At 36.9% G+C, this 57671-nt stretch carries 49 protein-coding genes (1 of these 49 running past the window's edge); 20 read left to right on the top strand and 29 right to left on the bottom strand.

Translation table 11 applies throughout. From position 1 onward, the window contains the following. The 5 genes from fkpB to murJ form a co-directional block, all read right to left on the bottom strand. Positions 1-53, bottom strand: partial view of an FKBP-type peptidyl-prolyl cis-trans isomerase gene (gene fkpB, locus D1094_RS12570; protein WP_118960469.1) — the beginning only. Its footprint begins 376 nt before the window's first position; 53 of the gene's 429 nt are visible here — the first part of the coding sequence; the start codon lies at positions 51-53; the stop codon falls past the left edge of the window. Continuing rightward, positions 53-565: a signal peptidase II gene (gene lspA / locus D1094_RS12565; RefSeq protein ID WP_118960468.1), complete on the bottom strand. Its 513-nt coding sequence runs from the start codon at positions 563-565 to the stop codon at positions 53-55. Before lspA ends, fkpB begins: the two co-directional genes overlap by 1 nt. A 67-nt stretch (positions 566-632) precedes the next feature. Next, positions 633-3476: an isoleucine--tRNA ligase gene (gene ileS / locus D1094_RS12560; RefSeq protein ID WP_118960467.1), complete on the bottom strand. Its 2844-nt coding sequence runs from the start codon at positions 3474-3476 to the stop codon at positions 633-635. Positions 3477-3571: 95 nt separating this feature from the next. Further along, entirely contained in the window at positions 3572-4501 is a 930-nt protein-coding gene (gene ribF, locus D1094_RS12555) for a bifunctional riboflavin kinase/FAD synthetase (protein ID WP_118960466.1), read from the bottom strand. Positions 4502-4625: 124 nt separating this feature from the next. Next, a complete protein-coding gene (gene murJ / locus D1094_RS12550; RefSeq protein ID WP_118960465.1) occupies positions 4626-6206 on the bottom strand; it encodes a murein biosynthesis integral membrane protein MurJ in 1581 nt (526 codons plus the stop codon). A 225-nt stretch (positions 6207-6431) separates the two neighbouring features. Between murJ and rpsT the strand changes: the two genes are divergently transcribed. After that, positions 6432-6692: a 30S ribosomal protein S20 gene (gene rpsT, locus D1094_RS12545; protein WP_118960464.1), complete on the top strand. Its 261-nt coding sequence runs from the start codon at positions 6432-6434 to the stop codon at positions 6690-6692. 190 nt (positions 6693-6882) lie between these two features. Further along, positions 6883-8589: a dipeptidyl-peptidase 3 family protein gene (locus D1094_RS12540; RefSeq protein ID WP_118960463.1), complete on the top strand. Its 1707-nt coding sequence runs from the start codon at positions 6883-6885 to the stop codon at positions 8587-8589. Between the two features lie 57 nt (positions 8590-8646). Here D1094_RS12540 and D1094_RS12535 read toward each other — a convergent pair whose 3' ends face one another. The 5 genes from D1094_RS12535 to D1094_RS18940 form a co-directional block, all read right to left on the bottom strand. After that, positions 8647-10794, bottom strand: a complete 2148-nt coding sequence (locus tag D1094_RS12535; RefSeq protein ID WP_118960462.1) for a peptidase domain-containing ABC transporter — start codon at positions 10792-10794, stop codon at positions 8647-8649. 30 nt (positions 10795-10824) lie between these two features. After that, positions 10825-11550 carry a CPBP family intramembrane glutamic endopeptidase gene (locus tag D1094_RS12530; RefSeq protein WP_118960461.1) on the bottom strand — a complete coding sequence of 242 codons (726 nt, stop codon included), beginning with the start codon at positions 11548-11550 and terminating at the stop codon, positions 10825-10827. Positions 11551-11698: 148 nt separating this feature from the next. After that, the gene (locus D1094_RS18665) at positions 11699-11848 is read right to left on the bottom strand and encodes a hypothetical protein (RefSeq protein WP_182440183.1); all 150 of its coding nucleotides are present in this window, start codon (positions 11846-11848) and stop codon (positions 11699-11701) included. Between the two features lie 201 nt (positions 11849-12049). Next, positions 12050-13123: an HlyD family efflux transporter periplasmic adaptor subunit gene (locus D1094_RS12525; protein ID WP_259337952.1), complete on the bottom strand. Its 1074-nt coding sequence runs from the start codon at positions 13121-13123 to the stop codon at positions 12050-12052. Between the two features lie 33 nt (positions 13124-13156). Then, the gene (locus D1094_RS18940) at positions 13157-13306 is read right to left on the bottom strand and encodes a hypothetical protein (protein ID WP_259337951.1); all 150 of its coding nucleotides are present in this window, start codon (positions 13304-13306) and stop codon (positions 13157-13159) included. A gap of 269 nt (positions 13307-13575) precedes the next feature. On the opposite strand from D1094_RS18940, the gene D1094_RS12520 reads away from it, so the two are divergent. Then, positions 13576-15198 carry a GMC family oxidoreductase gene (locus D1094_RS12520; protein WP_118960460.1) on the top strand — a complete coding sequence of 541 codons (1623 nt, stop codon included), beginning with the start codon at positions 13576-13578 and terminating at the stop codon, positions 15196-15198. A 61-nt stretch (positions 15199-15259) separates the two neighbouring features. Here D1094_RS12520 and D1094_RS12515 read toward each other — a convergent pair whose 3' ends face one another. The 4 genes from D1094_RS12515 to D1094_RS12500 all read right to left on the bottom strand — a co-directional run bounded on the left by D1094_RS12515 (position 15260) and on the right by D1094_RS12500 (position 22633). Beyond that, positions 15260-17056, bottom strand: coding sequence for an acyl-CoA dehydrogenase C-terminal domain-containing protein (locus D1094_RS12515; RefSeq protein WP_118960459.1), 1797 nt, complete (start codon positions 17054-17056; stop codon positions 15260-15262). 186 nt (positions 17057-17242) lie between these two features. Then, the gene (locus D1094_RS12510) at positions 17243-17800 is read right to left on the bottom strand and encodes a hypothetical protein (RefSeq protein ID WP_118960458.1); all 558 of its coding nucleotides are present in this window, start codon (positions 17798-17800) and stop codon (positions 17243-17245) included. A 73-nt stretch (positions 17801-17873) separates the two neighbouring features. Beyond that, positions 17874-21827 (bottom strand): rhombosortase-dependent M36 family metallopeptidase, encoded by a 3954-nt coding sequence (locus D1094_RS12505; protein WP_118960457.1) that lies wholly within the window; start codon positions 21825-21827, stop codon positions 17874-17876. A gap of 377 nt (positions 21828-22204) precedes the next feature. Further along, positions 22205-22633: a DUF3010 family protein gene (locus tag D1094_RS12500; protein ID WP_118960456.1), complete on the bottom strand. Its 429-nt coding sequence runs from the start codon at positions 22631-22633 to the stop codon at positions 22205-22207. 120 nt (positions 22634-22753) lie between these two features. On the opposite strand from D1094_RS12500, the gene D1094_RS12495 reads away from it, so the two are divergent. Then, a complete protein-coding gene (locus tag D1094_RS12495) occupies positions 22754-23479 on the top strand; it encodes an SDR family NAD(P)-dependent oxidoreductase (protein WP_118960455.1) in 726 nt (241 codons plus the stop codon). A gap of 122 nt (positions 23480-23601) precedes the next feature. Next, a complete protein-coding gene (locus D1094_RS12490; protein WP_182440182.1) occupies positions 23602-24552 on the top strand; it encodes an amidohydrolase in 951 nt (316 codons plus the stop codon). A gap of 37 nt (positions 24553-24589) precedes the next feature. Here the strand turns inward: D1094_RS12490 and D1094_RS12485 are convergent, their stop codons facing one another. The 3 genes from D1094_RS12485 to D1094_RS18660 form a co-directional block, all read right to left on the bottom strand. Then, the gene (locus D1094_RS12485) at positions 24590-25765 is read right to left on the bottom strand and encodes a mandelate racemase/muconate lactonizing enzyme family protein (protein ID WP_118960453.1); all 1176 of its coding nucleotides are present in this window, start codon (positions 25763-25765) and stop codon (positions 24590-24592) included. Positions 25766-25822: 57 nt separating this feature from the next. Further along, positions 25823-26593 carry a class II aldolase/adducin family protein gene (locus D1094_RS12480; protein ID WP_118960452.1) on the bottom strand — a complete coding sequence of 257 codons (771 nt, stop codon included), beginning with the start codon at positions 26591-26593 and terminating at the stop codon, positions 25823-25825. 110 nt (positions 26594-26703) lie between these two features. Then, positions 26704-26880: a hypothetical protein gene (locus D1094_RS18660; protein WP_182440181.1), complete on the bottom strand. Its 177-nt coding sequence runs from the start codon at positions 26878-26880 to the stop codon at positions 26704-26706. A gap of 129 nt (positions 26881-27009) precedes the next feature. Here D1094_RS18660 and D1094_RS12475 point away from each other — a divergent pair, with 129 nt between their 5' ends. The 4 genes from D1094_RS12475 to D1094_RS12460 all read left to right on the top strand — a co-directional run bounded on the left by D1094_RS12475 (position 27010) and on the right by D1094_RS12460 (position 32170). Beyond that, a complete protein-coding gene (locus D1094_RS12475; RefSeq protein WP_118960451.1) occupies positions 27010-28236 on the top strand; it encodes a threonine/serine exporter ThrE family protein in 1227 nt (408 codons plus the stop codon). A 37-nt stretch (positions 28237-28273) separates the two neighbouring features. Next, positions 28274-28891, top strand: coding sequence for a TetR/AcrR family transcriptional regulator (locus D1094_RS12470; protein ID WP_118960589.1), 618 nt, complete (start codon positions 28274-28276; stop codon positions 28889-28891). A gap of 242 nt (positions 28892-29133) precedes the next feature. Then, complete coding sequence (locus D1094_RS12465; protein ID WP_118960450.1) at positions 29134-31200, top strand: M13 family metallopeptidase; 2067 nt, start codon at positions 29134-29136, stop codon at positions 31198-31200. A gap of 100 nt (positions 31201-31300) precedes the next feature. Continuing rightward, positions 31301-32170, top strand: a complete 870-nt coding sequence (locus D1094_RS12460; protein ID WP_118960449.1) for a hypothetical protein — start codon at positions 31301-31303, stop codon at positions 32168-32170. Between the two features lie 19 nt (positions 32171-32189). Here D1094_RS12460 and D1094_RS12455 read toward each other — a convergent pair whose 3' ends face one another. Then, the gene (locus D1094_RS12455; protein WP_118960448.1) at positions 32190-32552 is read right to left on the bottom strand and encodes a response regulator; all 363 of its coding nucleotides are present in this window, start codon (positions 32550-32552) and stop codon (positions 32190-32192) included. A 225-nt stretch (positions 32553-32777) separates the two neighbouring features. Here D1094_RS12455 and D1094_RS12450 point away from each other — a divergent pair, with 225 nt between their 5' ends. Then, positions 32778-33188: a hypothetical protein gene (locus tag D1094_RS12450; protein WP_118960447.1), complete on the top strand. Its 411-nt coding sequence runs from the start codon at positions 32778-32780 to the stop codon at positions 33186-33188. Further along, the gene (locus tag D1094_RS12445; RefSeq protein WP_118960446.1) at positions 33185-33385 is read left to right on the top strand and encodes a helix-turn-helix transcriptional regulator; all 201 of its coding nucleotides are present in this window, start codon (positions 33185-33187) and stop codon (positions 33383-33385) included. The genes D1094_RS12450 and D1094_RS12445 overlap by 4 nt, the downstream gene beginning before the upstream one ends. A 265-nt stretch (positions 33386-33650) precedes the next feature. Here the strand turns inward: D1094_RS12445 and fghA are convergent, their stop codons facing one another. Together fghA and D1094_RS12435 are read right to left on the bottom strand one after the other, a co-directional pair. Further along, positions 33651-34502, bottom strand: a complete 852-nt coding sequence (fghA, locus tag D1094_RS12440) for an S-formylglutathione hydrolase (protein ID WP_118960445.1) — start codon at positions 34500-34502, stop codon at positions 33651-33653. A gap of 82 nt (positions 34503-34584) precedes the next feature. Continuing rightward, a complete protein-coding gene (locus D1094_RS12435; RefSeq protein WP_118960444.1) occupies positions 34585-35715 on the bottom strand; it encodes an S-(hydroxymethyl)glutathione dehydrogenase/class III alcohol dehydrogenase in 1131 nt (376 codons plus the stop codon). A gap of 191 nt (positions 35716-35906) precedes the next feature. On the opposite strand from D1094_RS12435, the gene D1094_RS12430 reads away from it, so the two are divergent. The 9 genes from D1094_RS12430 to D1094_RS12390 all read left to right on the top strand — a co-directional run bounded on the left by D1094_RS12430 (position 35907) and on the right by D1094_RS12390 (position 51537). Next, positions 35907-36773, top strand: a complete 867-nt coding sequence (locus D1094_RS12430; protein ID WP_118960443.1) for a LysR substrate-binding domain-containing protein — start codon at positions 35907-35909, stop codon at positions 36771-36773. Positions 36774-36846: 73 nt separating this feature from the next. After that, complete coding sequence (locus D1094_RS12425) at positions 36847-37995, top strand: YCF48-related protein (protein ID WP_118960442.1); 1149 nt, start codon at positions 36847-36849, stop codon at positions 37993-37995. Between the two features lie 2 nt (positions 37996-37997). After that, positions 37998-38516, top strand: a complete 519-nt coding sequence (locus tag D1094_RS12420) for an NUDIX hydrolase (RefSeq protein ID WP_118960441.1) — start codon at positions 37998-38000, stop codon at positions 38514-38516. 199 nt (positions 38517-38715) lie between these two features. Beyond that, positions 38716-39558 carry an isopenicillin N synthase family oxygenase gene (locus D1094_RS12415; protein ID WP_118960440.1) on the top strand — a complete coding sequence of 281 codons (843 nt, stop codon included), beginning with the start codon at positions 38716-38718 and terminating at the stop codon, positions 39556-39558. A gap of 484 nt (positions 39559-40042) precedes the next feature. Next, on the top strand, positions 40043-42838 hold the full coding sequence (locus tag D1094_RS12410; RefSeq protein WP_118960439.1) for an ATP-binding protein: 2796 nt from the start codon (positions 40043-40045) through the stop codon (positions 42836-42838). Between the two features lie 229 nt (positions 42839-43067). Then, complete coding sequence (locus tag D1094_RS12405) at positions 43068-45374, top strand: S8 family serine peptidase (RefSeq protein WP_118960438.1); 2307 nt, start codon at positions 43068-43070, stop codon at positions 45372-45374. Between the two features lie 10 nt (positions 45375-45384). Further along, positions 45385-45921: a hypothetical protein gene (locus D1094_RS12400; RefSeq protein WP_118960437.1), complete on the top strand. Its 537-nt coding sequence runs from the start codon at positions 45385-45387 to the stop codon at positions 45919-45921. A gap of 399 nt (positions 45922-46320) precedes the next feature. Continuing rightward, positions 46321-47373, top strand: a complete 1053-nt coding sequence (locus D1094_RS12395; protein ID WP_182440180.1) for an HD domain-containing phosphohydrolase — start codon at positions 46321-46323, stop codon at positions 47371-47373. A 6-nt stretch (positions 47374-47379) separates the two neighbouring features. Continuing rightward, positions 47380-51537, top strand: coding sequence for a transporter substrate-binding domain-containing protein (locus D1094_RS12390; RefSeq protein WP_118960436.1), 4158 nt, complete (start codon positions 47380-47382; stop codon positions 51535-51537). A 139-nt stretch (positions 51538-51676) separates the two neighbouring features. On the opposite strand, the gene D1094_RS12385 is transcribed toward D1094_RS12390, so the two are convergent. The 9 genes from D1094_RS12385 to D1094_RS12350 form a co-directional block, all read right to left on the bottom strand. After that, positions 51677-52168 (bottom strand): hypothetical protein, encoded by a 492-nt coding sequence (locus tag D1094_RS12385; RefSeq protein ID WP_118960435.1) that lies wholly within the window; start codon positions 52166-52168, stop codon positions 51677-51679. 111 nt (positions 52169-52279) lie between these two features. After that, positions 52280-52534, bottom strand: coding sequence for a hypothetical protein (locus D1094_RS12380; protein WP_118960434.1), 255 nt, complete (start codon positions 52532-52534; stop codon positions 52280-52282). Between the two features lie 2 nt (positions 52535-52536). Further along, a complete protein-coding gene (locus D1094_RS18655) occupies positions 52537-52698 on the bottom strand; it encodes a hypothetical protein (RefSeq protein WP_182440179.1) in 162 nt (53 codons plus the stop codon). 52 nt (positions 52699-52750) lie between these two features. After that, complete coding sequence (locus D1094_RS12375; protein WP_118960433.1) at positions 52751-53659, bottom strand: patatin-like phospholipase family protein; 909 nt, start codon at positions 53657-53659, stop codon at positions 52751-52753. A gap of 54 nt (positions 53660-53713) precedes the next feature. Beyond that, on the bottom strand, positions 53714-54133 hold the full coding sequence (locus D1094_RS12370; RefSeq protein WP_118960432.1) for a GFA family protein: 420 nt from the start codon (positions 54131-54133) through the stop codon (positions 53714-53716). Positions 54134-54166: 33 nt separating this feature from the next. Beyond that, positions 54167-55546: a M28 family metallopeptidase gene (locus D1094_RS12365; protein ID WP_118960431.1), complete on the bottom strand. Its 1380-nt coding sequence runs from the start codon at positions 55544-55546 to the stop codon at positions 54167-54169. A 66-nt stretch (positions 55547-55612) separates the two neighbouring features. Next, entirely contained in the window at positions 55613-55930 is a 318-nt protein-coding gene (locus tag D1094_RS12360; RefSeq protein ID WP_118960430.1) for an antibiotic biosynthesis monooxygenase, read from the bottom strand. Between the two features lie 175 nt (positions 55931-56105). After that, on the bottom strand, positions 56106-56861 hold the full coding sequence (locus D1094_RS12355) for a LytTR family DNA-binding domain-containing protein (RefSeq protein ID WP_118960429.1): 756 nt from the start codon (positions 56859-56861) through the stop codon (positions 56106-56108). A gap of 1 nt (position 56862) precedes the next feature. Beyond that, a partial coding sequence (locus D1094_RS12350; RefSeq protein ID WP_220452556.1) for a sensor histidine kinase occupies positions 56863-57671 on the bottom strand: 809 nt, incomplete at its 5' end.

Below are 57671 nucleotides of genomic sequence, written 5' to 3'. Positions count from 1 at the left end.
AGCTTCATCGTGATATGTACTAAAATACTAGAGTCTTTTTGTACTTGTGACATTAATGTTCAACCTTTGTCGTTTTTTTGTTTTCAGCTTCTTGCTTAAATGAGTCGATAATCATCAAAGCAGCACCTAGAAAAATTGCAGAATCGGCTAAGTTAAATGCGGGAAAACGATAACTTGCCCAATGAAAGTCTAAAAAATCTATTACGTAGCCAAATAAAACACGATCAATTAAATTACCTAATGCCCCACTTAGCATTAACGAAAGCGCCAAGCTTAGTAACACTTGTTGTTTAGGGGTTTTAGCTAACCATACGGTAAATATGATACAAGCAACAACCGCTATTGCAGTAAAAAACCATCGCTGCCACCCACCTTGATCCGCTAAAAAGCTAAATGCAGCACCAGGGTTGTGCACATAGGTAAAACTAAAAAAGGGTAATAAGTTAACCGATTCATATAAATCGAACGTATTCGCTACCCATTGTTTTGAAATTTGATCTAACAATAAACAAATAATGGTTAACCATATCCATTTAAGGCCAGTATCAGAGAAGTATTTACTCAATTTTTTATCTCTTTAAAATAAAAATTGCTCTGAAACTAAGTTTCAGAGCAATGTAAGTACGGTTTAATTAAGCGAACTGACGTACTTCGCCGTCACCTTCAACATTGGTCACACAACGACCACATAAATCATCGTATTTTTCATTAACGCCTATGTCTTCGGTGACATGCCAGCAACGTTCACATTTCTTACCTTGTGCAGCAGATACTGTTAGCCATAAACCTTCAACATCTGTATCCATCACTTCTGATGTGACTTCTTCTTTACTTTCAACGGTAACAACCTTTGCTTTTGAGGTTATTAAAACAAAACGTAGCTCTTCACCAAGTAGCTCTAACTTCTTGACAAGTGATGACGTTGCATACAAGGTTACTTCGGCCTCAAGCGCCTTGCCTACCACTTTATCTTTACGGGCTAGTTCTAATGCTCGATTGACCTCAGAACGAACTTGTAACAGTTCTTCCCAATAACTATTTCCTAACGCTTCACTATCAGCCATAGTACTTAAACCATCGAACCAAACGTTAGTAAAAACAAACTCCTCACGTTCAGTACCTACAGGAGCAGGTAATGCTTCCCATATTTCTTGAGCAGTAAATGATAAAATTGGTGCCATCCAACGAGTCATCGCTTCTGCTATTAAATACATAGCGGTTTGACATGAACGACGAGCGTTACTATCACTTTTTGCCGTATACTGCCTATCTTTAATAATATCTAGGTAGAATCCACCAAGCTCTGTTGTACAGAAGTTCATTAGTTTATGCACAACCACATGAAATTCATATTCATTGTATGCATTAACAATTTCTTCTTGTAAACGTGCAGCTTTATCAACAACCCAGCGATCTAGTGCAACCATATCTTCCATTGCAACGGAATGCTCTGCTGGTTCAAAACCGTTCAGGTTTGATAATAAGAATCGTGACGTATTACGAATTCTTCTGTAGGCATCAGCTTGTCGTTTAAAGATTTCATCAGAAACGGTAATTTCTTGCGTATAGTTAACAGAAGCAGTCCACAGCCTTAATATATCTGCACCTAAATTATTAGTGATCTGCGATGGCGTTACTACATTGCCCAACGATTTCGACATTTTGTGGCCATTTACATCTACAGTAAAACCATGTGTTAATACTTGTTTATAAGGAGCCTTTCCTGTCATAGCAACAGATGACATCATAGAAGACATAAACCAACCACGGTGTTGGTCTGAGCCTTCTAGATATAAATCAGCAATGCCATCAAACTCATCACGGGCATCAATCACTGAGTAATGCGTTGTACCCGAATCAAACCAAACATCAAGTGTGTCAGGAACTTTGATGAATTCTTTAGCATCCTCACCAATAAGTTCATTAGCGTCTAAATCAAACCATGCTTGAATACCAGACTTTTCAACACGTTTGGCAACCTCTTCAATCAACTCGATACTGCGAGGATGAAGCGCACCAGTATCTTTGTGAATAAATAAGGCGATTGGTACACCCCATGTACGCTGGCGAGAAATACACCAGTCAGGTCGACCTTCTACCATTGATTCAATACGGCTTTGTCCCCAATCTGGGATCCACTGCGTTTTTTCAATTTCATTTAAAGAGTCTTGACGCAGTGACTTATTATCCATGCTAATAAACCATTGAGGTGTAGCACGAAAGATAATTGGCGTTTTATGTCTCCAACAATGAGGGTAAGAATGCTCAAATGCATGATGATGCACTAAAGCACCTTTTTCTTTTAGTAGTTCAACAACGCTCGCATTTGCTTTAAAGACGTGTTGCCCTGCAAAAATAGGAGTGTCTTCAAGGTAAACACCATTGGCACCTACAGGGTTAGCTACTTCTAAGTTATATGTTTTACCAACGACAAAATCGTCAACACCATGGCCAGGCGCAGTATGGACACACCCTGTACCAGAGTCAGTTGTTACATGATCACCAAGAATTACAGGTACTGTGAAATCATAAAAAGGATGCTGCACTTGTGTTAATTCAAGATCTGCACCTTTACAAAAACCTAACGCATGGTATTTATCAATGCCAAATCTGTCCATACAAGAGCTAACTAAATCTGATGCTAGAATCAAACGCTGTTTGCCTTGCTCGGTGTCACATTGTACTAGGGTATACTCTACTTCAGGGTGAACTGAAATGGCTCTATTCGCTGGTAATGTCCACGGTGTTGTTGTCCAAATAACAACACCAACCTCACCTTCACCAATATGACCTTCAGGGTGTGAAAATTTCTCAGCAACGGAATCATCTACAACAAATTTAACATCAATGGCAGGAGATTGCTTATCTTTGTACTCAACTTCCGCTTCAGCTAATGCACTTCCGCAATCGGTACACCAATGAACAGGCTTGAAGCCTTGTTGTAAATGACCATTTTCTGCAATTTTGCCTAAAGCTCGGATAATATTAGCTTCAGTATGAAAATCCATTGTTAGGTATGGTTTTTCCCAATCAGCAAATACGCCTAAACGTTTAAAGTCTTCACGTTGACCATTAACTTGCTTTATAGCGTACTCTCGACATTTTTGACGAAAATCACTGGCGCTTACTTTATGGCCAGGCTTGCCTACTTTTTTTTCTACCATTAATTCAATAGGTAAACCGTGACAATCCCAACCAGGGACATATGGCGCATTAAAATCAGATAATGTTTTTGATTTAACAATAATGTCTTTTAAAATTTTGTTTACTGCATGACCTAAGTGAATGTTACCGTTGGCATATGGAGGTCCATCATGCAAAATAAATGATTTCTTACCTTTTTTGGCAGCGCGAATTTTACCGTACAGGTCTTTTTCAGCCCACTGTTTGAGCATATTAGGTTCACGGTTCGCCATGTTACCTTTCATTGCAAATGATGTTGCTGGCAAATTTAGGGTATGTTTGTAATCACTCATTTAAATCATTATCCGTTTATTTTGGACCAAGGTAATTTCCATTGGTCATATTAATACCAAATTAACAACAAGTTAATTGGCAACTCTTCATTCTGTTATGTGCTCTGAGTAAAAAACTGTCGAGCTTGTTCACTGTCTTTTTCTATTTGAGCCGTTAATGCTTCAAGGGTGTCAAACTTCATAACCGCTCTTAATTTTTTTCTTACAACAACTTCAATACACTGACCGTATAGATCACTATTAAAATCAAACAAATGCACTTCTAACTGTTGTCTAACGCCTGAAACAGTCGGTCTAGCACCTATATTGGCAACGCCTTCATAACTGCCTTTCAAAGTAACCACTTTTACAGCAAAGACACCATTCAAAGGTGAAACTCGCCTTTTGAGCAATACATTAGCCGTAGGGAAACCTAACTGTCGGCCGCGTTTATCACCATGAAACACTTTACCTATAATGGAGTATTCTCTGCCGAGCATGTCTCGTGCTTCTGCTAACTTATCAAACGCTAACGCTTTTCTAATGGCAGTGCTACTAATACGGCAATCTGCCATTTTATAACTAGCCGTATCAGAGACTTCAAAATGATGTTTTTTTCCTGCTTTTTGAAGCATGAAAAAATTACCTACACGGTTTTTACCAAAGTGAAAGTCATCGCCAACAATTAAATGTTTTATCCCCAACTTAGCAACCAACAAATGCTCTATAAATTGCGCTGCACTTTGTTGGGCAAACTTATGGTTGAAATTAACACAAATTAATCTTTTTACACCAAGTTTTTCTAATAAACTGTATTTATCGCGTAAACGACACAAACGAGCAGGTGCAGTGCTAGGTGAAAAGAGTTCTTGTGGTTGAGGCTCAAACACTAAAACGGCAGGCACACAAGATAACGCTTTAGCTTTATTTACAAGCGCATTAATAACTTGCTGGTGACCTAAGTGCACACCATCAAAGTTACCAATTGTTAATACACAACCATGATCTTCAGGTCGAATATTATGAATACCACGAACTAACTGCATCTAGTATTTAAGCCCAAAACTAACCAATTTTTGTCGGTAGATAAATTAAATCGCCGAATTATATACCAGTGCGTAGTAATAATCAGTAACCATCGAGTGATATTTCTTGCATATTTAATACTTTTTAATGCTTTCTTACTTTAAAGTCATTCATTCGAACGCCAAGTAAGGCAATCATAATGAAATAACTTGCACCACCTAGTGTTATACAAAAAATTAAATGATAAATTTGAGCTAAAAATGTCATTTTAAGCCACTGGCTAAATTCAGGTGATAACCAATTAACGACAAATGCCATCACACCAGCTGAAAAAATAAGCTTGCCTATAAACCACAAGGTATTTTTTTCTAACCTAAAAACATCTGCAACCTTTAATCCACGATATAATAAAAAAGCATTGAGCGTTGCAGATAACGCCGTTGCAATCGCTAACCCCACGTAGCCAAAAAAAGGCGCTAACATAAGGTTAAATAACATATTAGCAACCATCGCTTTAATGCCTATTTTAACCGGCGTTTTGGTATCTTTTCTTGCATAATAACCTGGCGCAAGAATTTTGATAAACATAAAGCTTAACAACCCTGAAAGATAAGCAAATAAAGCAAACGACACTTGAAATACATCTTGCTCGCTAAACTCTCCCCGCATGAACAACACCATAATTATCGGCTGAGCTAAAACCATTAGCCCAGCTAAAGCAGGCCAACCGAATAAACTTACTACACGTAAGCCCCAATCAATTGTTGAAGCAAACTCTTGACCGCTTTGCTTAGCATGTAGCTTGGATAAACGCGGTAATACAACCGTTGCGATACCAATACCGAATAAACCAAGCGGAAACTCTAATAATCTATCAGCATAATAAAGCCAGCTGATCGAGCCCGTAATAAGAAAACTGGCAATTAACGTATCTAATAATAAGTTTATCTGAGTAACGGATACACCAAATAATGCAGGCACTATTAACTTTCTAATTTGAGTAACACCACTTGCATGCCAAGCCCATTTGGGTTTAACCAACACACCTGCTTTATATAAAAATGGAATTTGAAAAATAAATTGAATAAAACCGCCTAAAAACACACCCCACGCTAAAGCGGCCGCTGAATTTTCAACGTAGTCTGCACCGAATATAGCCATAAATATTATGGCTATATTCAATAATACGGGTGTAAACGCCGCTACAGCAAACTTTCCTAAGGTATTTAATACCGCACCTGCCAAGGCTGTAAAACTAATAAACCATAAATAGGGGAAGGTAATTTTTAATAAACTCGCAGCAAGATCAAATTTTTCAGCCGATGGACCATCATTTAACCAATCAATAAACCAACCAAAACCAAAAAGCATCACAAATAAGGGCGATGCAACCATACCAATTAAAGTCACAAGTGAGACAATAACACCAAGCGTACCTGAGACTTGCGCGATCAACCTTCTCGTTTCACTTAATAATTGATCTTGATTTTGTTCATCTTTGTGATGGTAATCGCTTAACACAGGAACAAACGCTTGAGCAAAAGCTCCTTCTGCAAATAATCGTCTTAAAAAGTTGGGAATTTTATTAGCAAATAAAAATACATCAGCCATTAACCCCGCGCCCATAACATTAGCAATAACAACGTCTCGTATTAAGCCTAATACGCGAGAAATTAATGTCATTACACTAACAATCAGCCCTGATTTTATGAGTTTTTTACTCAAAAACGTGCCCCTAAACTGAAAAAGAAGAAATAAACACTATTATGTGATGATTTTACCCATTTAAACAATGTATACTTGCCGCTGTTCACAACACATATACGGTAAAATCTGTATTATTGTATTTAATTAGATAAAATAATTAAAACATTTGACAAACAGCTAAAAAAAAGGCATATTTCGTCGCCTTAAATTTAAGCTATATAATCAATTTTTTAGGAGTTCACCTTGGCTAACTCAAAGCAGGCTAAGAAGCGCGCAGTACAATCTGAAAAGCGCCGTCAACATAACGCAAGTCGTCGCTCAATGATGCGTACTTTAGTTAAGAAAGTAATCGCAGCTATTGAAGCCGGTGACAAAGAAGTAGCAACAAAAGAACTTGCTGCTGCAACACCAATTTTAGATCGTTACGCAAGTAAAGGTCTTATTCATAAAAACAAAGCAGCTCGTAGTAAGAGCCGTTTAAACGCTGCAATTAAAGCGCTTTAATCTTAGTTTTTAGATAAAAATATGAAAAACCAGCTTTATAGCTGGTTTTTTTTTGCCTGATTTTTTAAATAACAATATCAATTTCCTATCACTTTTTATCAAATACCGCATTCTACAAGCTATCACTTGCACTCACTCATAAAATCTCATAGTCTCTAGCCACTTCAAAAATAACAAGTACGAGCAACATATGAGCGCACCTAAACTCTCTCTTTCAAAATTATCTGTAATTTGCTTACTGGCAGCAGGCTCTTTAACTGGCTGTAGTGATAATAACCCAACTCAAAAATCAGATTCTTCAGCACAAACCAGCCAAGCAGCCAGCACAACTAAACTGCAATTATTAGAGGGCTTCGAAGATCGCTTAAATATATATAAAGAAGTTAGCCTAACCGCAGATTTAAGCCACCTTTCTGATAACCAGAAAAAAATGCTCGCTTTATTAATCGACGCTTCGAAAATAATGGACGACTTATTTTGGCAACAAGCCTTCTCAAAAGATAAAGCAAGCTTTTTAGCCAGCATCGAAAATGAAAAGGCACGACAATTCGCTGAATTTAACTATGGTCCTTGGGACCGATTAGATGGTGATAAAGTATTTTTAACTAATTTTAACGCAAAAGCACATGGTGCTGAATTCTATCCGCACGATATGTCAAAAGAAGAATTCGAACAAAGTAACCTTACAGATAAAGAAGGGCTCTATTCACTGGTGCAAAGAAACAGTGAAGGTAAGTTAATCACTGTCGCGTATTCTGAAGCCTATAATGACAGTATCACTAGAGCCGCAGCTATTTTAGAACAAGCAGCAACATTTGCTGAAGATAAAGAGTTTGCTAATTACCTAATTATGCGTGCAAACGCTATGCGCACCGACAATTACCAAGCATCAGATTTTGCATGGATGGATATGAAAAACAATCCTATCGATGTGGTTATTGGCCCAATTGAAAATTACGAAGATCAACTATATGGCTACCGAGCGGCTTTCGAATCTTACGTGTTAATCAAAGATTTAGCGTGGAGTGAAAAATTAGCTAAATACGCTGCTTACCTGCCTGAACTACAAAAAGAACTACCTGTTGCTAAAAAATATAAAGCCGAAGTGCCAGGTTCTGATGCTGATCTGAATGCCTATGATGTAATTTACTATGCTGGCCATTCAAATGCTGGTAGTAAAACCATAGCAATAAACTTACCAAACGATGAAGAAGTTCAACTAAAAAAAGGCACTCGTCGTTTACAGCTTAAAAATGCAATGCGCGCTAAGTTCGATGCTATTATGCAACCAATCGCAGCGACTCTTATTGTACCAGAACAACGTGAACACGTTACCTTCAATGGTTTTTTTGCTAACACTATGTTCCATGAAGTGGCTCACGGTTTAGGTATAAAAAACACCATCAACAATAAAGGCACAGTTAGACAAGCCCTTAAAGAGCATGCATCAGCTTTAGAAGAGGGCAAAGCTGACATTCTTGGCTTATACATGATAAGACAGCTGCTTGAAAAAGGTGCGATAAGCGAAGGGGTTATTGAAGATTATTATACCACTTTCATGGCGGGAATATTCCGCTCAGTTCGTTTTGGCGCTAGTTCAGCACACGGCAAAGCAAATATGGTTCGTTTTAATTACTTCCAAGAAAAAGGGGCTTTCACACGTAATGAACAAGGTTTGTACAGTGTAGATTATGACAAAATGTCAGCAGCTATAGATTCACTATCTGAACTAATACTCACTTTACAGGGTACAGGTGATTACCAAGGCGTCGCAGAGCTTGTTAACACTAAAGGCATTGTTAGTAAGGTGTTAGCTGAAGATCTTGCTCGCTTAGAAACAGCCAATATCCCTGTTGATATTAACTTCAAGCAAGGTAAACAAGTATTAGGGCTTTAAACATACCATAAGCAAAGGTGTGGGTAATTCCCCCCTTTGCTTATAAAAGCTAAAATATTAACTGGCTGTTTTTGAGCAAACCTTAGATAAATTAACCAAAGCACCATTGCTTAAATGATAAACTTGCTCAGCCATATTAATCGTTTCTTGACGATGAGCAATCATGATGCGAGTCATAGGTAGATGCTGAATTTGCTCACTAATTTTAGCTTCATTGTCTTTATCTAAATGGCTAGTTGCTTCATCCATAAATAGCACGCAGGGTGATTGATAAAGCGCACGAGCTAGTAATAATCGTTGTATTTGACCACCTGATAGATTAGACCCCATATCACCAACAAGAGAATTATAACCCATCGTCATTTTGTTAATATCATCATGAATAGCGGCTAAGTGAGCACATTGTTCTATTTTTAAATAATTAGGTTGAGGATCAAAAAAGCTCACATTATCAGCGATAGAACCAGCAAGAAGCGTATCGTCCTGCATAACCGCCGCTATTTTTTTACGATAATTTTTCAAACCCACTTGAGTAATATCTTTACCATCTAAGCAGACTTTACCTGAAGTGGGTTGCAGTAAACCGAGCATAATTTTCATTAAAGTGGTTTTACCTGCCCCTGACGGGCCAGTAATAGCAATAGACTCACCTGCTTCAAGCGTTAAATTAACATTATTTAAAATGGGTGCTTGCTCATCACTGTAACTAAAACATATATTTTCAAGCGTTAGTTGGCCTTTTGGTTCACCTTCTTCACTATTTGAAAAAGTAGCTTCACCTTCACGATTAGCCTCTTGCTCAGTTAAAGCAATATCAGCAATACGGTCAAGATGTAAACGCATCATTTTAAATTGAATAATTTGTTCAATGAGATTCGCAAATCTTTGTGTTAACTGCCCTTTATAGGCGATAAAAGCCAACACCATACCTACTGATAAGCTGTTTGCCATTACCATAAGGGCTGCAAAATAAATCACTAAGACATTTTCTAAACCAAATAACAGTTTATTAAACGAGTCAAAACTAATATTTAAACGCCCTAAACGTATTTCACTATTAATCACTTCTGCATAACGGTTTTGCCAAACACCTTGTCGTTGAGACTCATTGCCAAAGAGCTTAATGGTTTGCATTCCGCGAATATTTTCTAAAAAGTTTGATTGCTCTTTCGCAGAGTTTTGAATCATCTCTTCAGTCGCTTGATGTAATGGCCGATATAACGCCAAACGCACTATGGTATATAAGGCTATTGCACCAAGTACCACTGCGGTAAGCTTCAATGAGTAAAGCACCATCATTATTAAAACGGTAATAGACATAAATCCATCGACTAGCGTTTCAACAAAACCTGTGGTAATACGCTCACGTATTTGGGCAAGAGAGCCAAAACGAGAAACTATGTCACCAATATGCCGTGACTCAAAATAGTTCATTGGTAAGCGTAATAAGTGCCTAAGAAGGTTTACCCCCATTTGCATATTAAGCAAACTAGAAAGCCTTAATATTAACCAACTACGAACCGCATTAGTCACAACAGAAATAATAGCAATTAAAGCGAAACCAATAGCTAACACCGTGAGCAATGGCTTATCAAAACTAATTAAAACCTCGTCAACTACCCACTGCATATAGTAGGGGGTCATTAAAGCAAATAACTGCAATACAAGCGATAAGCCAATTAATTTGAAAAGCCCTCCTTTTAAACCAGACATTGAACTCCACAACTGGGTGAACTTCATTTTAGCTTGCTCTTCTTTTACTTCAAATTTACTGGTTGGCGTTAACTCTAAACAAATACCTGTGAAGTGTTTGCTTAATTCATCAATAGTTAATGTTCGTTTACCTACTGCGGGATCATTTACAGAGAACTTAGCTGATTGTCCTTTCCCTGATACTTTAGTGAGCACGACAAAGTGATTTAAATCCCAATGTAAAATACAAGGTGTCGCTAATTTATACACTTCATCAATAGGGCACTGTAATGCTCGACTCGCTAGCCCTAAGCTATCTGCCAACTCAATCAGTTGCTGTAGATTCATCCCCTTCAAATTAGCTGAAAAGCGCTTACGCATAGCAGGCATATCAAGTTTGTGACCATGGAAACTAGCAATCATGGCCATAGAAGCTAAGCCGCATTCTGCTATTTCTGATTGTAAAATAAAAGGAACAGTTTTATTAGTCGAAAAATTAAGGTGAGTGATCATATTAAAAACTCTGTTTGAAGAATGCTTCTTTTACAAAAAAACAAATAACTCGATTGTTGAAAATATATTTAATTGTATATGTAATGCAATACAATAAACTAAATTGCCAGTTTTATAACGCACATAACCAAGTAAAAAGGCGAAAGGTAATAAAGTCAATAACACGATGGTTTCATATTGAGTATGAATAATAGTAAAAACCAAACTAGTGATAATGATAGTACCAGTAATACCTGCCCTACTTTTTATTAATCGGGAATATGCATGGCCGCGAAAGATTATTTCTTCAATTATAGGAGCTACAATACAAACTCCAATCACCAACATCAGTAAATCAAAAACAGTATTAGTTTGTGCTTTAACATCGAGCATAAACTGAGGTGTATTAATAGATAGAGCATAAGTTAATAGTGAATTAAATAGATAAAAACCAACGCCTATTAAAAGTACTCTAACTAAAGTTACTCTTTCAGCCCATTGAATACCTAGAAACGTTAAAAGGGATGTATTCTCCTTCAGATTTGATGTCTTTTTTATTAACGGGATTGACAATATAGCAGCTATAACTCCTATTATTGCTATAGTATCAGGGCGCATAAATTGCTGTTCAATTTCATTATTTTTCAGACCTAAACTACCAAAAACAGCAGCAGCGATAAATCCAAGTATAATCTGAATACCAACTGCAAGAAATAGCATCCATAAAATAGAGCGGAGGACAGAGAACTCATTTTTGGTACAATAATGTTCTTTCAATTTAATAATCCTTTTTTATGCTGCTTATAAAAACTTTATTCCACTATCTTCTGCACCAACATCCTGTATTGTTCATTTTATCTAGTCAAAATATAGCCGACTTTGTTTAGAGTCGACTATATTTTACTTAATAAAAAACTGTAGTAATTTAAGGCGCAAGCATCATATCTTCATATGAGGCAGTGCCCCAATCTTGACTAGCCCCCCATTTTACGGCATCGTATGCCAAACCACCCCAAAGCCATCCCATTCCACCACCAACTACTTGTTCAATTTCATTTACGTTTAATTCACGCATAATGTTATACTCCATAATATCCGACATTTATTATCGGGTTGTTAAGTGCTAACTCAATCATTTGAGTTAGCTATTAATAAGGCTGGCTTTAGTTTTCTCGCTAAAGTTCGACTAAAGACAGCCACTCCATTTCCCAACAAGGTGATTGCTATTAAACAAGTGCCTCATTAGAAAAATTCATATAATTTATTTATTCACCACCTAGCTAACTCTGCCTTTTAAGCTATAAATCGGCTCAAGTAACCATTCAATTAAGGTGCGTTGTTCTAACATGATATCTGCCTCAAATAACATACCGCTTTTTAAATCAAACGCTTTACCAAAAGCCTTCATTTGCTGTTGATTTAACTTTGCACGTAAACGGTAAACAGGCTCTTGTAACGATATGGGTAATTGAATTTCGTTAGGAGATATCAAGGCTTGATCGATTCGTGTAATTTCACTTTTAATGAAGCCAAAACGTTGATAAGGAAATGCATCAAAGCGTAATCGAGTATTGTTACCCAATTGAACAAAACCAGCAGAGCGAGTAGGCAATAACAATTCAGCAACCAGCTCGGAACCTTCAGGTAAAATATGTAATAAAGGCTTAGATTGCGCTTTGCTTTGTGACAATGTTTCCCCTTCAACCACTTGAATACCCGTTACTACTCCACTATTACTAGCAGTAATAGTGTATTTATAATTACTTGCGACTTGAGCTAATTGACGTTGAAGATCTGCTTGCTGGCGTTTAAGGCTGTTAATACGTAAGGCATATTGCTGTGGAATATTCTTAATGTTAAAGGTAATTTGGTTCAATTGATTCTGGTGTTGAAGTAACAAGCGGGCAATATTTTGTTTATCTTGCTTAGCTTCAAGTAAAGCCTGCTGTTGACGCTCTCTTTCTAAGTTAGATAAATAACCGCTTTTATTGAGCTGATTAAAGTCTCGTTGCTGTTCATTCAATAATGTTAACTTTTCTTCAGCTAATGTTAATTGATTTTCAAGTGCTATTTGTTCACTTTCTAACGCGGTATGTTGAGCTTGTAAGTTAAGTATCTCTTGCGCTTTTAAGGCTTGGTGTTGCATTATTTCATCACTTAATAAGTTTGTTTGAGTATTAAGTTGATCAGCAAGCTGTTTACTTAAGTCAACACCTTCACTATTGCTTTGTTGTACTAGAAGTGTTGCTAAAGACTGTCCTTTAGTAACTGTATCGCCTTCTTTAACCCAAAGTTTTTCTATGGTCCCACCTTGATTAGCAAAACTTTTTATAACGCCTTTATTTGGCATTAAAAAACCACGCACGGTTTCTTTACGAGAATATTAAGCAATAAAAAGGAAAGCAACAATAGCAATAGCAACTGATACTAAAATTAGTACTGTCAGCTTAATAGATAATGGTTGAGCTAAGGTTATAGCACCTGTTAAACGCTCACTTTGATGGGAAACAGCTTCCTTTCTAAATAACGTCATATCAACTCCTTTGAATTCGAAGCCGAAAGATATACGTTATACAATATTTTTGTCAAGTTTTTAAGCGATAACAAACTAAAAAATAATATTAGCTCAACAGGGCAAGCAAGCTTTAGAGTATTGAATTAAATATTTTTTACTAAAACAACAAAGCTTAAAACACTTAACGTTTAATTCTTTTAAGCGTTTTATTGCGCTCTTGAAAAGTAACGCTACATGTTTCATAGTGGTCTGACTTGTATAAAAATAAAAGAATAGAAAGGCTTCAGATGAAAGAATTTGATTTTGTCATTGTGGGTGGTGGCTCTGCTGGTTGCGTATTAGCAGATAAGCTTTCTGAAAACGCTGAGTTCACTGTTTGTCTTATCGAGGCAGGCCCCAAAGATACACATTGGAGTATTCATCTTCCTCTTGGTGTTATTGATTTAATGAAAAACAAATCGCTTAATTGGCAATTTAATTCTACGCCTGAAACAACACAAAACAATCGAAAAGTATTTAACCCCCGAGGAAAGACCCTCGGTGGCAGCAGTTCTATTAATGCTATGCTCTACATAAGAGGCCAGAAAGAAGATTATAATCATTGGGCAGAATTAGGTAACAAAGGTTGGAGTTACGCTGAGGTACTCCCTTATTTTAAAGCCGTAGAAAACCATGAACGTGGCGCCGATGAATTTCATGGCGTTGGTGGGCAGCTTAATGTGGCCGATTCACGTTCAAAACCTGTCATACAAGATCGATTTATTGCGGCGGCCCATAATGCTGGTTACCCATTAAATGATGACTTTAACGGTAAGAGTCAAGAAGGTGTAGGTTACTATCAACTCACACAAAAAGATGGTCAACGCTGTAGTGCAGCAACCGCCTTTTTAACACCTAACCTATCACGTAAAAATTTAACGGTTATTACTAACGCTCATGTCAATGAATTACTTATTAAAGATAAGCAAGCTTACGGGGTTAATGTCACAATAAAGGGCGTTGCTATTGAAATAATTGCTCGTAAAGAAGTGCTTTTATGTGCCGGCGCTTTTAATTCTCCTCAACTGTTAATGCTTTCAGGCGTAGGCCCAAAAGAAGAGTTAACAAAGCATAATATTAGCGTTAAGCACGAATTAAAAGGTGTTGGTCAAAATTTGCAAGATCATGTTGATGCTTTAGTGGTGTCTAAACACCAACATAACGAGTTGCTCGCATATCGACCCAAAGCAATCAACTGGTTTATTAAAGAATCCTTTAAATATTTCTCACTACCTTTTAATAAAAATACACAAAGAAAAGGTATATTAACTTCTGTCGTCGCTGAAGCCGGTGGCTTTATTAAAGCCAATAAGCAATCGACTCGGCCTGACTTACAGTTACATTTTATTCCTGCAGCAATGGATGACCATGGTCGTAATCATAAAATGCTGTTTAATTACGGTATCTCTTTGCATGTATGTTTATTACGCCCGAAAAGTAGAGGTGAAGTGAAGCTATTTGGCAAAAACCCCCGATTAGATCCCGCCATTACGCTTAATATGCTCAGCGATAAAAACGATCAAGAGTACATGATAAACGCGGTAAAAATTGCTCGAACCATACTTAATCAAACGCCTTTAATAGAAAATAATTTAGCAGAGCTTTCACCTGGCAAGCAGGTTCAGTCTGATGAAGACATTTTGAAATTTCTTAAAGAAAAGGCTAATACTATTTATCACCCTGTGGGAACGTGCAAGATGGGGCAAGATGATATGGCTGTTGTAGATAATCAACTTAAAGTTCATGGTATTGAAAACTTAAGAGTGATTGATGCTTCTATCATGCCTACCTTAATCAGTGGCAATACTAATGCACCTACCATGATGATTGCGACTAAAGCAGCAGAAATGATCTTAAATGAGCATTGTTAGTCATCATAGAAAAGGAAGCTTTCGCTTCCTTTTCTATTAGATTTACTTAAGGTTTTAACTACTAAAAACTAAAGTCTTCTGCATCAAGTGACATCATCGAGTCGGCACCATTTTCAACACACGATGCATGACCTTTTGCTCTTGGTAAAATGCGTTGAAAATAAAAGCGTGCCGTTTGAATTTTGGCCTGATAGAAAGCCTTGTCATCATCGCCTTGCGCTAACTTATCTAATGAGACTTTAACCATTTTCGCCCAGAAATACGCTAGTGTTAAATATCCTGAATACATCAGGTAATCAACGGAGGCAGCGCCTATTTCATCAGGGTTTTGCATCGCTTTTGCGCCAATGTTCTGTGTCATTTTCTGCCAATCGCCACCGAAGCTCATTATTGGCTGAATAAACTCTTGCATTGCATCTACTTCAGCATTTTCTAAACAAAATTTCGTTACTTCACTACCAAACGGTTTTAAAATTTCACCTTTCGAACCTAAAATTTTACGAGCCAATAAATCTAGCGCTTGTATACCTGTTGTACCTTCATATATACAGCTAATTTTTGTATCTCGCATTAACTGTTCCATGCCCCACTCTTTGATAAAACCATGACCACCAAATACTTGTACACCATGGCCAGTACACTCTAAGCCAACTTCAGTTAAGAAAGCCTTAGCAATAGGTGTTAATAAAGCGAGTTTACTTTCAGCCTTAGCAATTTCTTCAGCATCTTTACTTGCATGACCAATATCAACTAACTGAGCTAAGTAAGCAATTAGGGCTCTACCACCCTCTGCAATCGATTTTTGCGTCAGCAGCATTCTTCGAACATCTGGGTGAACAATAATTGGATCAGCTGGCCCTTGTGGGTTCTTAACTCCTGTTAAAGACCGCATCTGTAACCGATCTTTTGCGTAAGCTAGCGCTCCTTGAAATGAAGCTTCAGCCGCAGCAACACCTTCAGTTGCAACACCTAAACGGGCAGCGTTCATAAAGGTAAACATACAGTTTAAACCACGATTAATTTCGCCAATTAAGTAGCCTTTAGCACCGTCAAAGTTAATAACACAAGTAGCATTAGCATTAATCCCCATTTTATGCTCAATAGAGCCACAGCTTACGGCATTTCTTTCTAGAATTTCGCCTTGCTCATTCACATTAAACTTAGGCACAATGAAAAGAGATATTCCTTTACTGCCTTCAGGAGAACCTGGAATACGGGCAATAACAATATGAACAATGTTATCTGACAAGTCGTGCTCACCAGCAGAAATAAATATTTTAGTTCCCGTTAAGGAATAACTACCATCATCATTCAACTCTGCTTTTGTACGCAGCATACCTAAGTCGGTTCCACAATGAGGTTCAGTTAAGCACATAGTGCCTGTCCAAGCACCTTCAACAAGTTTTGGCATAAAGGTTTGCTTTTGTACTTCACTACCATGCGCTTCAATTGTCGCTAATGCACCGTGGCTTAAGCCAGGGTACATAGCAAAGCTATGGTTTGCTGCTGAAAAGAATTCATTAATTGCAGTATTGAGTGAATGAGGTAAGCCTTGACCACCAAAATCAGTATTCTGAGCTAACGTAGGCCAACCACCATCAACAAATTGTTGATATGCTTCTTTAAAACCATCAGGGGTTGTTACTTCACCATCTTTCCATGTACAACCTTGCTGGTCACCAATTTGATTAATAGGTGCGATGACTTGCTCTGTAAATTTTGCCGCCTCAGATATTATGGCATCAACCATATCAGGGCTAGCGTCTTCGTAACCTAAGCGCTGATAAAGGTTGTCACAGGCTAATAACTCTTGCATGACAAATTTTACATCTCGTATTGGGGCTTTATACTCTGGCATCAGTATCTCCTAACAATTTTACAAACCCTCTCTGGTAAGAGGTCTAATTTCAAACAGTTGTTTGATTAAAGCATGATATGAAAGTTTTTTAAAGCCAAAATAAAAAAAGGAGCAAAATATGCTCCTTTAATAGACTTAACTCAGCTTATACTTTTAATTATAGCTATCAAATACCATAAGTATTAATTAAAACTCAGCAACTTTTGCTTTACCACTATAATCAATTTCTAACTCAACAGTTGTTAACTCTTCATTTGCTTTAAGTAAGTGATAAATTGCTTCTAAGTTATCAACTTTAGTGGGGAAAATTCGATAAGTATCTTTTGCAATTTTTTTCTTGTGTTTTAAAACAACCGGAGTGACACGTAAAGGCTTACCTGGTTTAGTTACGACAACAAAACTGCCTTTTACTTCACCATATTCAGACATTGAAAAATTAAATAGTTTAGTACCTTGTTGAATTAAGTTTGCTTGGTATTCAAATTTTTCGCCATTAAAAGAAATAGTTTTTTTACCAAAAACTGGTTTGGAAATTGGCGTTTTATGTTTTTTAATCTCATTACTTCGACTAATTTGTTGTTCTTGATTAGTGTTTTCAAGCTGGCTTTGCTCTGCCACTTTTTTCTGATTAACTTCTGCAGCTGATGTTTGAGTCTCTGCTTGAGTACATGAAAAAAGCACTGTAATTAGTACCATAAAAGGCATTAACAGTAAGTTTTTTGTAGTAAATTTCAAATTAGGCATACTGCCTCCTTTATCTTAGTAATTAAAAAAGCCAGCTACTAAAGCTGGCTTTAAATTACAACAATATTAGTTATTACTTACGGCGGCGTAACGCTGCTAAAGGTAATAGTAATAATGCTATCCAACCCGTAGAACCACCAGATGACTTCTGAGAAGAGACTACTGGTACAGGTACATCAGTAACATTAACGGTTACCGTTTTAACGACTGACTCAGAACCATCTGAAACAGTTACGGCAAACTCTAGTGTTGTATTAGCAGACACTTGTGGAGCAGAGAAGCTCGCTTGTGCCATATCTGCATCAGATATTGACACACCAGTACCCGACGTTTCAACCCATGAATAAGTCAGCGCATCACCATTAGGGTCTGTTGCTTCTACCGATAAAGAAACAGTAGTACCTTCTGTTACAGTTTGCTCTGCAACTGCTGTATCCATTGTTACAAGTGGCGCTCTGTTATCACAAGCATTCACATCACCCGCAATTACATCAGAGAAGATGCTATTTTGAGTATTAGTGAAAGTCATGTCATCAATATACCAACCAGACGTAAAGCCAAATTGAGGCTCTGGAGCAAACGCTGAATCCGTAGCAATACGGAAACGGAACTCTACTTGGTTACCATTTAGCACTTCACCAAACGTAATCGATTCAGCACCATAATTGAAACCAGAAAAAGTATCACGTTCAGCAATAGCAGCTTCTGTGTATTCCAAGCCGGTATCAGTATAACCATCTCCAAGGAATTGACCGCCCATTTCAGTTACATCAGCCCAGTCGCCGCCATTAACTCTTACTTCAACCACTGCACCATCATAACCTGTTTCAAGGTTATATAAATGCCAAAAGCTAACAGTATACTCACCGTCAAAACCTACCGACATAGGACGTGTTTGATATGCAACATCAGTGGTAAAGCTATGACCAGTACCAGAAATCATACCATCAGCAGCGTCCCATTGATCTAGACCCCAACTGCCTTTAGCCATATCATCGCCAACCATAACTGTTTCGGTATAATCATGTAAACGAGAAAGCGTATTAAAGTCATCAGTTTGCGATGTACCCATCATTTCTCTATCGACAAAATCTACGTTCGTTAAAGTCGAAAGCATGTAGTCATCTGCTTCAACGTCTTCTTCCAGATCAGGTACAAACTTCAATACTAACTCATCACCAACACCCGCTTCATTAAGCGTAAATTCAATTGGTGCGCTAGTAGCAGAGCTAAACATCGCAACATCACTAAACGTAACAACACCGTCATTTGCAAAAGTTACATCATGACCACTTTCAACTACAACCGTACCCGTTAAGGCTGTTAAACTCGCGCTACCGCTATTTTTAACAGTAAAGCTAACAGTACCAGTCTCGCCTTTATCTAAAATATTATCGTTTGAACAGAAGCCTGACGTTAAGCCTTCATAATTAGTATTTAAAGCATGTTCTGTTACCGCAAATGTACTTAGTTCAGTTTTATAAGACTCAACAGCGCCAGCGTGATCCGTTGCAAAACGCGCTGGTGATTCAGCACCTAGACCCATACCACGGCTTGCAAATGCTGCTAACATTAATTTGTAATCTTCAGCATCATTAGCATAAGCGGCGGCAAGAATAGCATCACGGCCTTCAGTAAACGTTGGTGCCATAGGCATCATCTTATAACCGGCAACTAAGTAGTCTTTCATCAGACTCTTCGCTTCAGCAAAGGTATGGCGCTCATCATTTGCTAAGGCAACGAATGATTCCCATAACATGTTACCCCAGATTGAACCTGGTGCATGCACTTGGCCTGGGTACAATGCTATATCTTCAAATGATGATGGATTAACTTCCATATCAGTTGAATATGGATACGGACGAATACCATTTACAAAACTTGAAACATAAGTAATTGCGCCATAACCACCAGCATAGTCTTCATTACCAACAATCATGTTATCAGCTTCATCACTCGCGAGTAACAATGCATGGAAATCACCAAAACCTTCACCCATTGAACGAGCTTGAACACTGCTTAAGCCAGCGCCGTTACCAACTAAGCGGTTACTAATATAATGTCCCCACTCATGAGCAACAATAGCATTATCCCAAGAACTATCTTTGAATACGCGAGATAAATCACTCTTGAACATATCAACCGACACCGACTCATCGGCATCAATTAAAGCGTAAAGATCGACACCAGCATTTTGTGAAACCATCATCGCTGGAATTGTAATTGTCTCATCATCACCTGCCATGGTTATAACGTCATCACCATCTTTATTGTTGGCAATAATAACGGCAATTGCGCCGGCTTCTTGTGCACTGCGTGCTTTATCTACAAAAGCACATGAACCACGGTCAACTACAGCTATTTTACCTGCTAAATCAGCGGCATTTACTGCCGACTCACAACCATCGTTAACAGTATCAGTACCATCATCTAAACGCACTAACTCACCAGACACTGAAAACACTTCAGGTCCAAATACAGCAAAACCTACGTTATCTAAAAGACCAATATCTGCATGAGTTGTTGCAGTAATACCAAAGTCAACACCATTTACTGCTTGTGTTGTTTCCCAAAGGTACATCTGCATGCGTGGTGAACCACCATCAGCAGGTGTCGACATATTCGCATTGTTAAAGCCAGAGTTATCTTGAACTTCAACATTTAGCGCATCACCTTCTTCACCGCCGCGGCCATAGTTTGATACTTGTGCGTTACCTGCAACTTCATCAAAACCATGATCGTAATAATCATCATGCAAATAGTTAGTTAAATAAAATAAGTTCACAATAGCCGCATTACGGTTATTTACTGAATACTCAGCTTCTTCTTCATTATATTTATAATCAAACGTATTGGCGCTGGTGATTTCTGCCATGTAATCGCCATTGGTAAAGCCTTGTGGAGCAATCGCATCAACATACGCAGTAACGTTATTACCCTGAGTCGTAGTAGCATCATCTGCTAACCACGGGTCCATCGTACTAATTGGGCCATGAGATAAAGAGACTAAAGGAGCATCTAGATACTCAGCGCTTAAAAATGCAGCAGGATCACTACCCGCTGGTGCTGGCATTACGTTACCATGAGGGCCATCCCACGGCTTACCATTTTCTTCTGCATATACTCGGTAATCAAAGTCTGATGCGTGGCTAGATAAATTCTTTTTGAATAATACCTCACCCGTTTGAGCTGATACGACATAACCATACATTTCAGAGTCACGGCTATCAATATCACCCGTTTCAACTTCAACATAATGAGCGGCAACTAGCTTATTTTTGTGCTCGAAAAATACTTTTTTGGCACGTGGTTCGCCAATCAATACTTTGTCCGTTGAAGTGTTAGCGACTGAAAATTGTTCATACTTATTATTTACATTTTCATCTGTCGATTTAACAGACAATGAAATAGAGCGGCTATCACCACCCATGTCATCAAAAACAGTGTTAATTGAATTCACTGCACTGCCAAAATCATTGCCTAAATTTTTAAGGGTAGAAGCCGCAGCTTTAGTCACTCGTGAATTTACAAAATAACCTGATGAAGCAACTAAATTGAACTCTCTATCCATCATGATGTTATATTCACGATTAAAGACTTCTATGCCAGCAACCTCTTGCTTGTACTTGGCAATTTTAGCGCCACGACCTAAATCATGAATTTGTGATAAAACAGGTTTAGCAATACTGTTATTTACATCTTTAATACCTGTGAGCTGTTTCATATAAAAATCTGCAGCATAAGCATTTTGATGTTCAGCAGATAGTGCTCTTACACTTGGCGTTTTATGATGAGTGCTAGCCCATTGAAAGGTTGTTTTACCGAGCTGAGCATCATACTGATTTCTCATACCACTAATGGTTGGTTGATGATGTTGCTTCTGCGCAAAAGTATTTATTGGCAACTTAACCTTTGCAGGTGCATTAAGGCCATGAGCAGTATCAAAGCTCGATGCTACGCTTCCAAGCGTCGTAACAGATAAAGCTGCGCCAACAAAGCTGGCTACCATTGTTTTATTCATTTTCATTAAGATTCCTCTATTTAATTTTTAACTTCAATACTTGCGCAGAATTCCATCTGTCTTATTGTTTTTTAAATTATTCAAGCAATCACCCTATACCAAAACGAAGAAAGAAAACAATAAAAAAACACTTTTATTACATATTTTTTACATCCAAAATCACAACAACATGTAAAGATAATGTTGCATTAGTGATAATATCACTATTTAATGGGTAAGAATTAAAGGAAAAGCGCTAACTTATTTAAAGAGTTATTTAAAATTAAATAAGGAATTAAGGGCTGTTGATCTATGTTGAAGAGATAAAATAGGTGAGAGACCCATAAATTATTATGGGCCTATATTTTGAAAACTGAAAACTGAAAACTGAAAACTGAAAACTATTAATGTTTACTTTCTAGGTAGGCAAAGACACTGCTAAACGCCTGCTCTTGATATTGTTTTAACCCTGTATCTCTAAAATCAATATCTATTTGGCTTTTCGCTAATTCTTTCTTTATAAAAGTTCCCGCAAGTATTTCAACCGTTAAGTCACTTATTAACTGAATTGCCGCTTCTAATTTAAAACTAACAGGGCCGCCTGCAAATTTGCCCTTTAATGCTCTTCCTTTGATAACCACATGAGTAACTTGATAATCTTCCATCAATTTTGCGAAGGTAAATTGAAATTTTTGCACTTGTTCTGCATCTGCTGCATTTTCAAGTGTCACTTTTTGTACTCGTGTATGAGGAATATCATACAAACCGTTTTCTTTAGACATAATACAAATAATTGCATCGCTACCTTTTAATTCAACGCCACATACTTTCATAAATAAACCCTATATTTCGTAATTACCTTATTATACACGCAAACCAATAGCATAAGTAAATGGAACTTACTTCGCCATACAGGTATTATTTAACCAAGAGTCATTAACATTAGAAAAGCTATGCAAAAAGTATGTGTGATCACCGGTGGTAGCTCAGGGATTGGGCTTAGTATTGCTCAATTATTTGTACAAAAGAACTATCAAGTATTTAATTTAGATTTAACACCGAGTGCAGTGGGGGTATTCAAACAATGTGATGTCTCAAACACTCAACAGGTAACTAAAATTATAACTGAGATAGCTAAAGAGCATACTATCGATGTTTTAGTGTCAAATGCAGGTATTCACTATTCAGGTAATATTGAAAACACCACAGAAGCTGACTTTGATAAAGTATTCTCTATTAACGTAAAAGGCGCTTATACTGCGGTTAAGGCTGTACTACCTAGTATGAAAGCGTCTAATAAAGGGGCGATTATTTTGATGGCATCAGATCAAGCGTTAGTCGCTAAGCAAAACTCTTTCGCTTACAACTTAAGTAAAGCTTCGCTCGCTTCAATGGCCAAAACAACCGCACTAGATTATGCTCGGTATAATATTAGAGCCAATGCTGTTTGCCCTGGTACTATAGAAACACCGCTATACCATAAAGCCATTAATAATTATTGTGAAAAATCAGGTGAAAATAAAGCACAGGTACATAGTGAAGAAGCGGCTTTACAACCATTAAACCGACTTGGCCAACCTGAAGAAGTTGCTGAACTGGTCTATTTTTTAGCATCCGATAAAGCAACCTTTATTACCGGCAGTTTACAAGTGATTGATGGTGGTTACACTGCACAGTAAGATAATAAAATCATGATACCAAGTGAATTAATAAAGCGCCTAGCTGACTAATTCACTATTTCAATTGGAAGAAACAACGCTAAGGATTAAGTTAATTCGCGCTAAGAATGATGGAAACAGCTTTGAAAATAATTGACCCACATCTACATTTATTTGATTTAACCCATGGCGAGTATTTGTGGCTTAAAGATGACAACCCGCCCTATTGGCAAGATAAAAAGCTTATTCAGCATAATTTTAAAGAAAACCATTTGTGCTTGTCGGGTGAGTTATCGCTTGCGGGGTTTGTTCATATTGAAGCGGGGTTTAATAATAACCAGCCATGGCAGGAACTCGCCTTTCATGAAGTAAATTGCAGCTCACCTTTTAGCAGTATTGCTGCAATTAACTTACTCGATTCCGATAGTCAGTTTACCTTGGTATTGAATAAACTTTTATTACAAAGAAGCTTTAAAGGAATTAGGCATATATTAGACTCTCAGGCGTTATCACTATTAACGTCACCACAAGTGCTCAATAATATTAAACAACTAAATCAACTCTCTAAGCAACGCTTATCGAACCATAAGCCAATAATTTTTGAAGTACAACTCCCGTTTGAAGATACTCAAGCCTGTAGGGCCTTGCATAACGTAATATCAACTTACCCGCAACTCACGTTTGCGATTAACCACACCGGCTTCCCTCCTGACTTTGTTGTTGAAAGTACGCTAAATAAAAATGCTTTAGCGACTAATAGCATAATGAGTAGTACACAAAATCACAGTACATGGCGGCAAAACGTAATCAGTTTTGCACAATATCATAATGTCATCATCAAATGCTCTGGCTGGGAAATGATAAATAGACATTATAATGCTGACTGGTTGAATAAATGCATCACGTTTGTTATAGAAAACTTTGGTATTAACAAAGTCATGTTAGCCAGCAATTTTCCGCTTTGTTTATTTAGTCAAACCACTTATCAAGCGTATTGGCAATACTTACTTAATTTACCTGTAATAAATGCGTTATCTGAAGATGAAAAAAGCGCGATATCTGCTGATAACGCGCTTTATTATTATTTTGATTAAGTTAAGAGTGCCCCCTGTTTATGGGGCAAATTAACCTTTACTTAATTAATACATGTGGCGATTTTTTAACAACCGCATCGTTTAATTCAATGCCAATACCTGGCTCTTCGCTTACATTAAATACACCATTTTTAGGTTGTGGGTCTTGTATGCACAGTTCTCTATTCCATTCTTTTGTTGCATAAGTATGATGCTCATGAATTAAAAAATTTGGAATTGCCGTTTCTAAATGTAATGAAGCCGCTGTCGCCACTGGCCCACCACAAACATGTGCTTGTATTCGAATATCGTAAACATCTGCATAATCACACACTTTTTTCGCTTCAGTAAAGCCACCGCATAAACCGACATCAGGTTGTAATACATCAATACTTTGATCTTCAAAATAAGGGCGTACGTCCCAACGGTGATATAAACGCTCACCGCCAGCAATAGGTACATTCACATTATCAGATACTTTTTTGTGTACTGCTGGGTTCAAATAATTAACGGGCTCTTCATACATCATGCAGTTAACTTCTTCGATCACTTTCCCCATTTGTATTGCTGACGCAGCTCCCATTAATGAATGAGATTCAAATATAATATCTACGTCTTCACCGACAGCATCTCGAATGGCTCTAAGCCTGTCACCAAACAACCTCATCTGTGGTTGTGTGAATAACTTAGTACGGTCGAAGGAAGAGCTGCCATCCTTGTTATAAACAATAGGGTCCACTTTAACCGCATCATAACCTTCGGCAACCGCTTTTAGTGCTGCTTGAGCATATTCTTCTGGCTCTATCAGTTTAGTAATTTCACTGTCCCAATCAAACTGTAACTGGCTTGCATAGGTACGTAAATTTTCATTTACCTTACCCCCTAACAGTTGATATACCGGTACGCCAAGCGCTTTACCTTTAATATCCCAAAGTGCGGTATCAATCGCACTCATAGCAGAATAGAGTACAGGTCCTCCACCTAAACCCCAAAAACTTTCTCGTAACATTTTTGACCAAAGTAACTCAGTATTAAATGGGTTAAAGCCAATGAGCACCGCTTCACTAATTTCTTTAATCATTGCAGCAGCAGCGCTATGTCCCCAATCATAAGCAAGACCTGCTTCACCTACCCCTGTAATTCCTTCATCAGTATAAATACGTACAAAGACAGGGTTCCAAGGTGGACGTTTAGGGCAGTGAATATCAAATACTTCAATGTGGGTTATCTTCATATCTTTCTTTTAAACTCGTTATTTATCAAATGAATTAATTAGAGGTTTAGTTAAATTTTATTCTGCAAAACTAGGATCATTGCGATACACACGTCTTACCATTGCTGGCCAAGCTTTTTGTCCACCTGTTTCACCATCATGAACAATATTAGCTTGAGCTTTTATCCCATCAATAATACTTTGTGGCGCATAAATAGGTTGCATACCCGTCGCCATAACTTGAAGTTGAACTTGGCAGGCACGCGTTAAATCATACATATGCATAAACGCATCACCAATTGTTCTTCCCATCGTTAACGCACCATGATTGCGCAATAGCATAAAGTTTTTTGAACCTAAATCTTGTTGTAGCCTTAACTTTTCATCGGCATTAACAGCTAAACCTTCATAATCGTGATAACTCATAGAAGCAAGCGCAAACATAGAATATTGACTAAGTGGCAACAACCCTTCCTCAGTACTTGCAACAGCAATAGTTTCATTGGTATGAACGTGTAAAGCGCAGATGTCATCGTGACGAACTTCATGCACAGCACTATGAATAGTAAAGCCTGCTGGGTTTATTTCAAAAGGGCTGTCAGGGTCAATAATATTTCCGTCAATGTCTATTTTAACAAGGTTTGATGCCGTGATCTCTTCAAACGCTAAACCAAAGGCATTAATTAAAATATGCTCTGTTTCAGGGATACGTACAGAAATATGCGTGTGAATTAAGTCGTCCCAGCCATGCATATGTAATAACCGGTAACATGCAGCTAAATCAACTCTTAACTGCCACTCCAGTTCTGATACTTTGTTTTTCAAATTTAACTTAGGTACAGGGTACATGTTCATGCCTTTTAAAATTTATGCTATTCAATACTTATTTAAATGAGTTTATCTGATGAATATCAACCGATAAAGCTGTTTTACTTTTGTCTTATAAGTAAAAGTACTGTTTAAGCTACTAGGTTTTTAATAATCGCCGCAATGATCAAAATAAAAACTAAAACCCAAATAAGCTTACTGTATTTACTTTGTTGCTCTACGCTAATAGGCTTAGCGTATTTTTCACCAAAAATAACCATTAAAAAGACAGCAAAAAATACACAAGCCAAAATCACCAACAATGTCATAACATTCCCATTATCTTCAGTTTAAAGACCAATTATCACATTCATCTTAAGAAAAGAGGTTTAAAATTCACTTAAGTGATAAAATCTATTACCATATATTACAGTAACCGCTATTTCTTTCTATATCATATGTCCCACACTGATGATTTTTATCAAAAACGCCGCTTTATTATCCGTTTGGGTAAAGCATTACACAAATTAGGTTCAACCGCATATCGTTTAGAAGATAATCTACTTTCAATCGCTAATTTTCTTGATATACGCGCATCTTTTATTATCACGCCTACCGCATTAACCTTTATCTTATCTGATGATGAGGATGATCAACAATATAATCACCTTGTTCGAGTAACCCCTGGTGATATTGATCTGGGTTCATTAGCGAGAATCGATGAGCTTGTAGATGAGCTTATTAATGGTGAAAGAACTTTAGCAGAAGCAACAGAAAGATTAACCGAAGTTAATAACAAGCCAGCGCCCTACGGTGTTTTCTTAACCTTCCTCGCGTTTGGTGCTTCAAGTGGTGCATTTGCAATGTTAATGCACACCAGCTGGAATGATGTTTTCTGGGCAACATTACTTGGGTTTGTTACTTTCTTATTTGTTTTATGGTCTGAACGCTCCAAACGTGTCACTGAATTATTAGAACCGCTATCAGCACTAACTGCCTCACTACTAGCTTCGGCAATATCATTAATAGATCCTAGTATAAATATTCCTATGGTGATTCTATCGACCATTATTGTTTTTATTCCTGGCTTGTCATTAACCGTAGGGTTATCAGAATTAGCTGCCCGACATTTAATGTCGGGGACTGCTCGGATTATGGATAGTGTGATGGTGTTATTTAAACTCTACTTCGGTGGTGTATTAGGCATGGCATTAGGTAAGCTTATGTGGGGAGAAGTCGCCTTTATTCCACCCCAAATAATGCCAGAATGGACTTCATGGATAGCCGTAACTACCTTATCAATCAGTTTGGTTATTTTATTTAAAGCACGAATTAAGGATGCACCTTGGGGAATAATATCAGGTTATATCGCCTTTGGTATGAGTGTTTGGGCAAGCACCTATTTAGGAGTTGCATTAGGCGCTTTTGTTGGAGCTTTCGCGCTAGGCTTGTATAGTAATTTGTTTTCTCGAGTGATGAATTTACCTTCGAGTATCGTACGTTTAATGGGGTTGGTTGTACTTGTACCAGGTAGTAAGGTTTACATGGGCTTGAACACCTTAGTGTCAGGACAGCAAATGTTAAATATTGCCGATTTAGGTTCACAAACGTTCTTAATATTTATGTCCTTAGTTGCAGGTATTATATTTTCTAATGTCGCTCTACCTCATAGAAAAAACCTTTAATTAACCTCTAGAATTAGCCCAAAAGAGTAACATGGTAATGACAAGTAACGAAGCAAGCTATCATCACGGCAACCTACGAAACAGCCTGCTTGCTTCTGCTAGTACTATAATACAAGAATCTGGTATTGAAGCCTTATCACTTAGAAAACTTGCCGAGCGAGTTGGTGTATCACGAACAGCGGCTTATCATCACTTTAAAGATAAAAACGATTTACTTTCAGCAATCGCTGCACAAGGTTTTATTACATGGCAGCAACAAGCAGAAGAAACCTTCGGAAAACCTTCACATTCAAGCAAAGAAAAATATCAAAAGTTCGTTCACGATTATGTACAGTTTGCTTATCAAAACCCTGCCATGTATCAGTTAATGTTTGGTAGTCGTTTATGGAAAAATAATCAAAGCTCTGATGAACTAAAGTCTGTTGCCTACCCTAGTTTTCAATACCAAGTTAACTTAGTAAAAAACCTTCAAGCAAAAGGTCTGCTGCCACAATCTGAAAATTCGTTAAGATTAGCCCAAGTAACTTGGGCAACACTGCATGGCATTGCTCAATTAGTGATCGATGGCATTTATGCAGATGCAAATCATCTCGATGAAATGTGTCAATGTGCAGTAAACCTTTTTTTAGATACGCCTTCCAAAAACAACATGTAAACAATCAGTTAACATAAATTAAATTTTATGTTGCTGCTTTTTGTGCAATCTTTTCTTTACAACGTATATAACCATGCAAAATAAAAATGTAAATAGATGTTTCGTTTGCTAGATATATCGCCAAATAACTCGTAACATGAGGCTATTGTGCAAGAATTTTGATACTTCTAGCAACGTTCTTTTTTGACGTTTCATTCAATTGCACGAACATATATTTATAATAATTTATTGAGAACATATCCATGAAAGCAATTTTAACCAGTGCAATTTGTTCTTCATTACTACTTATCTCTGGCTGTAACAGCCAAGTAAATAATAATGATGTTAACAGTGCCATAAGTACCCAAAAAACCGCTTTAGCTTCAGGTATTGAAAAAGCGAATATTGATAATTCAGTAAGAGCTCAAGATAACTTCTACCGTTATGTCAACGGTGGTTGGATGAAAAATAATGAAGTTCCCGGTGATAAAACTGCTATTGGTTCATTCTATGATTTACGTGATAAAGCTGACGATGACGTTAAAGCTATTATTGAAGAGTTAGCAGCAACAGAAAACTTAAAAATGGGTAGCGATGAGCAAAAAGTTGCTGACCTATTTCGCTCATACATGAACTCTGAAAACAGAGATGCACTGGGTAGCAAGCCAATTCAGCCGATTTTTGATGCGATAAACAACATAAAAAACAGCTCTGAATTATCTGAATTTTTTGGTAAATATCAAGCTGTTGGCGTTGGTAGCCCTCTTGCTTTCTATATCAGTATCGATGCCAAAGACTCTAGTCGTTATGCAACACACATTTGGCAAAGTGGCCTAGGTTTACCTGATAAAGATTATTACTTTAATGAAGCTGAACGTTTTACCGCTTTACGCGATGGGTATGTTGCCCACATAGAGAAAATGTTTGATCTTGCTGGCTTAAAAGGCGGAAAAGAAGCTGCTAAAACCATTATGGCTTTAGAGACAAAACTTGCAAACTACCACTGGACTCGCGTACAAACTCGTGACAGTGAAAAACGTTACAACAAGTTTGCTGTCAGCGATTTATCAACGTTAACTGACGCGTTTGACTGGTCTGCTTATTTATCTGCTCAAGGCGTAGCCTCGCAAAAAGATATTATTATTAACCAACCAGACTTCATTAAAGGTTTTGGTAAATTATTTGCTGAAACCCCGTTAAAAGACTGGCAAACATACCTAACATTCCATACGTTAAGTCATTTTTCACCTTACTTAAGTACTGACATTGATAACGAAAACTTTGATTTTTATTCAAAGCAATTAAGTGGTCGTAAAGAGCAACGTGCACAATGGAAACGTGGTGTAAGTGTTGTTAACCGTAACTTAGGTGAAGTTATTGGTAAGGTATACGTAGGTCGTCACTTTACGCCTCAAGCAAAAGCTCGTATGAGTGAATTAGTTGAGAATTTACGTTCAGCTTACGGTAGTAGCATTGACGGTTTAGAGTGGATGTCTGATGATACGAAAAAATCAGCACATGTAAAACTTGCCGCATTTACTCCGAAAATTGGTTACCCTGATAAGTGGGAAGATTATTCTGCTTTAACGATTAAATCAGATGATTTAGTGGGCAATTTATTACGTTCTTCTCGCTTAGGTCATGATAAAGAGGTTGCCAAGTTAGGCGGACCTATACATGACTGGGAATGGCATATGTCTCCTCAAACAGTGAATGCTTACTATAGCCCTACATCCAATGAAATCGTATTCCCTGCTGCAATATTACAACCTCCATTCTTTAATATGCAAGCTGATGATGCTGTTAACTACGGTGGTATCGGTGCTGTAATTGGTCATGAGATGGGTCATGGATTTGATGATCAAGGTAGTAAATATGATGCCGATGGTAATTTACGTAACTGGTGGACAGAAAAAGATCTTGAAGAGTTTGCTAATCGTACTAAAGCTTTAGTTGATCAATATGCAAACTACCAAGTGTTTGAAGATTTAAACGTAAATGGTGAATTAACACTGGGTGAAAACATTGGTGATTTATCTGGTGTAACTATCGCTTATAAAGCTTATAAAGCATCGTTAAATGGTAAAGAAGCACCCGTAATTGACGGCTTAACAGGTGACCAACGATTCTTCATGGGTTACGCACAAATCTGGCGTTCAAAGATTGTCGAAAAATCAATGCGTAATCGTGTTGCAACTGACCCTCATTCACCAGGTGAGTTCCGTGCTTTAGGATCTCTATCTAACATGAATGAGTTTTACGATGCATTTGACGTTAAGGAAGGCGATGCAATGTACATTGCTCCAGAAAAACGCGTTAAAATTTGGTAATAGTTAATCACTAAACTTTATAACAAAGGAGCTTCGGCTCCTTTTTTTTATCTTTGATAACTTTGACTATACTTAAATCAAATCCTTTTAAATAGTTATCATGATTCATCTTCTTTGTTTATCACTTGCTCTCTTGTCGCTAAATGCGCTTGCTCAGAAAGAAACAATTAACATTTCTGTTGAAACAGATATCTATAAATATGCTCAAGAAATTCTGAATGGACGAGATCCTATCGAAGTCTCTGATTACTCAGGACAAAACACTCAACGAGATGTGGTTGAATTTATTCTAATACAAAAAGCGTTAACATTAGGCGGTTCTGACCTAGAATTCACCTTTACCACAGGTAACTACGACGCTAGAAACATAAAACTACTACAAACGGGTTTATTGTTGATTAGTTTTGATTCTATGTGGCATTCGCATATTAGCCAATATTCTGATGAACTATATATCTCAGCCCCTGTTATTAACAAAGGGGAATATATGGCAGGTATTTATACATCAACAGCTCATCATTCTAGTATCACAGTAAAGCAATTAAGTGATTTACAACGATTAACCGTTGTTTCCAACAAAAATTGGCCTGTCGATTGGGCAACATTGAAGCAAATATCACCAAAATCATTAATGCACGAGGAAGAATGGTTATCAATGGCAAAAATTGTCAGTAAAGGTTGGGTTGATGTCATGTTAGCGCCATTTTCTAATACACTCCCTTTTAGCTATCAAGGCAAAGATTATTCTATCAAGGCCATTGAGGGTGTAAAGGTTGCGTTAAATGATAGCAGACACTTTGCTATTTCTAAAAAACACCCAAGAGGAAAAGAAACATTTATTGCATTGCAAAAAGGGCTAGCCATTTTACGTGAGCGAGGAGAGATTACAAAATCGTACCAGCAAGCGGGTTTTTTTAATACCCTAGTTAAAGACTGGAAGATAATAAACGAAACGACACTTGAAGACTGATTTAGCTGTGTTGTAACTTTTAATGATTCATTTTGTTTAATTGTTTTTGTAATGTTTCTATTTTAAATGGTTTCACAATAAACCCTGTCACCTTCTCAGCAATCAGTGACAAGACCACATTTCTATCGTCTTCACTCGTTACCATAAGCACTGGTAAATCTTGTAACTTCTTATCCGCTCTAACCTTTTCCAGTAGCTGCCTGCCGTTTAAATTTGGCATATGTAAGTCAGTCACTAATAAATCATAATCACCTTGCCTAAGCATTTTTAACGCTTGAAGACCATTTTTAGCCTCATCATTATCATGAAGGCCTAAAGTCTTTAACATATGCAACATTACCTGACGCATAGAAGCCATATCATCAACAACAAGTATCTTCATTAACCATATCCTTTAAATTCAACAACAATGAACAGTATAGTAAAGATATTAGCCGCTATTACACTTTATTATTAAAAATGAACCCAAATAACAGTCTATCTAAACACGCTTCACCTAGTAACAAAAAGAAAGTTAAAGCGTACTTTTTGTAAAACACACTTGACATAGAACTCCCCCTTACATAAAGTAAAGGTGACTTTACATAAAATCAAAGGAGCTTTACCAATGAATAAGGCTAAAAACTATACTTCCGTAAATAAAAAGAATACCAAAAAACTTTTATTCTGGACTTCAACTTGGGTGGTATCAATGGCTATTGCAGCTTTTGCACCGAGATTCATCTGGGACTTTAATACTACGTTAACCATCATCGGTGTATTACTTAACATTGCAGCTGGTGTAGGTATGCTACTTGCGAATAGACAATATCTTATTGACCTTGATGAGATGCAGCGAAAAATAATGTTAGAAGCTATGGGGCTTACCTTAGGAGTAGGCTTGGTCTTTGGTTTAAGTTATGAGCTTTTTGAAGATATTAAGCTTATCAATTCTGAGCCTGAGATTTCACATGTGGTTATTGTTATGGCAATTACCTACCTTATCGCTAATATCAAAGGTCAAAGGAAGTACCAATGAAAAACCGTTTAAAAGTTTTGAGAGCTGAAAGAGATTGGACTCAAGCTCAACTCGCCGAAGCATTAGGTGTTTCAAGGCAAACAATTAATGCTATTGAAAAAGGTAAGTTTGATCCCAGTTTGCCCTTAGCATTTAAGGCGGCAAGGTTATTTAGCTTATCTATTGAAGATATCTTTCAAGAAGAGCCAGAAGAATAAAAAATCAGCGTCTAGGAGCAAAAAAATCTAATCCCCCCCTAGTGCGCTGCTGTTATTTTATATTCACTCCAAGCTAAAGTTATTTACTTAACCTCAGCTCGGGTTAAGAGATAAGTTAATCGTTTGATATTGTTAAACTTGTGGTTTTAGTAACTCACTAGCTTGATAGTTTTTTCATTCAAGGCAAATTCATTAAGAATAGTTATTTTATTGTTTATGAATTTAACGCAGAAGTAAGGAAAAATAGCTGCTAGGGAGCTATTTATTATCCCGAGCTAAGGTTACTTAATAAAGCATTACTGTGAAACAAAATATGTTTCTCTATAAAGCTAGCGATAAAGAAATAACTGTGGTCATAACCTTCCTGCTTATTTAACGCTATTGGGTAATTGGCTTTTTTAGCGGCTTCAGCAAATTGTTCAATATTCAGTTGTTCCGCTAAAAATTGATCAGCTAAACCTTGCTCTATCATTAAAGGTAGCTGTAAAGTGTGTTCTGCTATTAACTGTGTAGCATCATATTGCTGCCATAACGATTTATCATCGCCTAAATAAGCAGTAAAAGCTTTCACTCCCCATGGACAGTTTGTTGGGTTACATATTGGGCTAAATGCTGAGATTGATTTATATTGCTCAGGGTTTCTCAAACCAATCACCAAAGCACCGTGTCCTCCCATAGAGTGGCCTGCGATACTTTTCTCTGTGGTCACCGGAAAGTTAGCTTCAATTAATGCGGGTAACTCAGCAGTAATATAATCATACATCTGATAATTTTGCTGCCATGGCTCTTGGGTTGCATTGACATAAAAACCCGCCCCCTGCCCTAGATCATAAGCGTCATCATTTGCTACCTCCTCTCCGCGAGGGCTAGTATCTGGCGCTACAATCGCTATACCTAATTCGGCGGCAGCTTTAAATGCTCCAGCCTTTTGCATAAAATTTTCATCACTACAGGTTAACCCTGAAAGCCAATAAAGCACAGGTACTTTATGACTTTCACTAGCTTGTGGGGGTAAATAAATAGCAAAACGCATCGAACAATTTAATACACTCGATTGATGGTTATATTGTTTATGCCAACCTGAGCACACTTTATTACTGCTTATATTCTCAATCATGTATAAACCTCACTACCGTTGATTATAATTGGGTTTTCTTTGAGATAATTACTTACCTACATGGATTATGTATCAAAGTGAATTATTTATTAAAGTGAATAACACTACGAATACTCTTGCCTTGATGCATTAAATCAAACGACTCATTTATCGCTTCTAACCCCATGGTATGAGTAATAAAGTCATTTAATTGAAATTCACCATCAAGGTAACGTTCAACAATATCAGGTAATTCTGAACGACCTTTAACCCCACCAAATGCAGTGCCGCGCCATACTCTGCCAGTAACTAATTGAAATGGTCTCGTTGAAATTTCTTGTCCTGCACCAGCAACGCCGATAATAACAGACTCACCCCAACCTTTATGACAACACTCTAACGCGGAGCGCATCACGTCTACATTACCAATACATTCAAATGAATAATCTACGCCACCATCAGTTAACTCAACAATCACTTCTTGAATAGGCTTTTCATAGTCTTTAGGGTTAATACAATCTGTTGCTCCTAATTTTTTGGCTAATTCAAACTTTGACTCATTAATATCAATCACAATAATGCGAGACGCCTTAGCCATTGTTGCGCCAATAACAGCTGATAAACCAATACCACCTAAGCCAAAAATAGCCACAGTATCACCAGCTTCAACTTTAGCCGTATTCATAACCGCCCCCATACCAGTGGTAACACCACAACCTAATAGGCAAACTTCTTCAAGTGGTGCAGACGGGTTAACTTTTGCCAAAGAAATTTCAGGTAAAACGGTATATTCTGAAAACGTTGAGCAGCCCATATAATGATAAATTGGTTGTCCATCTTTATAAAAACGTGTTGTGCCATCAGGCATTAAACCTTTGCCCTGTGTTTCTCTGATTTGTTGACAAAGATTTGTTTTGCCAGACAAACAGAACTTACATTCACCACATTCTGGTGTATAAAGTGGAATAACATGATCACCTACTTTTACGCTGGTAACGCCTTCACCAACTTGTTCAACAATACCGCCACCCTCATGACCTAATATGCTTGGAAATACCCCTTCTGGATCTTCACCAGATAAAGTAAATGCATCGGTATGACAAACTCCTGAAGCAACAATTTTTACCAGTACTTCACCTTTTCTTGGTAACATAACATCAACTTCTTCAACTGATAGTGGTTGATTAGGTCCCCAAGCAATAGCCGCTTTTGATTTAATAAACTGATCTGACATTGTTATCTCCATTGTTTCTTTTAATAGTTTCTTTTAATTTCTTTTAATGATTTGGTTCAAGAATAAATTATTTGCCATAAGCTTAGCTCAAACGAACTAAACAACTTAGCTTTAACTACTGCCATTATATTTATTTCATCACAGATGATAATATAAACTTTATTAATTTACTTTTACACACGAGTAACAATATGGAATGGCAAGGCATTAGTGAGTTTGTTGCCGTAGCAGAAAACAATAGTTTTACTAAGGCCGCTAAAAAGCTTGCTATTTCTACTGCTCAAGTGAGCCGACAAGTAACCGAGTTAGAGCAAAGACTTAACATTAAGCTTTTTTATCGCACCACTAGAAAAGTGTCTTTAACGTTTGAAGGCGAAATATATTTTCAGCACTGCAAACAAGTATTAAATAGTTTGCAAGAAGCTGAACGCGCAATAGTTAATTTACAAAGTAAACCTCAAGGTAAAATAAAACTAACGGCTCCCGCAACCTATGGTGAGAAAATTATTCTACCTAAACTCAATGATTTTTTAATCAACCATAAAGAAATATCACTGGATGTTAATTTAACTAATCAACAAATAAACTTAGTTAATGAAGGTTACGATTTAGCCATTCGTTTAGGTAAGTTAAAAGATTCAAGTTTAATGGCTACAAAACTTACTCAGCGAAAAATTTACCTTTGCGCAGCCCCCAGTTACTTACAAGTTTTTGGTACGCCACATACTTTGTCTGAATTAACCCATCATAACTGTTTATTAGGCACACGTGATTTTTGGCGTTTCAATGAAGCTTCAAAAGAAATCAACATGCGCGTTTCAGGCTCTTTACGTTGTAATAATGGTCAAGCTTTGTTAGATGCAGCACTTAAAGGCATAGGCATAGTGCAGTTGCCCGATTATTATGTTGAATCATTTATAAGCACGGGGAAATTAGTGACTCTGTTGAGTCAATTTCAAGAGCCTGATGAAGATGTTTGGGCTGTTCACCCTTTTAACAGGCAACGCTCACCCAAAATAAATGCCTTAGTTAATTATTTAAAGGGTAGCTTAGCGTAACGCTTGATGTATTGTTTGAGTGACTATAATAATTAATGGTGTATATTTTATATCCCATTAAATAAAGCTATGATTGACCGATACAACCCAAAAAAATAATAACGATAACTATCCAATGCTTTTACCAAATAAAAAATCCTTTATTCTTTTAGCTCTGCTTTCATTCATTACTTTTTCTCAACTTAGTCACGCTTTACAAACCCCATTACAATGGCAGTTTAAGCAACTACCCGCCAAAGTATCGTTACGAGGCAGTGCCATCAAAGAACACTCTTTATGGGTAACAGGTGCGAACAATACCGTTTTTGTTAGTCAAGATGGTGGCATTAGCTGGCAAGATAAATCGGTTAAATCCTCCATAATAACTGACTTTAGAGATATTGCATTGTTTGATAGCCAAACGGCGATAATTATGGGAGCTGGCTCAGGCGAGTTATCAGTACTTTATAAAACTAGTGATGGTGGTAACAGTTGGCAGCCAATGTATCAAACACCTCACAAGCAAGGCTTTTTTGATTCCATTGCCTTTTGGGATGAAAAACAAGGGCTATTAATGGGTGACCCTATAGATGGCTATTTTGTGATAAAAAAAACCACTGATGGTGGCAAAACATGGCAGAGAATAAAGCACAGTAATATCCCAGCACTGCAAGAAAAAGAAGTGGCTTTTGCCGCAAGTGGCAATACCTTAATCATTGGTAAGCAAGGTAAAGCCTGGTTTGCAACCGGTGGCTTTTCCGCATGGGTATATCATAGTAATGATTACGGAGAAACTTGGCAGCGAAGGTCTGTTCCTATCCATAAAGCGAGCCAAACGTCAGGCGTTTATGCTCTTGCGTTAAACAGTAATAATGAAGTGTTTGCTCTTGGTGGTGATTATTTAGCGCGTTCTGCTAATTACAGTAATATGGCGTCTATAAAAAATAATAGTTGGCAATCTGTTAACAATGACCAACGAGGATTAAGAACAGCAATGGCTTGTCAACAAGCCATTTGTATCAGTACAGGCAAACTCAGTACAGATGTCTCTTATGATCATGGTAACAGTTGGCAAGCGTTAAGTGTGCCTAGCAATAGCCAAAATAGTATAAAACCTATAAAATCGCCGCTCTCAAAAAGTTTAAATAACGGCTTTTACACTATAGCCAGTGATAACAATACTTTTATTGCCGCTGGAGCAAAAGGTAATATCGCGGTTATTTCACTACCAGTTAAAGAATAAATATGCGTTTATTAAAATCGACCACCCATGCTGATATTAGCGATTTATCAGCTGCTCAATTCACCCGAAAAGCAAGCAGAGCTATTGTTTTAAAAGGTGAAGATATTCTCCTTCTCTACACCAAACGTTACCACGACTATAGTTTACCCGGTGGTGGTATTGATGAACATGAAACCAACATTTGTGGGTTAATAAGAGAGCTAAAAGAAGAAACTGGCGCTCACAATATTAGCCAAGTAAAAGAGTTTGGTAAGTACGAAGAGTATCGCCCGTGGTATAAAAATAACTATGATATTGTTCATATGGTGTCATATTGTTACACCTGCACTATTGATGATGAACTACTTACGCCTGAGTTAGAAAGCCATGAAATAGCTAATGGCATGCACCCCACTTGGATAAATATCCATGAAGCAATTGCCCATAACGAACACACAATAGCGCATAGTGAAAAAAAAGGTATGTCGATTGAAAGAGAAACCTTTTTACTAAAAAGAATAGTTCAAGAGTTGCTCAAGTAACTCGTTAACTATTAACACCTAAACAGATCTCTCTTTTGAAGTACAACCAAACCAAGAATGCATTGGAGTTTAGCTTACTCTTTACTTGAGTATTATGGGTGTTTACGCGTGCAAAACCAACTCAACACAGTTGAACTATTCACCAGAACGAGTAAAATAAACCTTACCAATTGGTCAAGAATTTAATAATGAGAATACTATGCAAGTACAAGTTGTAGATTATACCGACAAAGATGCACCACAGAAATTTGTCGAGAGCCTCAGAACCACAGGTTTTGGCGTGCTCGTAAATCACCCTATTCAACAGAGTTTAGTTGAGTCAATCTACAAAAACTGGCATGCGTTTTTTCAATCCAATGATAAACATAATTTTGCTTTTGATCCGCACAAGCAAGATGGCTACTTCTCTCCTGAGGTCTCTGAAACAGCAAAAGGCCACAGTAAAAAAGATATTAAAGAGTACTACCATATTTACCCTTGGGGTCGAATTCCTACTCAGCTAAAAGATGAAATTCTAGCCTATTATCAATCAACTTCTGATCTTGCAGCTGAATTACTTGACTGGGTAGAAGCACATAGCCCAAGCGAGGTATCGAAAAAATACTCTGAAGCCTTATCAAATATGATAAAAGATACCCCAAACACCTTATTGCGTGTATTGCATTACCCCCCATTAACGGGAGATGAAGAGCCAGGAGCAATAAGAGCAGCAGCTCATGAAGATATAAATTTACTCACTATTTTGCCAGCGGCTAATGAACCTGGTTTACAAGTACAACAGCAAAATGGTGAATGGATGGATGTGCCTTCTGATTTCGGTAACTTAATAATTAATATTGGCGATATGTTACAAGAAGCATCTGGTGGTTATTTTCCATCGACTAGCCATAGAGTTATTAACCCAACCGGTAAAGGAAGTGATAAGTCTCGTATTTCGTTGCCTTTATTTTTACACCCGCGCAGTGAAGTTGTTTTATCTGAAAAACATACTCAAGCAAGCTACTTGTTAGAGCGCTTAAGGGAGTTAGGGGTAAAAGCCTAGCTTATTTTTTTCAAAAATAAGACAAAATCAACGAAGTTTGGAAAGCTTGGTTATTCCAAATAAGTGTATACTAATACCACTAGTGTTGAGGTAGCCATTGTTCGTAGGGCTGTGGCTAAAACCACCTTATTACAGTTTAAAATTAGCTATTTAAGTGACTAAATCTGAAGGTTTTCACCTTAATTAAAGTGATTTAATCTCCCAATATAATTTTTATACAAAGTTCAACAACTTCCCTATAGCATATACCTATAGCTAATATAGTGCTTCTTGTTATGTAAGTTTCGTTTAAAATGCTAAGTAAACGGTAAAAGACACTAACGATCAACACGCTTCAAAGTAATTTGCTTTCAACCATTTATTGCACCAGAATAATATTTAGACTAATCTGAAAGGTAACTAATGAGTACTTAATCCTTATAGCTTCAAACAAGAGCCATAGATAATTTATAAAAAAGAATACATTTTAATTAGGTGAAACAGTGTGACGTTAGCTCCTTCTAAAAAACTTATTATTACGTGCCTTCTTTGTTTCATTTCTTTCCTCATTAACTTAAATCCAGTAAGCCTATTTAGTGGTGCTGAACTAGTCTTCGGTAACGTTATCGCTGTTGCAGCAGTATTTTTATTAGGAATAGAAGCGGGTCTTTTTATTTGTATAATCGCTTCATTTGCTACTTACATTAACTGGCAGCACTTTCTACTTATTGTTCCATTTACATTAGAAATTATTTCGATTCATTTGGCGATAAAACTTAAGCGTTCTCCTCTTATATTAGGGCTTGTTTATTGGTTTACTTTAGGGGTTGCTATCGTTGCTTTCGAGCATTATCAATCAAGCGACTTCAGCGATGTGACAAAAAACGCCATTATTTTGAAATATATGATTAATGGCGTTATTAACATTTCTCTTGGTTATGTTTTAGCCATATTTATATCTCATTTAATAAACAAACAGAGAACACACCAATTAAATTTACCTCACCTTATTAGTTTATTTGTCTTTACAGCAGTAACTTTATCTGTTTTGACTAATGCTTTTTTTTGGTTAAAAGAAAATCAACATAATAAATTAGCGCAATTCAATAAGTCATTAGAAGTTCATGCGACACACGTGGCTTATAACGTGCATTCATTAATAATGCGCACATTAGATTCTCTAAAACTGCAAGAAAATCACGTTAAAAATACAGAGTCACTCACCTTTCAAGAAAAAATTCTTACACAAACAGCAGAGTTACACCCTCAAATTTTAACTATGCTCATCACAAATGACCAAGGCAAAGTTAATACCACCTACCCTGCTGATTTACGGAAAAATATTTCCTCAGATAATAACGGGCTGTATGTCACAGATAGAGAGTACTTTTCAAAAGCCAAACTAACATTAAAAAGTTATATTTCTAACGTATTTGAAGGGAGAGGATTTGGCAATGACCCTATTGTGGCTATTTCAGTTCCTATAATAGTTAACCAAGCATTTACTGGCATCATAGAAGCATCCCTTAACCTTAATAGTCTTATTGAATTAGATAAAAAAGTTATACATCCAAAACAAGCATTAATCATTCTTGACCAAACCAACAGCGTAGTTTATAGCTCTAAAAGTCTCGACTATACCTTTTTACAAGACTTAACAAAAAGCGAGTTATTATCTCATTTAGCTAACAAGAAAGATTACTTCGTGGTAGACAAGAAAAACCAACACCATATTGTCCAGTCACAAAAGGTTAATGAATTAAATTGGACTGTAATCTCTTTGATTCCCAGAGACGTATTCGAAGTTCAAATAGCAAAAACAGCTCAAAAATCTGTCTTATTATTGATAGTCTCAATAGTTATTTTCTTATTAATTGCTAACAAGCTAGCAAATCATATCGCTAGGCCCTTATCAGATTTAACGACAACGCTGCAACGTGCTAGTGACAGTGGTCAGTTTCATTTATTAAAGTTAACGATACCTGCGTCAATATTAAAAGAAACGAACCTACTTGTTCCTACAATCAATCATTTTTCAATTCAGTTAGCACAAACCCTTTCGTCACTAAACAAATCAATACTGTCTGCAAGTAACGCAAACCATAAACTAGAAATATTGAATAACGAATTAACTAGTCGAGTTAACAAGCAAACCAAAGAACTTTCTGATGCGCTGATTGAGGCCAAAAGTGCAAATAAAGCCAAATCTGAGTTTCTTGCCAATATGAGTCATGAAATAAGAACACCAATGAATGGTATTTTAGGAACCATTCAACTTTTACAAAAGGCTAACCCAGATAAAGAATCAGCAGACTTACTTGATAAAGCACACTATTCTTCAAAAGCACTACTGGCTTTACTAAACGATATTTTAGACTTATCAAAAGTTGAATCAGGGAAATTGACTATTGAGACAATCGACTTCGATCTCAACGCCGTTGTCGAATCAGTTAACGACTCTATATCATTTTCAGCTGCCGATAAAGATGTGATATTCTCAGTAGAGTTTACTGCTAACTATTACCGGTTCTGGCAAGGCGACCCCTATAGAATAAGACAAATATTACTCAACCTTGTTTCTAATGCTATAAAATTCAGCCCTAATGGTAAAGTCTCCATCACATTAGACTGCGCTGAAAATAGAGACTTAAACTTTAAGGTTAGCGATAACGGAATAGGCATGTCGCCAGAAGCAGTCGAAAGATTATTTCATCGTTTCGAACAGGCAGATAACTCTACAACAAGAAAATTTGGCGGTTCAGGACTAGGGATGACAATAACGTATAGTCTCATTGAAATAATGAAAGGGACCATTTCAGTAGAAAGCCAAGAAGGCACAGGCACAACCATTTCAGTCTTACTCCCTTTAAAACGAAGCTCTTCAGAAAAGATCACTAAGACTCAAGAGTCCGATAAAAATTTACCCGACTTGTCTCATTACTCAATTTTGGTCGCTGAAGATAATAAAATAAACCAAACTATCTTTGTAAACATGCTTAAACTCACTAATGCTCGAATTCTTGTAGCTGACAATGGTAAACAAGCTGTGGATTTCTTTTCACAGGAAACATTTGATCTCGTTTTTATGGATATTCAAATGCCTGTCATGGATGGCATAGAAGCTTTTAAAAACATCAAAAACATCAACCCGAATATCCCTATTATTGCGGTAACCGCTAATACAATGAAAGAAGACATTGAGCGATACTTATCACTTGGGTTTTTCTCTCATATAGCAAAACCAATCGAACTTAACAATTTATCTTTGGTACTTAAACAGACCATAAAAAATAAAAAGTAGCCAACTACTCACTAACTCATCGATAAAAAGTCATTATGTTCTTTATATACAATGGCTTTCATACAAAAATTTGACTATTGTAAGTCTAAATAATTATACATAACGCAGGTATATGTAAAATAAATATTACGAAGAAAGGTGTAGTTTGTTAACACGGTGTTAATCCTTACTTGTTTCATACAATATTTTCAGTTATATTTTTTGTTCAAAATAAAAACTAAGGATACTTATGAAAAAGAATAATCTGAAATTATCAGTATTATCTACCGCTATCTTGCTAACACTAGCGGGTTGTGTAGACAGTGACCCTAAGCCAGAACCTAAGGTTGATAGTGCCCCTACGGCTAGCAATGTTACTGTTACAGGTTTAAAGCAATGGATGCCAGTTACAGGAACCATTAACACAAGAGATGCAGACAACGATGCTATTACTTTATCATTCTTTGAGAATGGTGAAGAAGTAACAGCAGAAGATGGTGTTTATACTTTTTCAAATGGTGTATTAGAACTTAACAGTGACATGAGCTACAGCTTCATTTCACTAACAGGTGAAAGTGCTGAAATTGAATATAAAGCAACGGCTAACGGTAAAACAGCAACAGCTAAAATTATGGTTGATGCGGCAATGGGTGACCCATTAGTTAATCAACAATGGCACTTACGTAACACAGGTCAAAAAGCTTACGCGTTAAGTGATGAAATGAAAGAAGGCTTAATAACCCTTTATGTTTCATTTGGTGAAACAGAAGAAGAAGCCAGAGCAAAAGTTGAAGGTTGGTTTGAAGAAGACGAAGCCAAACTTATTGCTGGCGAAGACATGAATGTTGTTGGCGCTTATAAGCAAGGTGTTACCGGTGCAGGTGTTACTGCCGTTGTAGTTGATACTGGTTTAGAAATTCGCCACGAAGATCTAGAGCCAAACGTTATCCCTAACCGCTCATTGAACTTAAATGAAGGGGCATTAGATAAAACAGACCCAACTTCTACCTCTATTTCAGGCGATCACGGTACGAGTGTTGCTGGTTTAATCGCCGCAAAAGGTTGGAATGGTTTAGGTGGCCAAGGTGTTTCACCTGATACCAACTTAATCGGTATGAACTACTTAGGTTCAGGTAAAGTACCACAAACTGAATACCTTATTCATGGTTTCCCAGGTAGTGGTATTGGCATGAATGATAATGTTGGTGTATTTAACCGTAGTTACGGTTTAGGCTGGCCAACACACTTTAGTTACTCTGAATTAGATGAAGCCATTGAATCTTACCCTAACCTTATGCTACGTGGTGGTAAAGGTGCTTTAACAATGAAATCAAGTGGTAACTCATTTGGTGATGATGGTAATGAAGGGTCGTTATGTGAAGATAATGGCGCAAACGACCTAGGTTTAACGTGTTATAACGCTTCTTTCGAGCCAAGCCAAGTACACCCATATTACTTAAGTGTTGCTGCAGTAAATACTGACGGTAAACATACAAGTTACTCAGCTGCTGGTGCAAACGTATTTGTTTCAGCGCCATCAGGTGAATATGGCCGTTACGCCCCAGCGATGGTTACTACTGACCAAATGACGTGTTTAAGCGGATACTCTGGCTTTAATGGCGGAACAATTGCTGCTTGGTCAAACTTCTACGGTGCCGATTTTGCCGCATCTCAATTCCCGTTTAACTATCCTGGGCATGAAGATAACGCTAGCTGTAACTATACCTCTACATTTAATGGTACATCTTCTGCTGCACCAAACGCATCAGGTGTTGTTTCTTTAATTCTATCTGCAAACCCTGCGTTAACATGGCGTGATGTTCGTCATATTTTAGCCGCAACAAGTACAATGAATGATCCAGAAAACGAAGCAGTAAGCTTCATGATTGGTGAAACAGAGTTTGTTGCTCATCAAGGTTGGGTAGAAAATGCTGCTGGCTTCCATTTCAACAACTTATACGGTTTTGGCCGCGTTAATGCGGGCGACGCTGTTGCAATGGCTAAGGCTTATGATAAAGACTTAGGTGAGCAAGTAATAACTGACTGGATGGGCGCAGGCTCTGCAGTTGGTGAAGGCATGATGACTAGCGCTATCCCTGATAACAATGCCGAAGGTTTATCATACAAAATTGAAATCACAGAAGATATTGCCGTTGAAGCAATGCAATTCAAGTTTGATATCTTTAGTGCTGAAATGGGTTACGGTGATGCAAACGGTAATCAAACAACAGCCGGTATGGATTTAGCAATTGAAGTGACTTCTCCATCAGGCACGAAGAGTATGATTCTATCTTCTAAACAAGCAATTACATACCCTTCTTACTCGTTTGAAAACGGTGAACAGCCTGGTTATATTTTGAAAGATGGTGTATTCCTTTCAAATGCTTTCTACGGTGAATCAGCGATGGGCGAATGGACTATTCGTATTATCGATACTAGCGCAGAAAGTTTCGCAACAGCTGATGGTGGTGCAATGGGCTTTGCTGGTTATGCTAACAACGTTACTGAAAGTATCTTAGAAGGTATTGCGGTACGTGCTTACGGTCATGAGAAGTAGGAGAAGAATGATGAAATTGAATAAATTAACAGTGTTAACTGCGAGTATTTTCTTAGCAAGTTCTGTTGCTGCTCATGCTGGAATGGATAAAGACTTAAGTCTACCAAAAGCTAAGCAAGTAACTAAATTTAACCATGAAAAAGCTGATTTTGGCTCTTACGTGGTAAAAAGAGACTTAGCTTACATCCCAGCGACTATCGCAGATGCAAACAACGTTATCTCATCAAATGGCAGCATGGCAATTGTAAAAGCTAATACTCCTGTTGATAGAGTAGGTAAAGGCACTTTAGTTAGAAATACATTAACTAATGAAATTTCACCTTTATCAGGCAACATCTCTGTATTATTAAAATCAGGTGTTACAGCTAATGATGTTAGTTCAGCTACTGGTCTTGATATTGTTTCTGCTTACGTAGGCACTCAGATTGCTGTATTGCGTGTAACAGGCGAGCAAGATTTAATTGAAGCACGTAAGCAATTAAAATCTTCAGGCTTAGTTAAAGTGGCAAGAATTGAAGTGCTAGAAGTGTTACATAAAGCTGAATAATACCTTTACTATAATATCTATCCTAGAATAGGTTGTAAGGTTTAAGTTTGAAACGCCTGATGCAATGCATCAGGCGTTTTTTTATATCAACAATCCCTTCTTTTATTATTTACCACGACTTATTTGCTAATACTCAGCTTAGCTCAGGCCTATCTTGATGACCATTAATGATTCATTTCAATATAGTGCTTATACAATCAGTTAAAGCATTTGTATTTTTTCTATTTTTCGGTGTAGGATGGAAGTTATGTTTTGCTAATCTATAGTTAACGTTTATATCTATTTCTAAAAATAAGAGTCATCAGTGTAATCTATTAATTATATTGTTAAACAAAGTAAATCGAACTAGTATTAAGACTAATATTTGTCTTCTAACTTATTTAATTTAGAGGTTAATTTGTGAAAAGTGGAAGTGACATACATATTCTCATCGTGGATGATGTCTCAGAAAATATCCAAGTTGCATTAAACATTCTCAAGGAAGATAGTTATACTTTTTCTTTTGCTTCTGACGGGGAAGAAGCATTAGACTTAATATCCTCTCAATCATTCGATTTAGTATTACTTGACATTATGATGCCAAAAATTAACGGTTTCGATGTTTGTAAGCAAATAAAAAAAATTGAGCAAGCACAAGAAATACCTATCATTTTTTTAACGGCCAAAACCGATACCGATTCTATTGCTAAAGGGTTTGAAGTAGGAGGCGTTGATTATATTACTAAGCCTTTTCATGCAAATGAGCTATTAGCTCGAGTCAACACCCATATTGAATTATCTGAATCAAAAAAAGAACTGAAAAAGTATGCTGCAGAAGTTGAGAATAAATCCAAACTGCAAGCCATAAGATTGGCAAATGAAATTGAAGAAAATCAATGTGAAATGATCTACATTTTAATGGAAGTCATGGAATCAACTTCAGATGAAACAGGGCAACATATTAGGCGTGTCGCTGAAACCTGTAAATTATTAGCTCAAAAAACGTCTTATTTAAGTGAAGAGGAAGTTAATAGTATTTTTTTAGCGTCTCCCATGCACGACATTGGAAAAATAGCCATCCCTAAAGAAATTCTGCATAAGCCAGGCAAGCTAACTGATGATGAAATGATCATAATGAAAACTCATGCAGAAAAAGGTGCAGATTTACTAAAAAATTCAAAGAGAAGATTAACCACCACAGCCTCTATTATCGCTCATCAGCATCATGAAAAGTGGGATGGTTCAGGTTACCCTAGAGGGTTAAAAGGAGAAGAGATTCATATATTTGGACGTATTGTTGCTATTGCAGATGTTTTTGATGCCCTAACTCATAAACGTCAATATAAAAATGCTTGGTCTGTCGATGATGCGGTTGCCTATATACAATCAAATAGCGGCTCACATTTCGACCCCTCATTAGTTAAATTACTTATCGATAACCTCCCTGAATTTGAACAAATAATGAAAGAATAGTTTAAAATGCTTTTACGCTTATACCTATTTATCATTCTTGTTATTACCTGTGTTTTTATTTCGCCACAAACACACGCACAAGCTAATAAACATGTTTCTTTATCAAATCAAGAAAAGCTATGGTTAAGCAATAATAAAGATATTATTGTCGGTGGTAGTCTCGACTGGAAGCCATTTTCATTTACCGACCAGCAAGGAAATTATCACGGTATAGCGAGTGATTATTTACAACTTATCTCTCAAAATACAGGTTTAAAATATCGCGTTATATCAGATGTTTGGAAAAACAATCTTCATAAGATACAAAATAATGAAATTCACCTATTAGGGGCTGTTTATAAAACAAAGAGCAGGGAAGCCCTATTTAATTTTTCTCAACCTTATTTCGAGGCTTTAGATTACTTCTTTATCAGAGATGACTTAAATGTGAACACTTTTGATGATCTCAATGGCAAGCGTTTGGCTATACCAATAGGCTACGCGCACAGAGAAGTTATAAAAAAGCACTTTCCTAAAATTAGCATTATTGATGTCGATACATTTGGTGCTGCAATAGATGCTGTTCTAGAAAATAAAGCTGATATTTTGTTTGATACATACGGAGCACTCACCTATACATTGGATTTTGAAGGTATCAATACAATCATACCGTTCAAGTCTACTCGTCATTTAGGTAAAAACCCTATACATATTGTCTCCAATAAAGCACACCCTGAATTAGCGAGTATTATCCAAAAAGGCTTAGATGCGATTACTCCTATTCAGCGCCGTAATATTTATAACAAATGGTTCAAACAAAAAAACAATAAAATAGCCCCTTTATTGACCTACGAAGAAAAAAAATGGATTAAGGAACACCCTGTTATCAAAGTAGCAGGAGATCACGCCTGGGCTCCCTTTGAGTTTAGGAATAAAGATGGTAAGTATGATGGGTTTGGTCTTGATCTACTACAACTGATATCACAGTTGACCGGTATAAAATTTGAATTCTCTACCGATATTTGGGATACCTCGTTAGTACAAGTTATAAATAAAAAAAGAGATTTATTACCTTCAGTATTCAAAACAAAAGAACGAAGTAATAATTTAATATTCTCCAGACCTTATTTGAACTTATTAAATTACTTTTTTATTCGTAACACTATTAAAATTAATTCTCTTGATGATTTAAATGGATTTAAGCTTGCGATAATACGCAATAGCGCAATGGAGCCTTCTATTAAAGAACGGCTACCAAACATAAAGATAATTTATATAGACTCTCCAGAGCAAGCAATTGACTATATTATTGAAGGGAAAGCAGATGCGCTTTATGACTCTCATGCCGTTATTAATTATCACTTAAATGAAAAAGCGGTAACAAATATTGTTCCTTTTAAAACCTTGCCAAATACTCCTATTAAATCGCTTCATATTGCTGCTAGGACTGACTATCAACCACTCATTGATATTATCAACAAGGCACTAATTCATATTGAAGAAAGCCCTAAATTAAAGGTATTACTAAACAAATGGCTGATTAATAAATCAGCCATACATAAACCTCGTATAGATTTAACAAGAGAAGAAAAAGAATGGTTACTCAACAATAACCACTTTACTTTCGTTGCTGATCCTCTCTGGATGCCTTTTGAGTCGATATCTGAAAGCAAGCAGCATCATGGCATTATTCCAAGTTATTTAGACATAATCTCAAAAGCATTAAATATTAGCTTCGAATTAATTCCAACAACTAGTTGGCAAGAAAGTAGCAAAACGTTATTAAGTGGCAAAGCAAATATTGGCTCTGCCTCTAGCGCATACAAACCTTTTAAAGGCTTGCAATTTACCGATAGCTACATCAAAAATCCATTTGTTTTTATCATGAAGAATGAAGCGAAATACATAGAAGATATTAACCAAGTACTAGATCAGCGCATAACATTAATCCGAGATTACTCAAGTACAAACAGTTTAATAAGCCAGTACCCAAACAAAAACTTTCAATTAGTAACGAGCCCAGAACAAGGACTAGAAGATCTCTTATTAGGGAAAACCGATGTATTTATATCTTCATTAGCTCAAGCAAACTATGTAATAGCTCAGCAAGGCTACAATAGTTTGCGGGTAGTAGGAAAGACACAATATTATTTAACAATAAGCTTTGTCGTTCAGCCCGAACTTCAGATGCTTATTCCCATAATAAACAAAGTAATAGCGAGCATAAGTACTGTTGAAAAACAAAAAATACTCGACCAATGGGGCGATAAAGATTTACTCGTTAAAACCGATTATAAACTAATTTTCATTACCATTTTGATTGCTAGTCTAATCATTTTCTTCATTGTCTTTTGGAACCGAAGACTTAAACAAGAAGTTATCTTAAGAACAAAAACTGAATTATCGCTAAAACAAAGTGAACGGAATCTATCTGTTGTAATAAATAATATACCTGTCATTGTGTATGTGGTTGATCTTCAGACTAATAAATTACTTATGGCAAATACAGAGGCAATAAAGCAACTGGCTATCACTCAAGAAGATATACATTCATTATCAGCTAAAGATTTTTATCAAGGAGCGTTGCAACACGTTTCAGACAAACAAGTACAAATAACAACACAAGATCGTAAAATTATTGAAGGACTACTCTCAATCATACAAATAAGGTATCAAAGCAAAAATGCTTTTCTACATATTGTTGTTAACCTCAATGAACGTATTTCAATGGAGCGAGATCTCAAACTCGCCAAAAATATAGCAGAGTCAGCCAATAAAGCTAAATCAGAATTTTTAGCCAATATGAGTCATGAAATTAGAACACCAATGAACGCTATAATTGGCTTTACTGAATTGTTATATGAACAAATTCAAGATAACAAACTGAAATCTTTTGTAAAAACAATTAAGTCTGCTGGTGGCTCTTTACTGTTGCTTATTAATGACATTCTTGACTTATCTAAAATTGAAGCAGGAAAACTCTCAATAGATAAAGAAGTATGTAACCCTCACCATATTTTTGAAGACATTAGTAATGTTTTTACTATGAATGTTCGAAGCAAAGGTCTCGACTTTATGCTAGAGGTTGATGAAAAAATCCCCCATGCTTTATTACTGGACTCTACGCGTATCAGGCAAATTTTATTCAACCTTGTCGGTAATGCCGTTAAATTTACAGATGCTGGTACAATCACCCTTAGAGCGGTTGCCGAAAACGAAAATGCTATACATAGCAAGGTCGACTTAAGAATTGATGTTGAAGACACAGGCATTGGCATTGATAAAGACGAAATAGCTCATATCTTTGAAAGCTTTCAACAACAAGAAGGACAAAGTGTAAGAAAATACGGCGGAACAGGTCTAGGTTTAACAATTAGCAAACGCTTAACTGAGTTAATGAACGGTGAAATATCAGTAAGCAGTACGCCAAATAAAGGCTCATGCTTTTCGCTATATCTCCGTTCAATTGATATATCCACCGTTGAAATATCAAGAGAGTTTGCACATGATGCCAAAGAAATAAAAGATATTACCTTTGAAAACCATAAAGTACTCATCGTTGATGACATTCAGAATAATCGCAAATTATTAATAGAAATATTTAAAAACCTAAATTTAAACTATCAAGAAGCCTGTAACGGCAAAGAAGCGGTTCAGTATGCGAGCGAGAACAAATTTGATCTCATCATTATGGACATTCGCATGCCTGAAATGGATGGTTACGAAGCGGCGCACATAATTAGAAAAACTCAACCCAATATTCCTATTGTTGCTTTAACGGCTTCAGTAATGAGAGATGATTATGAACGACAACGCAGAGAGAACTTCTCAGGCTACCTGCGCAAACCCGTTCTTAAACAAGAACTCATTGCAGAGTTAAAAAAATATTTAACACATACAGAAAAACAAATTGAAAAATCAGTAACAGATAATAGTTTTTATGTAGCTAACGAATTGAAAACCGTATTGAAAAGAGACTACTTTTTGCAATGTAAAACACTTAAGCAAAGTAATAACCTCACTGACATTTCATCATTTGCTAGTCAACTACATTTGCTAGCTGAAAGTAGCAACTCAGAATCACTAACTGCATTTGCCAACCAGCTTATTCAAGCAACAGATGTTTTTGATATTGTACTAATCAAAACTTTGCTTAATCAGTTTATAAAACTATGTAATGAATGAATCTAATTGTATATCTTATAACCAACCAAGTTAGTCCCACGCGAAACTAATACATTAGTCTTTTCAAAAAACACATAAATAGCGAAAAAAGGTTAATAACATAATTGATATAACCTCAATTACTCACATAGCAATTTAGCTAACTAAACCCAGTGACTTCATTCTTTATCGTCTTTACAGCTGAATACATCTTATTAATATTCCCTCCATAATTCATACATACCTCATGAAAACTTCCGTCTTTAAGTAATACCCCGCTTTTTGCAATTCCTTTACCGGCATGTGAAAGCGTATTTCTATGTTCGAATCGCTCTATATCAGAAACCTTAACTTCAAAAGACCACATTTCTGATTCTGGGTACCGCACAATAAACCTATCTTTCGTGATGAGTGCTTCATAAGTTCCTGGGTGCACCCTATGCCACCAAGCGATATAGAATAATATGACACTGGAAATCGTAAAAATTAGAATGTAATAAAATTTAAAATCTTCAGCGACCGTTTTATTAAAAAAATCTTCATACCCGTAAAGCCCAGCGATATAGGCTATACAAGCAACACCCATATTGATAAATATCTTTGATTGTTGTTTTCTATCTTTTTTGTAGTAATAAACCACGTCTGTTTTCATGAAGACACCTTAAGCCTAACAGGTTATTATGAAGACTTCACAGTAATATCCGTACCATAAAATCAACTATTTAATTAACTACAATACCCAACGATTATAAAATATTAAAAACTAAAAAATGCCTTCTAAAAGCTCAACGACTGACTCAATAACAGTTTCTTTTTGAGCTTTCTCGTCTTCTAATTGTTGAGCTTTGTTATGGCGCGCTTGGCACCTATCGTAAATATCACTTGTAGCATCTTTAATGTCCTTGTTCTGTTCACCATAAGCTTGTTCTCCACACCTATTCGAAAGCTTTTTGCCACTAGTACAGTTGGTTAGCAAAAGCAGTGTAATACTAAGCATCAATATTTTTGTAAACTGCATAATTACTTACCCATCATATAAAACAAAAAGAGAGCAAAACCACTAAACAAAATAACGCCAATAATCATCATCAAGGTCAGTGTTTTCGAGCGAGACATTGAATCGCCAAGCCCTGATATCGGTGATATACCTAATACGGTTAAAATTGCCTCTAAAATACCCATGCTAACGTTCCTTTAATATGAAAAGTAATAAAGCATATTTTAAATGACCTTATTATAAAAAAGCTTTTAAAGTCTGTTCAGCTTTTACATAGCCTAATTCAATCATTTCTTCAGCTTTATCAAACTCTAATATACCGCAAGCGTTACGGGCAATATCAATAGTAAAATCAGGAGGGTAAGCAGCAAGTTTTTGTCTCGAAATAGTATTTTGCATTGCATCAAATGCTTGGTTAGCAATATCGTATGCACCTACCCTGCTTAGTTCATCTTCATCATCAACCTTATTGGTTAAATCAGCGATAAACTGCTGTATTTTACTCGTAAATGACGTTTTATCTTCTAGCTCAAAGCCTTTAGGTTTCGAGACTTTAGCTTGATTTATAAAAGACTTCGTGTTCTCCACATCTGCGCCAAGATTAACCGCTATTTTAAACTCAGTAGGATCGCTAAAGGTTGGCGCAATCGGTACCGGGTTTAGCACGCCACCATCGATTAAATGCACGCCTTTGTATTCAACCGGTGTAAACAGTAGTGGTAAAGAAATAGACGCTCTAATAGCATCAAAAAGTTTACCTGAATTCATCCATACTTCTTTTTCATTAGCGATATCTGCGGCTACTGCTGTGTATTTTATTGGTAGCTCCTCAATCATCACATCTCCCACTAACTTGGTTAATGATTTAATGATACGTTCACCTTTTACAAGACCACTCGAGCGCCATGAAATATCTAATAACGTAACAATATCAACCTTATCAATGGCTTTTACCCATTGTTCAAATTCATCAAGCTTGTTCGCGGCATAAATCCCCCCGACCAACGCGCCAATTGAGCAGCCCGAAATCGATTGAATGTTAAAATGATGTTCATTAAGCCACCGAATAACACCTATATGGGCTAAACCTCTTGCTCCGCCGCTACCAAGAACTAACGAAACAGATTTTTTTGATTTTGTATTCATTTAACTACCTATAAAGACATGGGTTATCAACGAGCTTCTACTAAACATAAAGAGTTATTTTACCCTTTGAGTGCGAGTTGGTTCAAAAGCCTGATAACGTGGTAATTGCGCATCAAGATCTTCCCAGTTTGCTTTGGAGGTAATAAAGTTATGAGAAACTGGGCGTTCAGTAATATCAGAATCTAATAAGCCTAATCGAATTCTTAGGCGGGTAGGATCGTCAATATTTGCACTATAAACAGGAGAGCCGCATTGAGCACAAAAATAGCGAGTTCTGCCCGGCTTGAATGAAAAGGCACTTAACTGAGCTTGACCTTTAAGGATTGAAAATTCATCGGCTTGAATAAAGCCATTTGTGGCAAAAGCCGTTCCGCTATTTTTTCGACATAAGGAGCAATGACAATGAATAATATCATTAATACTCCCTGAAATTGTCACCTGCACAGCGCCACATAAGCACTTTCCTTGATACATAACTTTCCTTAAAAAATGAAAATGGTAACGGTATTACTCACCAAATGACCCCGCATCACCAGGGAAAACGACGGGGCTTTCAAAGCCATCTTGACTAACACTCGCTACACCAAAAAAGTAGTTATCGATAACAATATTCTCTAAGGTGTACTTTGTAACATCACCAACATAACGACTATGTTGCCACTGAGACTGGTCTGTTAAACGCCAGTAAATTTTATAACCTTTTACCAATGATTTTTCATTTGCTTTTTTAGCATCCCAAGAAAGCCTTGTGCTCGGTTCTACCGCACCTTCTATGGTGACATTTACTGGCGGATTAGGCGCCCAAGCCATACCCGCTAAACTTACTGCATTTAACGCGGTAAGTTTAGCCGCATAATCAAAGTTGACGCCATCAAGTGTATCGCCGTATTTAATACCGTCTTCAGTACGAAGGTCTTGATGTTGCCTATAATAGTTTTCATTCGTTTCCATGATACGTACGGCTGGGTACCCTAAATCATTAAAAGGACGATGATGGCCACCACGGCCAAAACGATCTAATCGATATACCATCATGGTATCGAGGTTTGGAATATAAGTATCGGCCATTTTATCAATGTAACGTGCTAGGTTTCGAGTTGGAGAGTCTACCTCTCCCCCGGTAAATCGTCGTTTTTTTGCTTGAGCTTCTGTTTCATTTTGGCGTGTGCCTTCAGCAAAAATTCGGGCGGTAGTATTATTGATAACCCCATTAATGCCAGCAATATTACCAATCATGTCATTATTTAACACACCTTTAATACGCCAACCATCTTCTTGAGCTTGCTCAGCCATGATTTTCCCGCCAAACAGACCTTGTTCTTCGCCTGCTAACGCAGCAAAAACAATAGAGCCATGAAATTGATATTGTGAAAGAACTCTGGCCGCCTCTAACACACCGGCAACACCTGAAGCATTATCATTAGCGCCTGGAGAATCAGAAGTAAAATCCATCACATCACTCACCCTAGAATCAATATCTCCAGACATCACCACATAACGGTCAGGATCAGTTACTCCTTTTAATATCGCAATAACGCTTACAACATCTGTAGCATCAGGGATTCTCTTTTCATCGGCTATAATTTTTGATTGAAAATAGACTTCTAAACAGTTATTGCAGTCATTAGAAATACGATCAAACTCTGCTTTAATCCAACGCCTAGCCGCGCCAATACCACGAGTATCAGATTTGGTATCTGACAAGGTATGACGTGTACCAAAGCCAACAAGCTTAGTAATATCTTTTTCAATATTTTTTGCTGAAATACTTTCAACAATAGTGTGTAATTTTTTCTGCTCTAACGGTTCACTATGAGCAGGCTTATGTTGTAGCAAACTAAGTGTCGTAAATGACGCTAAAATAGCGAAACAGGCTAACCTTGACATAATTTTCTCTCTTTTAAAGGCGAGTTAATTCAACTGATAAAAAAAATAATCTGATATTCCTAAGATTTATAATCCATAGTCACGTTCCACTTTTGAAATGCGCACTTTGAAGTTACCATACCACAGTTGTCGACCTAATTTCTGCGCGGCTATATGGTCAACATTAGCCTTCCATGCTTTAATTGAAGATAAATCTTGCCAGTATGAGACGGTAATTCCAACATTTTCTCTTGCCGACTCAACCCCTAAAAAACCAGACTGTTCACGTGCCAACTCAACCATTTTATTAGCCATATCATTATAACCGTGATCACCTTTGGTGCGCGTAGAAGTAAAAATAACCGCATAATATGGAGGCTCTGGAGTTGTTGCTATTTCAGACATAATGTAAGCGTGTCAATGCACGATGTATTAAAAGTGGTACTTTATAGTAAAACTATTGTTGATAAAATCAATGTGTAAAGGAGGTTTGAGCGACTAACTTTGTTCGTTTTCAGATTATCTTTTTGGACTGCGTTTGCTAATTTTATATTCCTGTTACCTTATTAATTAACAATAGTTACCCAGCACCTAACCATTGTTTGAATGCTTTTACTTTATCTTGACTAACTATCACCGATTGCTCTGTGTTAGGTGACAACGTTAATGAAAGTTTTTTTTGTTGGAGGCTTTTGATGGTAATAACGGCTTCAATGTTAACAATCCACTGCCGATTAATACGGAAAAATTCCTTAGGGTTTAATCGTTGCATCAATTCATCTAATGTAATGTCATGTACATATGTTTCATTGTCATGCGTGACTAACTGTAATAATGGTGCTTTGTAAAAATAAGATATCAACTCTGTTTTAATAGGGAAGGTATTTGCACCACGTTTAGCCAATATTCTCTTGTATGGGAGTCGGTTATTCACGACTGTACTAGATTTGCTTGGCAATTTATCATAGTTAATATTTTGAATATTGTTTTGAGCTTTTAGAATAGCCTGTTGTAATCGTTCATCTGAAAATGGCTTTAACAAGTAGTCACAACAACTGGCTTCAAAAGCTTTTATAGCATAGTCAGGATAAGCCGTAGTCACAACAATCTCCGGCAATGCTATTCCTGATTGAAACAAGTCAAAGCTATTGCCATCACTAACATGAATATCGAGTAATAAAATATCAACTGTTATTTTAGACTTAATAGTGAGCCACTGAAGTAATTCACTATACTGAGAATAAACGGCAATCACGTTACAACCCAGTTGCTCAACACGTTTAGTTAAGTGTGCTGCTGCGTGTGGTTCATCTTCAATAATAATAATATTATTCATACTATACCGCCTTAGCAGCTTTTCTATTCGTTAGTGGCACCTTAACGCTATACTCCTCTGGACTTTCAGTGATAACAAGTGACTTATTCGTCAGTAACTTAATACATTTACTTAAATTTTCTAAGCCGACACCATTACTGTTGTCAGTGTTACTTTTATTACGATTATTTTTTACTTCAACTTTATCTGAGAAAACAGTAATAATAACAAACAAAGGATATTTCGCATCAAAGTTATTATGTTTAACTGCATTATCAATAAGCTCTGCCAAAGATAGCGGAGGAATTTGAGATCTTAAGTCTTGGTATTCTTCATTGATTACTATTTCTAAGCTGTCAGAAAAGCGTATTTTAAGTATTTCTAGGTAATGTTCTAGCTCTGATAACTCCTTAGTTAAAGGTATTAATGGCCTAGATTCTTGTTCAAAGCTTCTTCGCAAATAACCAGATAAATGCAATAAATAGTCACTTGCCATTTTTCTATCTTGATTTATCAAGCTATACAAGGTGTTTAGGTTATTAAATAAAAAGTGAGGATCTATTTGAGTTTGCAATAACCTCAGCTGCGCACGTTGATTTTCTTGCTCTACTGCACGTAGCTGTATTTTCTGCTGATGCAACTTCTCCTGACTATACAGATAAAGTCGTACAATCAGGATGAAACCACCATTTATCAAACCCAAAAGACTATATACGGCGAAATGTAACCAACTTATGACAGGGGCATTATTAAATAACCTGAGATGCGGATAAGAAATTGAACTAAATGCCCTTGCGGTGATCAGATCTTTCGACGAAAAAAGAAAGAGCA

The organism is Colwellia sp. RSH04 (genome assembly GCF_003545765.1).
Lineage (GTDB): Bacteria > Pseudomonadota > Gammaproteobacteria > Enterobacterales > Alteromonadaceae > Colwellia.
The sequence above is the reverse complement of the archived record's forward strand: the minus strand, read 5'-3'. Positions and strand labels throughout refer to the sequence as shown.

Bases quoted from the DNA above. Each gene is read 5' to 3' on its own strand.
- ileS (WP_118960467.1), bottom strand. From the start codon at position 3,476: ATGAGTGATTACAAACATACCCTAAATTTGCCAGCAACATCATTTGCA.
- ribF (WP_118960466.1), bottom strand. From the start codon at position 4,501: ATGCAGTTAGTTCGTGGTATTCATAATATTCGACCTGAAGATCATGGT.
- D1094_RS12540 (WP_118960463.1), top strand. From the start codon at position 6,883: ATGAGCGCACCTAAACTCTCTCTTTCAAAATTATCTGTAATTTGCTTA.
- D1094_RS12535 (WP_118960462.1), bottom strand. From the start codon at position 10,794: ATGATCACTCACCTTAATTTTTCGACTAATAAAACTGTTCCTTTTATT.
- D1094_RS18665 (WP_182440183.1), bottom strand. From the start codon at position 11,848: ATGCGTGAATTAAACGTAAATGAAATTGAACAAGTAGTTGGTGGTGGA.
- D1094_RS12525 (WP_259337952.1), bottom strand. From the start codon at position 13,123: ATGCCAAATAAAGGCGTTATAAAAAGTTTTGCTAATCAAGGTGGGACC.
- D1094_RS18940 (WP_259337951.1), bottom strand. From the start codon at position 13,306: ATGACGTTATTTAGAAAGGAAGCTGTTTCCCATCAAAGTGAGCGTTTA.
- D1094_RS12520 (WP_118960460.1), top strand. From the start codon at position 13,576: ATGAAAGAATTTGATTTTGTCATTGTGGGTGGTGGCTCTGCTGGTTGC.
- D1094_RS12515 (WP_118960459.1), bottom strand. From the start codon at position 17,056: ATGCCAGAGTATAAAGCCCCAATACGAGATGTAAAATTTGTCATGCAA.
- D1094_RS12510 (WP_118960458.1), bottom strand. From the start codon at position 17,800: ATGCCTAATTTGAAATTTACTACAAAAAACTTACTGTTAATGCCTTTT.
- D1094_RS12505 (WP_118960457.1), bottom strand. From the start codon at position 21,827: ATGAAAATGAATAAAACAATGGTAGCCAGCTTTGTTGGCGCAGCTTTA.
- D1094_RS12500 (WP_118960456.1), bottom strand. From the start codon at position 22,633: ATGAAAGTATGTGGCGTTGAATTAAAAGGTAGCGATGCAATTATTTGT.
- D1094_RS12495 (WP_118960455.1), top strand. From the start codon at position 22,754: ATGCAAAAAGTATGTGTGATCACCGGTGGTAGCTCAGGGATTGGGCTT.
- D1094_RS12485 (WP_118960453.1), bottom strand. From the start codon at position 25,765: ATGAAGATAACCCACATTGAAGTATTTGATATTCACTGCCCTAAACGT.
- D1094_RS12480 (WP_118960452.1), bottom strand. From the start codon at position 26,593: ATGTACCCTGTACCTAAGTTAAATTTGAAAAACAAAGTATCAGAACTG.
- D1094_RS18660 (WP_182440181.1), bottom strand. From the start codon at position 26,880: ATGACATTGTTGGTGATTTTGGCTTGTGTATTTTTTGCTGTCTTTTTA.
- D1094_RS12475 (WP_118960451.1), top strand. From the start codon at position 27,010: ATGTCCCACACTGATGATTTTTATCAAAAACGCCGCTTTATTATCCGT.
- D1094_RS12470 (WP_118960589.1), top strand. From the start codon at position 28,274: ATGACAAGTAACGAAGCAAGCTATCATCACGGCAACCTACGAAACAGC.
- D1094_RS12465 (WP_118960450.1), top strand. From the start codon at position 29,134: ATGAAAGCAATTTTAACCAGTGCAATTTGTTCTTCATTACTACTTATC.
- D1094_RS12460 (WP_118960449.1), top strand. From the start codon at position 31,301: ATGATTCATCTTCTTTGTTTATCACTTGCTCTCTTGTCGCTAAATGCG.
- D1094_RS12455 (WP_118960448.1), bottom strand. From the start codon at position 32,552: ATGAAGATACTTGTTGTTGATGATATGGCTTCTATGCGTCAGGTAATG.
- D1094_RS12450 (WP_118960447.1), top strand. From the start codon at position 32,778: ATGAATAAGGCTAAAAACTATACTTCCGTAAATAAAAAGAATACCAAA.
- D1094_RS12445 (WP_118960446.1), top strand. From the start codon at position 33,185: ATGAAAAACCGTTTAAAAGTTTTGAGAGCTGAAAGAGATTGGACTCAA.
- fghA (WP_118960445.1), bottom strand. From the start codon at position 34,502: ATGATTGAGAATATAAGCAGTAATAAAGTGTGCTCAGGTTGGCATAAA.
- D1094_RS12435 (WP_118960444.1), bottom strand. From the start codon at position 35,715: ATGTCAGATCAGTTTATTAAATCAAAAGCGGCTATTGCTTGGGGACCT.
- D1094_RS12430 (WP_118960443.1), top strand. From the start codon at position 35,907: ATGGAATGGCAAGGCATTAGTGAGTTTGTTGCCGTAGCAGAAAACAAT.
- D1094_RS12420 (WP_118960441.1), top strand. From the start codon at position 37,998: ATGCGTTTATTAAAATCGACCACCCATGCTGATATTAGCGATTTATCA.
- D1094_RS12415 (WP_118960440.1), top strand. From the start codon at position 38,716: ATGCAAGTACAAGTTGTAGATTATACCGACAAAGATGCACCACAGAAA.
- D1094_RS12405 (WP_118960438.1), top strand. From the start codon at position 43,068: ATGAAAAAGAATAATCTGAAATTATCAGTATTATCTACCGCTATCTTG.
- D1094_RS12400 (WP_118960437.1), top strand. From the start codon at position 45,385: ATGAAATTGAATAAATTAACAGTGTTAACTGCGAGTATTTTCTTAGCA.
- D1094_RS12390 (WP_118960436.1), top strand. From the start codon at position 47,380: ATGCTTTTACGCTTATACCTATTTATCATTCTTGTTATTACCTGTGTT.
- D1094_RS12385 (WP_118960435.1), bottom strand. From the start codon at position 52,168: ATGAAAACAGACGTGGTTTATTACTACAAAAAAGATAGAAAACAACAA.
- D1094_RS12380 (WP_118960434.1), bottom strand. From the start codon at position 52,534: ATGCAGTTTACAAAAATATTGATGCTTAGTATTACACTGCTTTTGCTA.
- D1094_RS18655 (WP_182440179.1), bottom strand. From the start codon at position 52,698: ATGGGTATTTTAGAGGCAATTTTAACCGTATTAGGTATATCACCGATA.
- D1094_RS12375 (WP_118960433.1), bottom strand. From the start codon at position 53,659: ATGAATACAAAATCAAAAAAATCTGTTTCGTTAGTTCTTGGTAGCGGC.
- D1094_RS12370 (WP_118960432.1), bottom strand. From the start codon at position 54,133: ATGTATCAAGGAAAGTGCTTATGTGGCGCTGTGCAGGTGACAATTTCA.
- D1094_RS12365 (WP_118960431.1), bottom strand. From the start codon at position 55,546: ATGTCAAGGTTAGCCTGTTTCGCTATTTTAGCGTCATTTACGACACTT.
- D1094_RS12360 (WP_118960430.1), bottom strand. From the start codon at position 55,930: ATGTCTGAAATAGCAACAACTCCAGAGCCTCCATATTATGCGGTTATT.
- D1094_RS12355 (WP_118960429.1), bottom strand. From the start codon at position 56,861: ATGAATAATATTATTATTATTGAAGATGAACCACACGCAGCAGCACAC.